Source organism: Vibrio sp. 661, assembly GCF_033339315.1.
Lineage (GTDB): Bacteria > Pseudomonadota > Gammaproteobacteria > Enterobacterales > Vibrionaceae > Vibrio > Vibrio alginolyticus.
On sequence record NZ_JAWOUJ010000007.1, the window covers coordinates 115,343 to 173,013 of the forward strand.

General features: G+C 45.9%; 51 protein-coding genes and 1 other RNA gene (1 of these 52 cut by a window edge). 13 read left to right on the forward strand and 39 right to left on the reverse strand.

The features are described 5' to 3' along the window. From ftsZ to rsmI, 15 genes are all read right to left on the reverse strand, one after another. On the reverse strand, nucleotides 1-289 hold the 5' portion of the coding sequence (ftsZ, locus tag R7P69_RS14325; protein ID WP_017633617.1) for a cell division protein FtsZ. Its footprint begins 950 nt before the window's first position; only the first 289 of its 1,239 coding nucleotides appear in the window; it begins with the start codon at nucleotides 287-289; the stop codon falls past the left edge of the window. A gap of 30 nt (nucleotides 290-319) precedes the next feature. Then, a complete protein-coding gene (gene ftsA / locus R7P69_RS14330; protein ID WP_005372946.1) occupies nucleotides 320-1,582 on the reverse strand; it encodes a cell division protein FtsA in 1,263 nt (420 codons plus the stop codon). Further along, nucleotides 1,575-2,357 (reverse strand): cell division protein FtsQ/DivIB, encoded by a 783-nt coding sequence (locus R7P69_RS14335; RefSeq protein ID WP_005387393.1) that lies wholly within the window; start codon nucleotides 2,355-2,357, stop codon nucleotides 1,575-1,577. The genes ftsA and R7P69_RS14335 overlap by 8 nt, the downstream gene beginning before the upstream one ends. A gap of 192 nt (nucleotides 2,358-2,549) precedes the next feature. Further along, the gene (gene murC, locus R7P69_RS14340) at nucleotides 2,550-4,007 is read right to left on the reverse strand and encodes a UDP-N-acetylmuramate--L-alanine ligase (RefSeq protein ID WP_005387395.1); all 1,458 of its coding nucleotides are present in this window, start codon (nucleotides 4,005-4,007) and stop codon (nucleotides 2,550-2,552) included. A gap of 23 nt (nucleotides 4,008-4,030) precedes the next feature. Then, complete coding sequence (gene murG / locus R7P69_RS14345) at nucleotides 4,031-5,098, reverse strand: undecaprenyldiphospho-muramoylpentapeptide beta-N-acetylglucosaminyltransferase (RefSeq protein ID WP_054578501.1); 1,068 nt, start codon at nucleotides 5,096-5,098, stop codon at nucleotides 4,031-4,033. Beyond that, complete coding sequence (gene ftsW, locus R7P69_RS14350; protein ID WP_005372933.1) at nucleotides 5,085-6,281, reverse strand: cell division protein FtsW; 1,197 nt, start codon at nucleotides 6,279-6,281, stop codon at nucleotides 5,085-5,087. Before ftsW ends, murG begins: the two co-directional genes overlap by 14 nt. Nucleotides 6,282-6,299: 18 nt before the next feature. After that, the gene (gene murD, locus R7P69_RS14355; protein ID WP_213889073.1) at nucleotides 6,300-7,613 is read right to left on the reverse strand and encodes a UDP-N-acetylmuramoyl-L-alanine--D-glutamate ligase; all 1,314 of its coding nucleotides are present in this window, start codon (nucleotides 7,611-7,613) and stop codon (nucleotides 6,300-6,302) included. 39 nt (nucleotides 7,614-7,652) lie between these two features. After that, nucleotides 7,653-8,735, reverse strand: coding sequence for a phospho-N-acetylmuramoyl-pentapeptide-transferase (gene mraY / locus R7P69_RS14360; RefSeq protein ID WP_005372931.1), 1,083 nt, complete (start codon nucleotides 8,733-8,735; stop codon nucleotides 7,653-7,655). Next, nucleotides 8,735-10,099, reverse strand: coding sequence for a UDP-N-acetylmuramoyl-tripeptide--D-alanyl-D-alanine ligase (locus tag R7P69_RS14365; protein WP_238952204.1), 1,365 nt, complete (start codon nucleotides 10,097-10,099; stop codon nucleotides 8,735-8,737). Before R7P69_RS14365 ends, mraY begins: the two co-directional genes overlap by 1 nt. Beyond that, nucleotides 10,096-11,577 (reverse strand): UDP-N-acetylmuramoyl-L-alanyl-D-glutamate--2,6-diaminopimelate ligase, encoded by a 1,482-nt coding sequence (gene murE, locus R7P69_RS14370; RefSeq protein ID WP_213889075.1) that lies wholly within the window; start codon nucleotides 11,575-11,577, stop codon nucleotides 10,096-10,098. Before murE ends, R7P69_RS14365 begins: the two co-directional genes overlap by 4 nt. A 62-nt stretch (nucleotides 11,578-11,639) precedes the next feature. Further along, nucleotides 11,640-13,433: a penicillin-binding transpeptidase domain-containing protein gene (locus R7P69_RS14375; RefSeq protein ID WP_005372922.1), complete on the reverse strand. Its 1,794-nt coding sequence runs from the start codon at nucleotides 13,431-13,433 to the stop codon at nucleotides 11,640-11,642. Beyond that, the gene (gene ftsL, locus R7P69_RS14380) at nucleotides 13,430-13,747 is read right to left on the reverse strand and encodes a cell division protein FtsL (protein ID WP_005372920.1); all 318 of its coding nucleotides are present in this window, start codon (nucleotides 13,745-13,747) and stop codon (nucleotides 13,430-13,432) included. The genes R7P69_RS14375 and ftsL overlap by 4 nt, the downstream gene beginning before the upstream one ends. A 5-nt stretch (nucleotides 13,748-13,752) precedes the next feature. After that, nucleotides 13,753-14,703 (reverse strand): 16S rRNA (cytosine(1402)-N(4))-methyltransferase RsmH, encoded by a 951-nt coding sequence (gene rsmH / locus R7P69_RS14385; protein ID WP_005372918.1) that lies wholly within the window; start codon nucleotides 14,701-14,703, stop codon nucleotides 13,753-13,755. 175 nt (nucleotides 14,704-14,878) lie between these two features. Then, nucleotides 14,879-15,309, reverse strand: an RNA gene (gene rnpB, locus R7P69_RS14390) — RNase P RNA component class A. 167 nt (nucleotides 15,310-15,476) lie between these two features. Then, nucleotides 15,477-16,340, reverse strand: a complete 864-nt coding sequence (gene rsmI, locus R7P69_RS14395) for a 16S rRNA (cytidine(1402)-2'-O)-methyltransferase (protein ID WP_005372907.1) — start codon at nucleotides 16,338-16,340, stop codon at nucleotides 15,477-15,479. Nucleotides 16,341-16,408: 68 nt separating this feature from the next. Between rsmI and R7P69_RS14400 the strand changes: the two genes are divergently transcribed. The 4 genes from R7P69_RS14400 to R7P69_RS14415 are packed head-to-tail and all read left to right on the forward strand — an operon-like array spanning nucleotide 16,409 to nucleotide 19,859. Then, on the forward strand, nucleotides 16,409-18,220 hold the full coding sequence (locus tag R7P69_RS14400; protein WP_005372905.1) for a penicillin-binding protein activator: 1,812 nt from the start codon (nucleotides 16,409-16,411) through the stop codon (nucleotides 18,218-18,220). Continuing rightward, nucleotides 18,207-18,575 (forward strand): YraN family protein, encoded by a 369-nt coding sequence (locus tag R7P69_RS14405; RefSeq protein WP_238952203.1) that lies wholly within the window; start codon nucleotides 18,207-18,209, stop codon nucleotides 18,573-18,575. Before R7P69_RS14400 ends, R7P69_RS14405 begins: the two co-directional genes overlap by 14 nt. A 3-nt stretch (nucleotides 18,576-18,578) precedes the next feature. Beyond that, complete coding sequence (locus tag R7P69_RS14410; RefSeq protein WP_005372901.1) at nucleotides 18,579-19,169, forward strand: phosphoheptose isomerase; 591 nt, start codon at nucleotides 18,579-18,581, stop codon at nucleotides 19,167-19,169. 21 nt (nucleotides 19,170-19,190) lie between these two features. Then, nucleotides 19,191-19,859 (forward strand): BON domain-containing protein, encoded by a 669-nt coding sequence (locus tag R7P69_RS14415; RefSeq protein ID WP_017633609.1) that lies wholly within the window; start codon nucleotides 19,191-19,193, stop codon nucleotides 19,857-19,859. A gap of 71 nt (nucleotides 19,860-19,930) precedes the next feature. Here the strand turns inward: R7P69_RS14415 and sspB are convergent, their stop codons facing one another. The 8 genes from sspB to zapE all read right to left on the reverse strand — a co-directional run bounded on the left by sspB (nucleotide 19,931) and on the right by zapE (nucleotide 26,640). Further along, nucleotides 19,931-20,416 (reverse strand): ClpXP protease specificity-enhancing factor, encoded by a 486-nt coding sequence (gene sspB, locus R7P69_RS14420; RefSeq protein WP_005372898.1) that lies wholly within the window; start codon nucleotides 20,414-20,416, stop codon nucleotides 19,931-19,933. A gap of 17 nt (nucleotides 20,417-20,433) precedes the next feature. Further along, entirely contained in the window at nucleotides 20,434-21,069 is a 636-nt protein-coding gene (gene sspA / locus R7P69_RS14425) for a stringent starvation protein SspA (RefSeq protein ID WP_005372897.1), read from the reverse strand. 96 nt (nucleotides 21,070-21,165) lie between these two features. After that, nucleotides 21,166-21,903, reverse strand: coding sequence for a cytochrome c1 (locus R7P69_RS14430; RefSeq protein WP_005372881.1), 738 nt, complete (start codon nucleotides 21,901-21,903; stop codon nucleotides 21,166-21,168). Then, nucleotides 21,900-23,165 carry a cytochrome b gene (locus R7P69_RS14435; RefSeq protein WP_005372880.1) on the reverse strand — a complete coding sequence of 422 codons (1,266 nt, stop codon included), beginning with the start codon at nucleotides 23,163-23,165 and terminating at the stop codon, nucleotides 21,900-21,902. Before R7P69_RS14435 ends, R7P69_RS14430 begins: the two co-directional genes overlap by 4 nt. Then, nucleotides 23,165-23,755, reverse strand: coding sequence for a ubiquinol-cytochrome c reductase iron-sulfur subunit (petA, locus tag R7P69_RS14440; protein ID WP_005372877.1), 591 nt, complete (start codon nucleotides 23,753-23,755; stop codon nucleotides 23,165-23,167). Before petA ends, R7P69_RS14435 begins: the two co-directional genes overlap by 1 nt. Nucleotides 23,756-24,448: 693 nt before the next feature. Beyond that, a complete protein-coding gene (gene rpsI, locus R7P69_RS14445) occupies nucleotides 24,449-24,841 on the reverse strand; it encodes a 30S ribosomal protein S9 (RefSeq protein ID WP_005372876.1) in 393 nt (130 codons plus the stop codon). Between the two features lie 15 nt (nucleotides 24,842-24,856). Continuing rightward, nucleotides 24,857-25,285, reverse strand: a complete 429-nt coding sequence (gene rplM / locus R7P69_RS14450; RefSeq protein ID WP_005372872.1) for a 50S ribosomal protein L13 — start codon at nucleotides 25,283-25,285, stop codon at nucleotides 24,857-24,859. Between the two features lie 251 nt (nucleotides 25,286-25,536). Beyond that, nucleotides 25,537-26,640: a cell division protein ZapE gene (gene zapE / locus R7P69_RS14455; protein ID WP_005387411.1), complete on the reverse strand. Its 1,104-nt coding sequence runs from the start codon at nucleotides 26,638-26,640 to the stop codon at nucleotides 25,537-25,539. 195 nt (nucleotides 26,641-26,835) lie between these two features. On the opposite strand from zapE, the gene zapG reads away from it, so the two are divergent. The 3 genes from zapG to degS all read left to right on the forward strand — a co-directional run bounded on the left by zapG (nucleotide 26,836) and on the right by degS (nucleotide 30,102). Continuing rightward, nucleotides 26,836-27,279 carry a Z-ring associated protein ZapG gene (gene zapG / locus R7P69_RS14460; protein ID WP_054574273.1) on the forward strand — a complete coding sequence of 148 codons (444 nt, stop codon included), beginning with the start codon at nucleotides 26,836-26,838 and terminating at the stop codon, nucleotides 27,277-27,279. A gap of 200 nt (nucleotides 27,280-27,479) precedes the next feature. Further along, nucleotides 27,480-28,847, forward strand: coding sequence for a Do family serine endopeptidase (locus R7P69_RS14465; protein WP_025768400.1), 1,368 nt, complete (start codon nucleotides 27,480-27,482; stop codon nucleotides 28,845-28,847). Between the two features lie 190 nt (nucleotides 28,848-29,037). Next, on the forward strand, nucleotides 29,038-30,102 hold the full coding sequence (gene degS / locus R7P69_RS14470) for an outer membrane-stress sensor serine endopeptidase DegS (RefSeq protein ID WP_017633606.1): 1,065 nt from the start codon (nucleotides 29,038-29,040) through the stop codon (nucleotides 30,100-30,102). Nucleotides 30,103-30,139: 37 nt separating this feature from the next. On the opposite strand, the gene parC is transcribed toward degS, so the two are convergent. The 6 genes from parC to nudF form a co-directional block, all read right to left on the reverse strand. Beyond that, the gene (gene parC / locus R7P69_RS14475) at nucleotides 30,140-32,425 is read right to left on the reverse strand and encodes a DNA topoisomerase IV subunit A (RefSeq protein WP_064376557.1); all 2,286 of its coding nucleotides are present in this window, start codon (nucleotides 32,423-32,425) and stop codon (nucleotides 30,140-30,142) included. 3 nt (nucleotides 32,426-32,428) lie between these two features. After that, entirely contained in the window at nucleotides 32,429-34,309 is a 1,881-nt protein-coding gene (parE, locus tag R7P69_RS14480; protein ID WP_005379872.1) for a DNA topoisomerase IV subunit B, read from the reverse strand. A gap of 249 nt (nucleotides 34,310-34,558) precedes the next feature. Next, nucleotides 34,559-35,143, reverse strand: a complete 585-nt coding sequence (gene yqiA / locus R7P69_RS14485) for an esterase YqiA (RefSeq protein ID WP_017820245.1) — start codon at nucleotides 35,141-35,143, stop codon at nucleotides 34,559-34,561. A gap of 47 nt (nucleotides 35,144-35,190) precedes the next feature. Next, nucleotides 35,191-35,997 carry a 3',5'-cyclic-AMP phosphodiesterase gene (gene cpdA / locus R7P69_RS14490; protein WP_005379877.1) on the reverse strand — a complete coding sequence of 269 codons (807 nt, stop codon included), beginning with the start codon at nucleotides 35,995-35,997 and terminating at the stop codon, nucleotides 35,191-35,193. Nucleotides 35,998-36,058: 61 nt separating this feature from the next. After that, nucleotides 36,059-36,502: a DUF1249 family protein gene (locus R7P69_RS14495; RefSeq protein ID WP_017633603.1), complete on the reverse strand. Its 444-nt coding sequence runs from the start codon at nucleotides 36,500-36,502 to the stop codon at nucleotides 36,059-36,061. Next, a complete protein-coding gene (gene nudF, locus R7P69_RS14500) occupies nucleotides 36,502-37,152 on the reverse strand; it encodes an ADP-ribose diphosphatase (RefSeq protein WP_017633602.1) in 651 nt (216 codons plus the stop codon). Before nudF ends, R7P69_RS14495 begins: the two co-directional genes overlap by 1 nt. Nucleotides 37,153-37,381: 229 nt before the next feature. On the opposite strand from nudF, the gene tolC reads away from it, so the two are divergent. Further along, nucleotides 37,382-38,710 (forward strand): outer membrane channel protein TolC, encoded by a 1,329-nt coding sequence (gene tolC, locus R7P69_RS14505; RefSeq protein WP_005379884.1) that lies wholly within the window; start codon nucleotides 37,382-37,384, stop codon nucleotides 38,708-38,710. Nucleotides 38,711-38,888: 178 nt separating this feature from the next. Here the strand turns inward: tolC and hldE are convergent, their stop codons facing one another. The 3 genes from hldE to R7P69_RS14520 all read right to left on the reverse strand — a co-directional run bounded on the left by hldE (nucleotide 38,889) and on the right by R7P69_RS14520 (nucleotide 44,600). After that, entirely contained in the window at nucleotides 38,889-40,319 is a 1,431-nt protein-coding gene (hldE, locus tag R7P69_RS14510; protein WP_017633601.1) for a bifunctional D-glycero-beta-D-manno-heptose-7-phosphate kinase/D-glycero-beta-D-manno-heptose 1-phosphate adenylyltransferase HldE, read from the reverse strand. Between the two features lie 67 nt (nucleotides 40,320-40,386). Next, the gene (gene glnE / locus R7P69_RS14515) at nucleotides 40,387-43,230 is read right to left on the reverse strand and encodes a bifunctional [glutamate--ammonia ligase]-adenylyl-L-tyrosine phosphorylase/[glutamate--ammonia-ligase] adenylyltransferase (protein ID WP_064368976.1); all 2,844 of its coding nucleotides are present in this window, start codon (nucleotides 43,228-43,230) and stop codon (nucleotides 40,387-40,389) included. Between the two features lie 113 nt (nucleotides 43,231-43,343). Beyond that, the gene (locus R7P69_RS14520) at nucleotides 43,344-44,600 is read right to left on the reverse strand and encodes a methyl-accepting chemotaxis protein (RefSeq protein ID WP_005379890.1); all 1,257 of its coding nucleotides are present in this window, start codon (nucleotides 44,598-44,600) and stop codon (nucleotides 43,344-43,346) included. Nucleotides 44,601-44,705: 105 nt separating this feature from the next. On the opposite strand from R7P69_RS14520, the gene R7P69_RS14525 reads away from it, so the two are divergent. Further along, complete coding sequence (locus R7P69_RS14525) at nucleotides 44,706-45,479, forward strand: potassium channel family protein (RefSeq protein WP_025768395.1); 774 nt, start codon at nucleotides 44,706-44,708, stop codon at nucleotides 45,477-45,479. Nucleotides 45,480-45,520: 41 nt separating this feature from the next. Here the strand turns inward: R7P69_RS14525 and R7P69_RS14530 are convergent, their stop codons facing one another. After that, nucleotides 45,521-47,053, reverse strand: a complete 1,533-nt coding sequence (locus R7P69_RS14530; protein WP_104975843.1) for an inorganic triphosphatase — start codon at nucleotides 47,051-47,053, stop codon at nucleotides 45,521-45,523. A 212-nt stretch (nucleotides 47,054-47,265) separates the two neighbouring features. Between R7P69_RS14530 and R7P69_RS14535 the strand changes: the two genes are divergently transcribed. The 3 genes from R7P69_RS14535 (at nucleotide 47,266) to R7P69_RS14545 (ending at nucleotide 50,127) form a co-directional block, all read left to right on the forward strand. After that, nucleotides 47,266-47,946, forward strand: coding sequence for a TIGR00153 family protein (locus tag R7P69_RS14535; RefSeq protein ID WP_005379896.1), 681 nt, complete (start codon nucleotides 47,266-47,268; stop codon nucleotides 47,944-47,946). A 131-nt stretch (nucleotides 47,947-48,077) separates the two neighbouring features. After that, on the forward strand, nucleotides 48,078-49,337 hold the full coding sequence (locus R7P69_RS14540; protein ID WP_005379898.1) for an inorganic phosphate transporter: 1,260 nt from the start codon (nucleotides 48,078-48,080) through the stop codon (nucleotides 49,335-49,337). A 178-nt stretch (nucleotides 49,338-49,515) separates the two neighbouring features. Further along, nucleotides 49,516-50,127, forward strand: coding sequence for a TIGR04211 family SH3 domain-containing protein (locus R7P69_RS14545; RefSeq protein ID WP_005379900.1), 612 nt, complete (start codon nucleotides 49,516-49,518; stop codon nucleotides 50,125-50,127). A gap of 88 nt (nucleotides 50,128-50,215) precedes the next feature. Here R7P69_RS14545 and ggt read toward each other — a convergent pair whose 3' ends face one another. The 3 genes from ggt to R7P69_RS14560 all read right to left on the reverse strand — a co-directional run bounded on the left by ggt (nucleotide 50,216) and on the right by R7P69_RS14560 (nucleotide 54,522). Beyond that, complete coding sequence (gene ggt / locus R7P69_RS14550; RefSeq protein ID WP_025768393.1) at nucleotides 50,216-51,946, reverse strand: gamma-glutamyltransferase; 1,731 nt, start codon at nucleotides 51,944-51,946, stop codon at nucleotides 50,216-50,218. Nucleotides 51,947-52,219: 273 nt separating this feature from the next. Continuing rightward, the gene (locus R7P69_RS14555) at nucleotides 52,220-52,906 is read right to left on the reverse strand and encodes a general secretion pathway protein GspB (protein WP_005387437.1); all 687 of its coding nucleotides are present in this window, start codon (nucleotides 52,904-52,906) and stop codon (nucleotides 52,220-52,222) included. Beyond that, a complete protein-coding gene (locus R7P69_RS14560; RefSeq protein ID WP_033906082.1) occupies nucleotides 52,906-54,522 on the reverse strand; it encodes an ExeA family protein in 1,617 nt (538 codons plus the stop codon). The genes R7P69_RS14555 and R7P69_RS14560 overlap by 1 nt, the downstream gene beginning before the upstream one ends. Before the next feature lie 137 nt (nucleotides 54,523-54,659). Between R7P69_RS14560 and R7P69_RS14565 the strand changes: the two genes are divergently transcribed. Next, nucleotides 54,660-55,880 (forward strand): multifunctional CCA addition/repair protein, encoded by a 1,221-nt coding sequence (locus R7P69_RS14565; protein ID WP_033906081.1) that lies wholly within the window; start codon nucleotides 54,660-54,662, stop codon nucleotides 55,878-55,880. Nucleotides 55,881-55,932: 52 nt separating this feature from the next. On the opposite strand, the gene R7P69_RS14570 is transcribed toward R7P69_RS14565, so the two are convergent. From R7P69_RS14570 to folB, 3 genes are read right to left on the reverse strand one after another with little or no spacing between them, the layout of a single operon-like run. Continuing rightward, complete coding sequence (locus R7P69_RS14570) at nucleotides 55,933-56,736, reverse strand: undecaprenyl-diphosphate phosphatase (RefSeq protein ID WP_033906080.1); 804 nt, start codon at nucleotides 56,734-56,736, stop codon at nucleotides 55,933-55,935. Nucleotides 56,737-56,750: 14 nt separating this feature from the next. Beyond that, nucleotides 56,751-57,233 carry a 2-amino-4-hydroxy-6-hydroxymethyldihydropteridine diphosphokinase gene (folK, locus tag R7P69_RS14575; RefSeq protein WP_005387457.1) on the reverse strand — a complete coding sequence of 161 codons (483 nt, stop codon included), beginning with the start codon at nucleotides 57,231-57,233 and terminating at the stop codon, nucleotides 56,751-56,753. Beyond that, entirely contained in the window at nucleotides 57,230-57,589 is a 360-nt protein-coding gene (gene folB / locus R7P69_RS14580; RefSeq protein WP_005387458.1) for a bifunctional dihydroneopterin aldolase/7,8-dihydroneopterin epimerase, read from the reverse strand. The genes folK and folB overlap by 4 nt, the downstream gene beginning before the upstream one ends. Between the last annotated feature and the right edge of the window lie 82 nt (nucleotides 57,590-57,671).

Genomic DNA, 57,671 nt, shown 5'->3' on the forward strand with positions numbered 1-57,671 from the left:
CGGCGCCAGTCAGGGAATCTTTAATTCGATCTCTGTCTTCGAGAGCTGCGTCACGGCCAACCTGTGGATTAGCACCTGCACCCAGACCTTTAGTGATATCACCACCGATCTGAATAACATTGCCAACGCTTGTCTTACGAAGTGCTTGCGCATCAGTGTTGACGCTGATGAATTCCACACCTTCGATGGATTCACGCACCATGTGTTCAACGGCGTTACCACCGCCGCCACCAACCCCAACGACCTTGATTACTGCATCGTCAGACATTTCCATCATCGGTTCAAACATGTGTTGTCTCCGTTTATCCTGCAACTCAGGTTAAAACTCTTTTTGTATCCAGTTACGCAATTTATCGAAAAAGCCAGTTACAGATGAGCGTTTAGGTTCATTATAATCGCTATCGTCGCTAGACTGCATGTCTCTTGCGTAATGAAGTAATCCAACTGCCGTAGAATGGTACGGCTCTTTTACATAGTCAGTTAATCCGCTGACTTCGAGCGGTTTGCCGACCCTTACTTGATTGCGGAATACGCGTTCCGCACATTCTACCACTCCGTCCATTTGCGCAGCACCGCCGGTGAGTACAACTCCCGCAGCCAGATGGTGCTTGATACCCTCTTCGCGCAATTTTGCTTGTACAGAGTCGATAGTTTGGTTAACCAGTCCCATAAGCTCAGAGTAGCGTGGCTCAATCACTTCTGACAACGTTTGACGTTGCAGGCTACGTGATGGTCGTCCACCTACGCTTGGTACATTAACCGTGTCATCCTTACTGACCAGTTCACTCAAAGCACAGCCATATTTGACTTTTATTTCTTCAGCATCGCTCACTGGCGTGCCAAAAGCAAAAGCAATATCACTGGTTACAGCATTTCCTGCGTACGAAAATACTTCTGTGTGACGTAACGCACCGCCAGTCCAGATGGCCACATCCATCGTGCCGGCACCAATATCAACCACACAAACTCCAAGCTCTCTTTCATCCTCGGTGATTACTGCATTACTAGCAGCAAGCCCAGAAAATACGAGTTGTTCTACTTTAAGGCCGCAGCGTTCTACCGCCTTAATAATGTTGCGTGCCATGTCATTATGGCATGAGATAAGGTGGACACTCACTTCCATTCTTACCCCAGATAAACCAAGCGGATTTTTGATTCCTTCTTGGTAATCAATGGTGAACTCTTGCGGGATCACATGAAGAATTCGCTGTTCATCACCGATTTTAATCGATTTTGCGGTATGGATAGCGCGATCCATGTCTTCTTGAGACACCTCTTCATCAGAAATCGTGCCCATACCTTTTTCAATTCGGCTTGCGATATGCTTACCAGACAACGAAATGAAGACTCGGCTGATCTGGCACTCTGCCATTAATTCAGCTTGATCAATTGCACGTTGTACTGATTTTACAACCGACTCCAAATCATTCACGCCACCTTTATCCATGCCGCGTGAGGGGCTACTACCTGCGCCAATAATATTAATTTGACCGTCTGGTAAAACCTCACCCACTAGAGCCGATACGGTTGCAGTGCCTATATCAAGACCAACAATAATGTTGTCATCAGCGGCCTTAGTCATCTGTACTCTCTTCTAACTCTTGTTCAGGAAACCAACCAACTGCGGCTCCTGTATCGTACCTAAGATCGATATAACTGATTCTTTGCGTGTCACTGCCAAGCTTGTTATAGAGCTTAAAAAAGCGCTCTATACGCTCAAGAAGAGACTCTTTTCCGAGCTCTAATCGAATACCGTTATCAAGGATGATTTGCCAAGCTCGTCGCTCGTTTAATACCAGAGACGATATCGCTAAACCCAATTGCTGAAACTTAGGACTCAAATCACGGTAAGTCTGTAAGACTTCCGGTCCGCTATCTTTGGGTCCGTACAGCTTCACTTTTTCTTCTTGCAACAGAGCAACATCTCCATCAAAAACGAACCCGTTTTTATCTAACAGTTCGTTGCCATTCCAAATGGCTTCTGGTTGATGCTCCGTCAAAAAAACTTTTACTGTATCCGGCCACTGCTTTCGGATTGCGGCATGCGCTACCCATGGCAGAGCTTCGACACTTTGCTGTAATACATCAATATCCTGAGACATAAATGTACCGATGTGATCAATTCGACTAAATGCAGCCTGCACATCGTCAGCTTGGACATACTCCAGTTTCCCCTGAAGTACTATTTTGGAGAGAGGTAACCTTTGGTCATCCCACATCCAACTGATCGCCGCGTACAAAACAGAACTAATTAAAGTCACAACCACAACGAAAAATAACGCACCCAAGATTTTTTCTTGGCGACCACGGTTGTTACCCGTGTTTGGTCGCTCGTCATTCAGTGCAATATTCAACAACGTCTTCGTTTCCTGACTTTTGTCGTGTACTTTTTACCCATATAATTACGCAGAGGTAAAAGTCTTGACTTTAACCTTGGGATTATACTGAGCTCTTGTAAACTATCAAACACTGATAGCAATAAATCACAATGATATTGACGCAAAATCGAGATCTGAGTCTTTATCTGTCCTTCGCATCAACAATATGTGTCAGCCAAGCATCTTGTTTATATTCAATTTAAGACCTGCCAGCTGTTTCGCCACTTTACCAATATCACCCGCACCTTGCGTTAAGATTAGGTCGCCGTCTTGTATAACGTTAGCTAAAACTGAAGGTAATTGCTCGATTTCTGGAACAAAAATCGGATCTACCTTGCCTCGGCTGCGAATTGTGCGACATAAAGCGCGCCCATCAGCACCTGCAATCGGCTTTTCACCCGCTGCGTAAACATCCAGCATGATCAATACATCCACCTGTTCAAGCACATTCGCGAAATCATCGTATAAATCACGAGTACGGCTATAACGGTGCGGTTGGAAAATCATCACCAAACGCTTGTCTTGCCAACCACTGCGTGCTGCATTAATGGTTACATCCACTTCTGTTGGATGATGGCCGTAATCATCAACAAGCATTGCATGGCCGTTGCCAGTATCAAACTCGCCAAGGTGATCAAAACGTCTTCCCGTACCTTGCGTACCAGCCATTGCCTTTAGGATCGCATCGTCTTCAATGTCATCTTCAGTAGCAACCGCAATCGCAGCAGACGCATTCAATGCATTGTGACGACCTGGAATATTCAGCGTGATATCTAAGTTAGCTCGCCCTTTACGTACTACCGTAAATTTGCCTTGCTGCCCCTCTTGACGATAATCTTCAATACGTACGTCGGCATCTTCAGAAAAACCGTAAGTTATCACTTGACGACTAATACGTGGGATTAACTCTCGAACCACAGGATCATCAATGCAAACAATTGCTTGGCCGTAAAACGGTAGATTATGAAGGAAATCGATGAAGGTTTGCTTTAAGGTTTCAAAGTCACCACCATAGGTATCCATATGATCGGCTTCGATATTGGTAACAATGCTCACCATTGGTTGCAAGTGCAGGAATGACGCGTCACTTTCATCTGCCTCTGCAATTAGAATACGACTCGAGCCTAGACGCGCATTTGTACCTGCGCTTTTCACCAAACCGCCATTCACAAACGTTGGATCAAGACCGGCTTCAGAATAGATTTGAGTAACAAGAGCGGTCGTCGTGGTTTTACCGTGTGTACCCGCAACGGCAATACCGTGACGGAATCGCATCAATTCAGCCAACATCTCTGCGCGGCGTACAATAGGGATGCGTAATTCACGTGCCGCCATCACTTCTGGGTTTTCTTCGTTGATCGCCGTTGACACAACAACCACACTGGCTTTTTCTACATTACTGGCTTGATGACCAATAAATACCGTCGCACCTTTTGATACCAAACGCTCTGTCACAGCGTTCTCTGATAGATCAGAACCTGTGATTTGGTAGCCTTCGTTCAACAGCACTTCTGCAATGCCGCTCATGCCCGCACCACCAATACCGATGAAGTGGATGGATTTCACGCGGCGCATCTCTGGCACCATTGCGCGAATCTGAGCTAAGTCTTGTGTATGTTGGATTGTCATCAATTCTATTCTCAATAATTCGGTTAACGCTTTTCGGTCAAAGCGACAATGGCTTGTGCGACAACTCGGTCAGCATTCAATTTTGCAGCGCCACGCGCTTGCTCAGCCATTGTAAGTAAAGCTTGGCGATCCAATTGTTGGATCTGCTGAGTCAGAGACTCAACGGTTAAATCTGGTTGTTCAATCATTTTCGCCGCGCCGCAATCCACCAAGTGGTCTGCATTAAGTGCTTGCTGGCGGTCTTTGTGCATGAATGGAACAAAAATAGCGCCTACACCTGCCGCCGAGACTTCAGAAACGGTTAACGCTCCAGAGCGACAAACTAAAAGGTCAGCCCATGCGTAAGCTTCTGCAACGTCATCAATGAATTCCATTACTTCTGCATTTACCAGACCTTTAGCTTGGTATGCTGCATTCACTTCTTCGGCAGCACCTTTGCCCGCTTGATGACGAATACAGTAATCTTCGCCCAATTTCGACATCACGTCTGGCAGAGTTTGGTTAAGAATACGTGCGCCTTGGCTGCCACCCATCACCAAAATGCGAATTGGACCTTGGCGCTCTTGCATGCGCTCAGTTGGCGCTGCTAATTGAGTCACGTCTTCACGAACTGGGTTCCCAACCACTTCGGCATTTGGAAAAGCGCCTGGGAAAGCCTGAAAAACCTTCTTAGCGATTTTCGATAACCATTGGTTCGTTAAACCTGCTACTGCATTTTGTTCATGCAGAACAACAGGAATGCCACTCATCCAAGCGGCAATACCGCCCGGGCCGCTAACATAACCGCCCATACCAAGCACTGCGTCTGGCTGCCAGCGTTTCATGTGAGCACGAGCCTGCATAATGGCATTGATAATTTGAAATGGTGCTGCAAGAAGACGTTTAACGCCTTGACCTCGTAACCCTTTCACTTTGATAAAGTCGATTTCAATGCCATGTTTTGGCACCAAATCCGCTTCCATTCGATCCGCCGTACCTAACCAACGGATCTCCCAACCTTGCTCTTGAAGCTGTTTTGCTACCGCCAAACCTGGGAATACGTGACCGCCAGTACCACCAGCCATCACCATCAAACGTTTATTTTGTTTCATTAGCTTGTTGTTCTGATTGTTGTTGCTCGCGTTTCAAGCGGCATTCGTAATCGATACGCAGTAGTATGGACACTGCGACGGACATAATTATTAGACTAGAACCACCATAACTGATGAGTGGAAGTGTTAAACCTTTAGTTGGAACAATACCGGCGGCAGCTCCAACATTAACCAAGGTTTGAAACGCAAACCAAATACCAATTCCGAAAGCCAGATAACCTCCGAACATTTCGCCTTCTTCAAATGCACGCTTGCCGATGTAAACCGCTTTTAGCACCAAGCTAAAAATCAGCATTAAGACCAGCACTACGCCTACGAAACCAAGCTCTTCAGCAAGTACGGCAAACACAAAGTCGGTATGCGCTTCCGGTAGATATTCCAGTTTTTGAATTGAATTACCGAGACCTTGTCCGAACCATTCACCACGACCAAACGCCATCAAAGACTGAGTCAACTGATAGCCACTGCCAAATGGATCTTCCCACGGGTCAAGGAAGGAGGTTACTCGTCGCATACGGTATGGCTCGACGAGAATCAAACCTACTACAGCGCCGATACCTGCCACCATCAAGGCGAGAAACTGGGTTAGTTTTGCACCTGCGATAAAAAGCATGCCAAACAGCGTGACCAGCATCACGACGACCGTCCCCAAGTCTGGCTGACCAAGTAGTAATACTGCAAAGAAGGCAAACACCATGATTGGCTTCATAAAGCCACCAAAGAACGTTTGTCGTACTTCGTCTTGCTTTCGAACTAAGTAACCAGACATGAAGATAAACAGCGATAGCTTCGCGACTTCCGCTGGCTGAAGGTTAAACAGCCCAAGGGGAATCCAACGAGACGCACCATTAACCGACTTACCCGCCAAGAGCACGATGATCAACAGTGCGAAAGAAGCCCAAAGTAAGTAATGGCTCTTCTTAAACCACTCTTGCAAAGGCACTTGCAAAATAACAGCGGAGGTCCCTAACGCCAGCACGAGAAACGTCGCATGACGAAACATAAAGTGGAACGGCTGTTCCGTTAATCGAGAGCTGATTGGAAATGATGCAGAGGTTACCATGACCAAACCAGTCAACATCAAACCCAGTGCAATCCACACTAACTGACGATCAAACATCGCCTCTGGGGCTGGATGCTTGAGCCAATTGCCAATACTGCGTTTAACGTTACCTAAACCCACGAAGTGTGTAACCTTTAATTATGCATATTTCTGAGCAAGAGCAGCGAAAGCATCACCTCTTGCCATAAAGTTGTCGAATTGATCAAAGCTAGCACATGCAGGAGACAGCATCACCATATCACCTGGTTTTAACTGCGAAGATACTTGTTGAATCACATCTTCCATAGTGTCGAAACGTATTGCAGATTCATGCAGTGGCATAAATTCATCGCCATCAGCGCCAAAGCAACACAGTTGCAAGTTAAGCGTCGCGAAGATCGGTTTTAATGGCGAGAAGTCAGCACCTTTGCCAACACCACCAACGAGTAAGTAGAGCTTGCCTGTCGATTCCAAACCAGATAGCGCAGCCATAGTGCTGGCAATATTAGTTGCTTTAGAGTCATTCACCCATTTGACGCCTTGATTATCCGCAACCACCTGGCATCGGTGTGTCAGTCCCGTGTAATTTTTAAGTGCATTCAATGCTTTGTGATAGTTTACGTCCGCAGCTTTTAATAGCGCTAAAACAACCAGAGCGTTAGATAAGTTGTGCTTACCAACCAACTTAAGCTCATCACTTGCGACAACTCGTTGACCGTGATCGAGCAGCCAAGTACGGTTGCCATCCACCTCGAGACCAAAGTCCTGATTGTCGCTGCCAAATGTCACCAATGGCATCTCTGCGTCTGGGAAGGTGTCTTGATCATCACGGTTCACGACCGCAAGAGCAGCATGGTTAAAAATACGCAACTTGGCTTGTCGATAGTCAGACATGCCTTGATAACGATCCATATGATCTTCAGAAAGATTCAGAAACGCAGCGGCTTTAAGCTTTAAGCTTGACGTCGTTTCTAACTGGAAGCTCGAGAGTTCGAGTACATATAGGTCTGCGTCTTGTTCTAACAAATCCAGAGCAGGCACACCGATGTTACCACCAACGCCAACATCCAAACCTGCAGCCTTAGCCATCACACCTGTGAGGTCGGTTACTGTGCTCTTACCGTTTGAGCCCGTAATCGCAATCACCGGTTTCTGCACCGCCCAAGCGAATAACTCGATATCACCTACTACTGCCGTACCTTTTGCTAATACGGCTTGGATCTCTGGTGTCGCTAGCGCAATACCAGGGTTGGTCACGATAAGATCCGCGTCAGAAAGCCAGTCTGTATTCCAACCACCACTATGCAGTTTAACACTTTCCGGCAAGCGCTCTGCACCTGGAGGGTTTACACGAGTATCAATGACTTTGACCACAAGTTGTGGCTGATTTTTTCTTAGGTGTTTAACGACAGAGAGCCCGGTAATACCGAGCCCTACGACGACAACACTATGTATGTTTTGCCAACGTTCCATATTTGATCACACTGTAAATCTTATTCTTGGAAAGTGCGATTAACGCACTTTCAATGTCGCAAGACCAATCAGAACAAGAACCATAGAAATAATCCAGAAGCGCACGATTACGCGAGGTTCTGGCCAACCTTTCAATTCGTAGTGGTGGTGAATTGGTGCCATACGGAAAATGCGCTGACCACGTAATTTGTAAGAACCTACCTGCAGGATGACTGATAGCGTTTCCATTACAAATACGCCACCCATGATCACTAACACCAACTCTTGACGAACTAGAACAGCAATGGTGCCCAATGCACCGCCAAGCGCTAGTGAACCTACATCGCCCATGAACACTTGTGCTGGGTAAGTGTTAAACCACAAGAAACCAAGGCCTGCACCTACGATTGCTGTACATACGACAACTAACTCAGAAGCATGCGGTAAGTATGGTATATGAAGGTATTCAGAGAAGTTAACGTTACCGGTCGCCCATGCAATAACCGCGAAGCCTGCTGCAACAAGAACCGTTGGCATGATTGCCAAACCGTCTAGACCATCAGTCAGGTTAACCGCGTTACTTGTACCTACAATGACAAAGTAAGTCAGAATGATATACATCAAACCAAGTTGCGGCATGATGTCTTTAAAAAATGGCACCACGAGCTGAGTGGCTGCAGTGTCTTTACCGTAAGCGTACAATGCAAAAGCCACGACAAACGCGATCAACGATTGCCAGAAGTACTTCCAACGCGCGATCAAACCATCGGTATTTTTTCGCACCACTTTACGATAATCATCAACAAATCCGACTGCACCGTAGCCAAGCAAGACCGTCAATACCGCCCATACATATGGGTTGGATAAGTCTGTCCATAGCAAAATCGTGATTGAGATGGCCGCTAAGATCATGATACCGCCCATAGTTGGAGTACCACGCTTACTAAAGTGAGATTCAGGACCTTCGTTACGTACTACCTGACCAATTTGCAGCATTTGCAAACGCTTGATCATGATTGGTCCCATCCATAATGACAGACCTAGAGCGGTTAATACGCTTAGGATTGCTCGAAAAGACAAGTATTCAAACAATCGGAAAAAAGACAGGTATGGCTGTAGCAGCTCGGCAAGCCAAATAATCATTAATAATACTCCTTCAAAGCAGCAGCGACTTCAAACATACGTGCACCGTTCGCTCCTTTCACCAACATCGTATGGCTTTCAGGAACGGCTTGGTCTAGATGCTGCTTGATGTATTCAATTATCTCTTGGTGCGTCTCAAAATGAATGCCTTGGCAAAGATCACTGATCACCTTGGCGTCTGCACCATATGTGAGAACATGTTCAAATTTTTGTGGGGCAGCATGTTCCCCGACTTGACGATGAAGTGCAAGACTTTCCTCGCCCAATTCCGCCATATTACCTAAAATCAGCCAGCGTTGACCTGGGAAAGCGGCCAATAAATCAACTGCCGCTTTCATGGCTGGCACGCTCGCGTTGTAGCTGTCGTCAATCAATTTTATCTTTTCGCTCAGCGCTTCAACCTCGACGCGACCTTTCACTTTGTTCAAATGTTTAAGGCCAGCGCGAACCTCTTCTAATGTGGCGCCCATTTGTAACGCAATAATAGAAGCAGCGATCGCATTCGCAACGTTGTGTTGACCTATAATACCCAGAGACAGTTCAATTTCTTGTGAGCTTGCTGCGATATGTAAGTCAAAGCTTGCTTCACCTGCGGCGTTCAATACGATGTTAGAAGCGAAGAAGTCTGCATCAGTATTACTTTGTGAAAAAGTAATGACTTTCTTATCTGCTAACACTTCATCCCACTTGGCTTCACCATTGCTGTCTAGGTTAACAATCGCAATACCACCAGCTGAAAGGCCTTGGTAGATTTCACCTTTGGCTTGTTTCACGCCATCGATAGAACCAAAGCCTTCAAGGTGAGCGGCGGCTACATTGTTCACTAACGCGATATCTGGTTTTACTAACTGAGTCGTGTAAGCAATTTCACCTATATGATTAGCACCAAGCTCAATCACGGCATAATCATCATCCTGCTGTGAGCGCAATAATGTCAACGGAACACCAATATCATTATTGAAGTTACCCGCCGTGAATAACACTTGGCCTTTCAATTGCAGGATACTCGCAACCATTTCTTTTACGGTCGTTTTACCGCAACTTCCGGTGATGGCAACGGTAGGTGTTTTGCATGCTTGATGCACCCAAGAAGCAAACTCACCCAATGCAAGTTTGGTATCCGACACCACAATTTGCGGCACATTCACATCTAAGCGTTTTTCTACGAGTAAAGCACCGGCACCTGCATCTACCGCTTGTTGGCAAAAGTTGTGCGCATCAAAGCGCTCCCCAACTAACGCGACGAATAAAGCCCCACGCTCAATCGTTCGTGTATCAGTAGAAACCGCGTCGATAAGTAGCTCGTCGCCGAATCGCTCACCACGAGTGATGTCTGCAATTTGAGATAACGTTACTTTGATCATGAGGTCAATCCTAAAAGTTGCATTGCGGACTCGCGGTCGGAGTAATGAATCGTTTCGCCATTACGAATCTGATAATCTTCATGGCCCTTTCCAGCTAACAAGATAATGTCGTTTGGCGAAGCATTTTCAATGGCATAAGACAGCGCTTTGAAGCGGTCATGCTGAACAATCGCTTCAGCAGGTTTTGACAGCCCAGCTAACATATCTTTCACAATCTGAACCGGATCTTCGCTGCGTGGGTTATCGTCAGTCAACACCACTCTGTCGCCCAGACGCTCTGCAATTTCCGCCATCATTGGACGCTTACCTGCATCGCGATCGCCACCGCAGCCAAAAATAGCCCACAGCTGGCCTTCACAATGAACTCGTAAAGCTTGCAGCGCTTTTTCTAAAGCATCAGGAGTATGAGCATAATCGACCACGACTTTGGCACGATCCTCAGTTTGGAATAACTCCATTCGGCCGAGTACGGGTTGCAGTTGACCTGCAGTTTCGAGTAACGCTTGTTTCTCTTTACCTAAGCTTAATAAGGTCGCAAAAGCGAGCATTAAGTTGGTTGCATTAAACTCACCAATCAATGGCGCGTGCAATTCACCTGAGCCAAATTTACCATCGAACTTAATAGTAATCCCTGACTCCGCGTAACTGACTTCCGTCGCCCAAACTGCGCTTTCAAATTCAGTGTTCGGCTTGAGCGAAACAGCGACCGCATTACTTAACTGCGACGCCCATTGATGACCTACTTCATCATCAGCATTGATAATGGCACGTTCACATTGGTGTTGCGTGAACAACCCAAGCTTTGCATTGGCATACTCTTCCATCGTGCCATGATAATCTAAGTGGTCACGACTTAAGTTAGTAAACACGCCCGCCGCAAATGATAGTGCTTTGACACGACCTTGCGTCAGGCCATGGGAAGATACTTCTAGCGCGGTGTATGTGGCTTGTTGATTTGCGAGAGAGGAGAGCGTTTTCTGAATTTCAACGGCATTCCCCGTTGTATTCGCAGCTTGTTGCAAGTTATTGAGGAAGCCATTTCCTGTTGTTCCCATTACCGCCGCTTTATGGTCAAGCAGTTCTAGCCATTGCGCTATTAACTGGGTAATGGTGGTTTTGCCGTTGGTGCCGGTGACACCAATCAAATCCATATTAGGGTAAGCATAGAGCTTTCCAGCAATTGCGGATAAACGTTGGTCCAACCTATCGATGTAAATGACGGGAACATCATCAATGATTTCCACCGTACCATGTGTTTTGACATCGCAGGCTTGCGCCAGGGCTGCATTTGCACCTTGCTCAATTGCAGAGGCAATGAATTTACGCCCATCCACAACATGGCCAATCACTGCTACAAACGTGGTTCCAGGTTGAACTCTTCGGCTGTCGAGCTCCAATTCAGAAACAAGAACGGACGATAAGCTAGGGCAATCCACCCAAGGGGAAAGCAGCACGTCCATACTGATGGCTTTAGTCATATTTGTTCTCCGAGCTTTGGCTCAGGTTTTCTTAATTTTGTTTGCTCAGTAAACCACAGGGCTTACTGTTGGAATTTGTTTTCGTCAGGTGCAACATTGAGTATTTGTAGCGCGCCTTTCATGATTTCAGAGAAAACAGGAGACGCTACCGAACCACCATAGTAGTCATCACCTTGAGGCTCGTTTACGATCACTACTAAAGCAATTCGCGGATCGCTAACCGGAGCAAGCCCAGCCGTGTAGGTGATGTACTCGTCGCTGTACCCACCGGCAGAAGCTTTACGTGATGTACCCGTTTTCGCTCCCACTCGATAACCAGGAACTGCCGCTCTGCGAGCCGAGCCCCCTTTTTGAGTTACGGTTTCCAACATGTCTAATACTTGACGCGCATACTTCGCACTCACCACTTGACGTGACATGTCATGATCATTGCTTTCGATAATATGAATAGGCTCGTATTTGCCAAGGTTTCCAAGCGTCGCATAAGCATGGGCTAGCTGGATTGGTGTAATTGATAGACCATAACCAAACGCAATCGTGGCGCGCTCAATTGGCGACCAACGAGTTCGTGTAGGAAAAATACCCGTCACTTCCCCAACTAGGTTTAGGCCAGAAAGCTCACCAAAACCCACTGAACTGTACAGCCCAAGAAGCGCCTCTACCGGCATTTGCATTGCTAGCTTCGTCACACCGATATTACTCGACTTTTTAAGGATCGTGGTCAAGCTCGCTTTGCCTACGCGAGAGACATCTCTGACTCGACTACCACCTAAACGTAGGACACCATTACCGGTATCTACGATGGTATCTTTATCGGCTATCCCATTTTCTAAGGCGGCTAAAATAACGAAAGGCTTAATGGTCGAACCGGGCTCCATTGAGTCCGTGATCACTCGGTTACGCATTTGATAGCTTTGCCAATCGCTACGATTATTAGGGTTGTAAGAAGGAGCATTAACCATGGCCAATACGGCGCCCGTTTTTACATCCAACATGACAACGGAACCTGAAGTGGCGCGGTGGTCCGCAACGGCTTGCTTAATCGCACGATACGCAATCGCCTGTAGGCGCTGATCGATGGTTAACTGAAGTGATTTACCTTCTTGCTTGTCTTGCCAAGCAATGTTTTCCACAACACGACCATAACGGTCTTTACGAATAGTTTTCTTACCCGCCGCGCCAGTGAGCCACTCATCGTAGCTACGCTCCACACCTTCTAGGCCATGCCCGTCAATGCCTGTTACACCGACTAAGTGAGCACTAACCTCACCTGCAGGATAATAACGACGAGATTCCGACTTAAGGCCAACACCTGGCAGCTTTAGCTCACGAATATAGTTCGCCATGGCCGGACTGACCTGGCGCTGCAAGTAGATAAAGCGACGTTTTTCATTGCGCTTAATTTTGTCTATTAACCCTTGTCGGTCAATACCAAGAACATCCGCTAATGCATGCCAACTTTTGGTCTGGCTTAACGCGTTTTCTTTAAATATAGTGGCAGGATCTGCCCAAACCGCCTCAACCGGTACACTGACAGCAAGCGGCTCACCATTTCGATCCGAAATAATACCGCGAGCAGAAGGAATGGATTTAACACGAACCGAACGTAGGTCACCTTGTTTAATCAGGTTATCTGGCTCAATGATTTGGATGTAGGCTACGCGTGCCACCAAAAGGGCAAATGCACAAAAAACAAAAAACAGTAATAGATGGAAGCGCCAACGAATCAAGAAAGATTCTTCGACCGCCACTTTCACTGCTTTATTATCGTTTTTCTTATCCCCCGTAGCCGCTTTCTCTTTTGCTACAGGTTTACGCTTATTGGCTTGTTTCGTGTTGGATTTTTTTCTAATCATTTGAGCGTGACAACCACTTCTTTATCGCCATCAGGTCGTTTCATTTCAAGTTCTTTTTTGGCAAGGTCTTGAACACGACTGTGTTCCGCGAGGGCAGTTTCTTCCAACATTAAGTTGCGCCATTCGCTATCTAATCGTTCTCGTTCAACCAACGTATGGTCTTTCTCGGTGATCGCTTGACGCGCATGGTGGGTAGCAAATACCACTCCCATTGCCGATGCCACGATCAATAGCAACAACAGTAATGGCCAGCGACCAACAGTGAGGAGATCTGTTGCAATCAACTTAGCAAGATTAGGAGTGGATTTCGTCATAATAATTAAAGCTTTTCCGCAATTCTTAACACAGAGCTGCGCGAGCGAGGGTTCATTTCAATTTCTTGTTTGCTTGGCTTAATCGCTTTGCTCACCGCTTTCATATTCGCACTACCAAGAGCACGAATTTGCTCTTCCGTCATTGGAATACCGTGTGGCACTTCAGGCCCTTTGCTCTCTTTACGGATAAAACGTTTGACCATACGGTCTTCCAGAGAGTGAAAGCTAATCACAGATAAACGGCCTTCAGGAGCCAGAATGCTCGCCGCGCCTTTAAGTGCCGTATCAATTTCTTCTAACTCACTGTTGATGTAAATACGAAAAGCCTGGAAAGCACGAGTCGCAGGGTGTTTTTTCTCTTTAAAACTTTTCGGTGCGGCATCTGAAATCAATTTTGCCAGCTGACCAGTGCGAACCATTGGCTCATTTTCTTCATCTTCACGGTAGGCAACAATCGCTTTTGCAATACGGCGCGCATGTTTATCTTCCCCAAACTCGCGAATGACCCAAGTGATATCATCGAGGTCTGCTTCCATCAACCATTGAGATACTGGAACACCTGATGTCGGGTCCATACGCATATCTAGCGGACCGTCTTTCATAAAGCTAAAGCCACGCTCTGCGTCGTCTAACTGAGGAGAAGAAACGCCTAAATCCAGCAGAACACCATCCACTTTTCCAACTAGCCCATACTCTTCAGCATACTCAGCAATACCAGAAAATGGACCATGAATAATGGTGAAGCGAGGGTCATTGATTTTGCCTGCCTCAGCGATCGCTTGAGGGTCACGGTCGATACTGTACAGTCGGCCATTTTCACCGAGTTTAGATAGAATTGTCCGGCTGTGACCGCCACGGCCAAATGTTCCATCAATATAGACGCCGTCTGGTTTGATAGCTAAGCCATCAATGGATTCATTTAATAACACGGAAATATGTTGGAAGGTTTCGGTCATAGCTTTCTCGTTGAATGATCTTGAAGCGATTCTTTAGTGTACTGATTTCCTACATCATCGCCACCACAAGTCTAAAGTTAGACGTGATTTACGCCAAGTTTATTGGTAATGACATAGTTTGCGTCAATTAAATGCAAAAAACCCATCACTACCGAAGTAGAGATGGGTCTCGAATAGGTGGAGCCGACACATAAGCCGGGTTCTGTTCCGCTTGCGCGGCGGTAGCCATTCGTCTAGGCCAGCAATCACTCACTGGCTCGAGCAACCTACCCGCCTCCTTACGCGAGCAACGCAATGTGGAGGCCTATTTGGTCTTGCTTCAGGTGGAGTTTACCCTGCTACGAACTATTGCTAGTCGTCCGGTGCGCTCTTACCGCACCCTTTCACCCTTACCTGTACCCTTACGGGCCATCGGCGGTCTTCTCTCTGCTGCACTTGTCGTAGGCTTGCGCCCCCCAGGCGTTACCTGGCACCTTGCTCTATGAAGCCCGGACTTTCCTCCCCTTTGTCAGTCTCCCGAAGGACGTCAACGTCAGTCTCCCAAAGGGACTTCGACGTCAGTCTCCCGAAGGACATCAACAAAGCAGCGACTACCCAGTCAGCTCCGAGGGCGGATTGTATAGAGTTCTCACTTCAGAGTCTAGTTAGATCACAGATATGATGAAATGAATGCACTAAGTGATGACTTTTTAGTCAACGTGCCAAAAATAGATAATAAAAAGGCCGATGCCTAAACATCAGCCCTCATTGACCATTTATCTCGCTAGTGGCACTTAGTCTAAGTTTTCTAAGCCCCATTTATATAACGCATTCTTCTTCAAGTTATGTATTTCTGCCACCAAAGCAGCTGCTTTTTTCAAAGGCAGCTCTTTGGTCAAAATGCCTAACGTGCGTAAAGCATCTTCAGGTAGTGAGTCGTCTGTTGTTTCACGATGGCCATGTACCAACAATACCATTTCACCACGCTGTTGGTTATCGTCACTTTTCACCCATTCAATCAGCTCACCTAACGGCATGCCTTGAATGGTTTCAAAGGTTTTTGTTAGCTCTCTTGCCAACACAACTTCTCTATCTGGGCCAAGAACGTCTAACATGTCTTGTAGAGAGTCTAAAATACGGTGCGGTGACTCGTAAAAAATACACGTACGCTCTACCGAAGCAATCTCTAGGAATTTATCCTTACGACCTTTGCTTTTCGGTGGTAAAAAACCTTCGAAGCTAAAGCGATCCGATGGCAAGCCAGAGGCACTTAACGCCGTAATGACCGCACAAGCACCTGGAAGAGGCACAACTCTAACGCCCGCTTGACGACATTTTGTCACCAAATGGTATCCTGGGTCGCTGATAAGTGGCGTACCAGCGTCAGAAACTAATGCGATAGACTGACCGGAAAGCAGCTTTTCTACCAAAACTTGTGCTTTTTGCTGCTCATTGTGGTCATGTAGAGCAAAAGTTTTGGTTTGAATATTGAAGTGAGACAGTAATTTGCCCGTATGTCGAGTATCCTCAGCGGCAATGATGTCCACAGTCGACAGAATTTCGATAGCACGTTGGGTGATATCCGCTAAATTTCCGATTGGAGTCGGTACGATATAGAGAGTTGGCCCCTCATTCGGCAACTTATTTTTATCTGTCATTTGTTTACCATCACTTCAACGATTAATATAGAGACAATTTTGTACAAAATTATAGAGAACTCACGGCAATGATTAACCATAAGAGACTCAGTGTACCACGCATACTTACTCCTGTTGCACTAGCAATTACGCTCGCCGCCTGTTCTTCAGGTCCAAGACAGCCTGATGGCGTTGATGTAACACTTGAGCCTACTCAGTCTGTTCAGAACTATATGATCCAAGCTGATAGCACGGAAGGCAGTTTACAAAATGACTGGTTGATCATGGCAACCAAAGCCGCGATTCAAGCAAACCAGTTTGATCAAGCAGAAATGTTGATCAAGCGCCTGGCTCGTCAACAGTTAACCGAAGTTCAGCAAGCAGAGTGGCAACTAGCGCGTGCGACCATACAGCAAAAACAGGGTAATTACTCTCAGTTGCTGCAATTGTTGAATTTTAAACCTTGGTGGAAGTTGCCAAATGAGCAATGGAAAGACTATTACTTGATGCGTGCCGACGCTTATCAAGGTCTTAACCAAGCGTTTGAGGCAAACCGCCAACTGGTTGCATTTGGCCAATATGCATCGTCCGCGGAGCAGAGAGAGATTTCTAGCCGTATTTGGATGAACTTTGGCAGCTACTCCGAGTACGAACTGACCTCATTAGAAACAGAGCCAAATGAAGATGTTTTGGATGGTTGGCTACAACTCGCTATTTATGCGAAAACGCTGTCGGGCAACTTATCCCAACTAAAAAATACCCTAGAACGCTGGTTAAACGAGAACCCATCGCACCCAGCCGCTATCTACACACCAGAAGAGATTCAAAACATTCTCTCTCTAGACATCGTTAAACCAAACAACACCGCTTTGTTACTGCCGCTTACTGGTAAATTCTCGCCACAAGCGCAATTAATTCGTGATGGTTTTGTGTTTGCGATGATGAATGATCGTAACCGTGATCCAAGCGCTACCCTCACGGTAATAGACACTAATGCGTATAACGCCGACCAAATTAAACAACGTTTGATCAATGAAAACATCGATTTTGTTGTTGGTCCTCTAGAAAAAGAGAACGTTGAGCTATTGCACACAACCATGGATGGCTCAGAAAATGGTCCTACGATTCCAGCCCTTGCGCTAAATATTCCCGAAGATGTGCAACCAGATAGCAATATTTGCTACTTGGCATTATCACCGGAACAAGAAGCCGCACAAGCAGCGAAACACTTGTTCAGCGAAGGCTATAACTTCCCTCTGATTCTGGCACCAAAGGGCAGCTTTGGTGAACGTGTAACTGAAGCGTTCAACAAAGAGTGGCGCAAGTACAGCTCTAATAAAGTCGCAGCAAGTTATTTTGGTGACAAGCGCCAACTTCAAAAAGACATCAATGAAGTATTTGGTCTGCAAGAAAGCAAACAACGTATTGCTCAGATGCAATCACTAATGCGTATCAAGCTTGAAACACAGCCACGTAGCCGTCGTGATGTCGATGCGGTTTATATTGTTGCTAGAAGCACGGAACTGACTTTGATTAAGCCGTTTATTGAGGTAGCGATTAATCCAGACGCCAAAGCGCCACAAATTTTCTCTAGCTCGCGTAGCAACAGTGGCGGCGCGACTTACGAAGATCTAACAGGCATCATCTACAGCGATATTCCATTGCTGATTGACCCAGACCCTAGCGTGACCGCTGAAATGAACGAGTTGTGGTCAGAGCAATCTAACATGGAAAAACGTTTGAAAGCACTGGGTATGGATGCGTATAAATTGATTGGGGAGCTGCCACAAATGAAGGTCGTTCCGGGCTACTCAGTTGGCGGCCAAACCGGTATTTTAAGTATCGACAATAATTGTGTTGTACAGCGTGAGCTAAGCTGGGCTGAGCGTGGGGCTCTTTAGCAAGCGCCAAATCGGAAATCAATATGAAGCTCTGGCGAAGCAGTATTTACAACGCCAGGGCTTAAACTTTATTGAACAAAATTTTCTGACTAAGGTCGGTGAGATTGATTTAATCTTCCAACAAGGTGAAACTATTGTGTTTGTTGAAGTCAAATACCGTAAGAACAATCACTTTGGCTCGGCAGCAGAAATGGTGACGCACGCTAAAATGCGCAAGCTAGTCAAAACCGCACAAGTTTGGCTTAGCCAACAAAAGCGCTTAAAACACAATATCGATTATCGATTTGATGTCATCGCCATTCATGATAATGGTCGAGATATCAACTGGATAGAAAACTCAATCTCTGAAGGATAAGCGATGCTAGACAGCATTAAAGACAGCTTTACAGAAAGTATTCAAATTCAAATCGCAGCAGCAGAGGCGCTGCCTGATGCCATTACTCATGCAGCTCAAGCGATGGTGTCGAGCCTGCTTAATGGCAATAAAATTTTATGTTGTGGTAATGGCGGCAGTGCTTCAAACGCTCAACAATTTGTTTCTTGTCTTTTAAACCGTTTTGAAACTGAGCGCCCTAGCCTACCAGCAATGGCCTTAACCGCCGATAATACCACCCTAACCGCAGTGGCCAACGATTACCACTACCAGGAAATCTTCTCAAAACAGGTACGAGCGTTTGGTCAACCAGGCGACATTTTGCTTGCCATGTCGACTAGCGGTAACAGTAAAAATATTATCAAAGCGATGGAAGCAGCCGTAACTCGAGACATGACGATTATCGCGCTAACAGGAAAAGATGGCGGAGAGATGGCAGGACTGCTCGGTGAGAACGACGTCGAAATTCGTATTCCATCACACCGCACTGCACGTATTCACGAAGTACATATGGTAACACTCCATTGCCTTTGTGATCTTATTGACCAGGTGCTTTTCCCTGCTCACGAAGAGTAACCAAGACTGAGAGTCAGAATTATGATACGTAGCCTTGTTATCTTATTAACAGCATTGAGTTTAAGTGGTTGCGCAGGTTTGTTTATCGCAGGTGCAGCAACCACAGCGAATATTGTCACGGACACACGCACGACAAAACAAATCTGGCAGGACAATAACATTGAATTCGAAGTTGCGGCGATCGGCAATAAAGCACCGTTTAAAGGTGAAGTACGTGTCGTTGCCAGTTCATATAATGGGACTGTAGTCCTTATGGGACAAGCTCCGACACAAGACCTTATCCTTGCTTTAGAGCGAAGGGCTCGAGAAGTTAGTGGTGTAAAAGTCATACACAATCAAATCAAACAAAAAGAGCCACTCACTGTTACCCAGATTAGCAATGACAGCTGGATCACAACCAAAGTAAAGTCAGCTTTGCTTACTGATTCTGAGCTTAATGGTGTTAAGGTTAAAGTGATCACCGAAGATGGCGACGTTTTTCTGTTTGGTTATGTCACGCCAGAGCAAGGCGATCGAGCGACAGAAATCGCGCGTAATATCTCAGGCGTAAAACAAGTCATTAAAGGGTTCCAATACGGCGAAATGGAGCCTGTTGAAGTAGACTTACCGAGTGACGGTGTACAAACAATAGAAAGTGAGGCAAGTACAGAAAGTGAAGAGAACGTCGAAGTCTTTACGATTAGTGAGTAATTTCCAAAGTCTGGCTTGAAATCATCTTCAACAAGTTAAAAAGAAAAAAGCAGCGTTACGCTGCTTTTTTATTATTTAATCACTCTTAAGCTTGGTTTGCCTTTTGGTCGAGGAGCATCGTCCTCTTCGGCATCTGAATCAGAAACTAACTCAGAAGGCTCATCGCTAACCGTTGTGAACGATGGGGATGATTCTTCCTCGGTCATCGCTTCTTCTTCGATGTGAGTGTACGCTTCTTCTGGTTCAAACATAGTACCAGCACCATTCTCACGTGCATAAATAGCTTGAACAGCATACACAGGCACGATCACTGAGTGCGGACGACCGCTAAAGCGAGCATGGAAGGTAATCGCATCATTACCTAACTCAAGATTACCCACTGCACGTGGCGCAATATTCAAAATAATTTGACCATCTTGAATAAATTCAACCGGGACACGCACCCCTGGCATTGTTGCATCCACAACCAAGTGAGGAGTCAAGTCATTGTCTACTAACCACTCGTAAAATGCGCGAAGCATATACGGGCGGCGAGCAGTCATTTTTGCAATATCCATAACGTGTTTTAAATCGCTTAGCGAACTAGGCGCATTTCACGTTCAGCTTCAGTCAAAGAAGCAAGGAACGAATCACGCTCAAATACGCGATTCATGTATACCTTGATTTCTTTTGAACCTGGGCCAACAAGATCGATACCAAGTTGAGGCAAACGCCACAATAGTGGAGCTAGGTAACAATCGATCAAGCTGAATTCTTCGCTCATGAAGTACTCATATTCAGCAAAAATTGGCGCTAACGTCAGAAGATCATTACGCAGCTTTGTGCGTGCTTTTTCTGATTCTTCCGCATTACCTTTCATCACTTTTTCAGCGAGTGAATACCAGTTGCGTTCGATACGGTACATCATCAAGCGGCTGTTGCCACGAGCAACAGGGTAAACCGGCATTAGAGGTGGATGAGGGAAGCGCTCGTCCAAGTACTCCATGATGATTTTTGAATCGTAAAGAGCTAGCTCACGGTCAACAAGAGTTGGCACTGATTTATATGGGTTTAGCTCAACAAGCTCAGCAGGAAGGTTTGCTTCGTCAACAAGCTCAACTTCAACACTTACGCCTTTTTCAGCTAGTACAATGCGAACCTGATGGCTATACAAATCTGATGCACTTGAGAAAAGAGTCATCACAGAACGTTTATTGGCAGCTACAGCCATGGAGCCCTCCAGTACACTTACAAATAAAAACAATGGAGGCTAAGCCTCCATTGTACATCAATTAAAATTGGGAATTAGCACGGTATTTTAGCACAATTAATGCACATCGCGCCAATACTCTTTCTTGAGCATCACAACAACGATGGTTAGAAGCACTAAGAAGCCCATTACCCACCAGCCTAGAGCATGACGCTCAAGCTGCACTGGGTCACCTGAATAAACTAAGAAGTTAACGAGATCGCCAACCGCTTTGTCATATTCGCCTTCACTCAGCTCACCCGTGCCATCGGTTTCAGTACCAACAACAACTTGTACTTCTTCGCCATCTACGATTTTCGTATCGTAAATCGGCGTCGGGATGCCCTGTAGCTCTTCAAGCACATGCGGCATACCAACACTCGGGAAGACGATGTTGTTCACGCCGAATGGACGAGATGGATCAACATAGAAAGAGCGTAAGTAAGTGTATAACCAATCAGCACCACGAACTCGTGCAACCAACGTAAGATCTGGTGGTGGAGCACCAAACCAGTTTGCCGCTTGCTTCGGTGGCATAGCATTGACCATTAGATCACCGATTTTCGCTTCAGGATTGAAAATCAGGTTTTCTTTCATTAAGTCTGTTGGAATTTCCAAGTCTGTTGCTACACGCTCGTAACGCTGGTATTGCGTAGAGTGACAAGCAAAACAGTAGTTCATGAACAACTTCGCGCCGTTTTGTAGCGAAGCTTTATCCGTAAGGTCAACATTCGCTTTATCCAGCGGAACATTGGCCCCAGCTGCCATCGCTAGTGATGGCAACATAGCAAATAGAATTACAATCCACTTCTTCATTTGAATGTCACCCTCTCTGGTAATGGTTTGGTTGCTTCATTTTTGCTGTAGAAGAACAGCAACACAAAGAACATGAAGTAACACAAGCTAAAGATCTGAGATAGTAGTGTGTACGTTGGTGTCGCTGGTAACGCACCTAAAATACCTAGAGCGATAAAGGCGATAGTGAACTGTACAATATTCAATAGATGAAGTTTGCTACGGTAACGGTATGAACGAACTTTACAACGATCCAACCAAGGTAGAACGAACAGCACTGCAATTGACGCGCCCATTAGGATAACACCTAATAGTTTGTCTGGAACCGCACGTAGGATTGCGTAGAACGGCGTGAAGTACCATACCGGAGCAATATGCTCTGGTGTCTTCAATGGGTTTGCAGCTTCAAAGTTAGGCGGCTCAAGGAAGTACCCACCCATTTCTGGGTTAAAGAACAGCACGTAACAGAAGAAGAACAAGAAACCAGCAACACCGACCAAGTCCTTAACCGTGCCGTACGGATGGAAAGGAATCGAATCAATGATGTCATATTTCTTCGTGTAGTAATCGTGGAACTTGAATTGCGTTTTGTAATCGTCGCCCATTGAGCCTTTTGGCAACTTTGTTTCGATACCATCCGGGTTGTTTGAGCCTACTTCGTGCAGCGCCAATACGTGCAGAACAACAAGAAGAAGCAAAACGATAGGCAGTGCAATAACGTGTAGTGCGAAGAAACGGTTTAGCGTTGCACCAGAGATGATGTAGTCACCACGAATCCAAAGCGTTAGGTCATCACCGATAACAGGAATAGCACCAAACAGGGAAATGATTACCTGCGCACCCCAGTATGACATCTGACCCCATGGAAGTAGGTAACCCATGAACGCTTCAGCCATGAGAACAAGGAAGATCAACATACCGAAGATCCACAATAGTTCACGAGGTTTTTGGTATGAACCGTAGATCAAACCACGGAACATGTGAAGATACACAACAACGAAAAACGCTGACGCGCCAGTGGAATGCATGTAACGCAGAAGCCAACCGTACTCTACATCACGCATAATGTATTCGATAGACGCAAATGCACCGTCACCTGAAGGAACATAGTTCATCGTTAGCCAAATACCCGTTAGGATTTGGTTAACAAGAACCAGCATCGCCAGAGAACCGAAAAGGTACCAAAAGTTGAAGTTCTTAGGCATTGGGTATTCAGACAAATGCTTTTTATAAGCATTCATTGCAGGAATACGCTTTTCAACCCAATCTAACATTGCTTGCATTATGCATCTCCCTCATCAACACCCACAATGAGCTTGGTATCGCTCAAATACATGTGCTTAGGAACGACAAGGTTCAACGGAGCAGGTACTCCTTGGAACACTCGACCAGCCATGTCGAACTTAGAACCATGACAAGGACAGAAGAAGCCAGATCTTACGCCCTGCACCTGCTCTGAGAAAGAGTCAGGTAGATAGGTTGGTGAACAACCTAAGTGGGTACAGAAACCAACTGCGACGAAAAACTCTTCCTTAATCGAACGAAACTCATTCTGAGCGTACTCAGGCTGCTGCTCCATTTCAGATTGTGGATCGCGAAGCTTATCACCGATCGATTTTAAGTTATCCAGAACGCTTTGAGTGCGGCGAACAATCCATACAGGTTTTCCCTGCCACTCAACACGAACCAGCTGACCTGGTTCAATTTTACTTATATCCACTTCCACCGGTGCGCCCGCCGCTTTGGCTTTAGCACTCGGATTCCATGATTTGATAAAAGGCACGGCGACGGCGACTGCCCCTAACCCACCAACAACTGCCGTTGTAGCGGTTAGAAAACGCCTGCGACCGTTATTTAAAGGCGCGTTGCTCATCCAAACATTCTCCCATTTGCTCCCTTTGGATCGTTATTATTCCGCTTATAAGAGCATGGCTAACAAATAATGAATTTAGTTCTATTTATTGGAGGGAAATGATAAAGAAAACCCTACTTTTTGACAAGATAAAGCTACCTTTTTGTAACATTTGTGAGGCAAATCGCTCGCGTCGTCACAAAAGCGGCAGAATTATAAAAAATTGATGTGATTTGTAACAAGAAAGCACCACATAGAAGCCCCGCTGAAAGCGGATAAAACCTTTTATCTTGGTAGTTTTCAGTTAATTACACAGAGAAATATTTCGTATTACGCGTTCAGCTTACTGTGTTTATATTTTCAATTTTGTAGCACGCAGAATGCTCAAAAAGGAACGTAAGTCATTTTAAAACATGTTACAGGAAGAATAAGATACAAAGACATTCCTGCTGATGAATACATCTATGCTGCATCGCAAGAGAAAGCGTGGTGAGTCGCGATTAAATAAGGCACACATATAAAACGGCACTGACAACCTTTCGACGAAGAGGACGAATAAGAAGGCCTGCTCGGAGTGTGATGATAAGTGAAGGCTGTTCGTTGCTTGAAGACAAGTATGATGTCTTTAAATACAAAAAAGCCCGGCATAGAGCCGAGCTTTTGGTACACAGTTTCCAGAGTAACTCTGAAAGCATAATTCCCGATAAGAGGAAATTAACGCTTAGAGAACTGTGGACGACGACGTGCTTTACGTAGACCAACTTTCTTACGTTCAACGCAACGAGCGTCACGAGTAACGTAGCCAGCTGCGCGTAGAGCAGGACGTAGAGACTCATCGTATTCCATAAGCGCGCGAGTGATACCGTGACGGATAGCACCAGCTTGACCAGAAATACCGCCGCCTTTAACTGTTACGTAAAGGTCTAGCTTTTCAGTTAGTTCAACTAGCTCTAGAGGTTGTTGTACAACCATACGTGCTGTTGGACGACCGAAGTATTCGTCAAGGTTACGCTTGTTTACTACAATGTTACCGCTGCCTGGTTTAATGAAAACACGTGCAGCTGAGCTTTTGCGACGGCCAGTGCCGTAGTATTGATTCTCTGCCATTTTCGAAATCCCCAATTAGATGTCTAGTACTTGTGGTTGTTGAGCAACATGGTTGTGCTCAGCGCCCGCGTAAACTTTTAGCTTACGGTACATAGCACGGCCTAGAGGACCACGTGGAAGCATGCCTTTAACTGCAAGCTCAAGAGCCATCTCAGGTTTACGATCGATCAACTTTTCAAAAGTGATAGATTTTAGACCACCTGGGAATTCAGAGTGACGGTAGTACACTTTGTTCTTAGCTTTGTTACCAGTTACAGCAACTTTCTCAGCGTTGATAACGATGATGTAATCACCAGTGTCAACGTGAGGAGTGTATTCAGCTTTATGTTTGCCACGTAGGCGAGATGCAATTTCACTTGCTAGACGGCCAAGAGTTTTACCTTCAGCGTCTACAACGTACCAGTCGCGTTTTACAGTTTCTGGTTTAGCAACGAAAGTTTTCATGCTAACAATAACCCGTTAATTAAATTTTAAACTTTAAAGGAACACCCAATAGTGCTCCCACACTGTCTAAGAGCCCAGTCATCACCCCTTCGAGTCGTTGGTACTCTCGACCTTCAATTTCGAAATAACTTCGATAATCAGGTCTGCAGTAACGGTGGGTCGCAGGATTATAGAGAAGAGCGAAGAAAAAATCACCTTTTTTTGCGCCAAATCACTAATTTTTTCTTCACTTTTTTAAGAACCCATTGGATCTAGGCCAAATGTTCACGCGCGAGATACTCATGACTTTGCATCTCAGTAAGCCGAGACAAACAGCGCTTAAATTCGAACTCTAACTGCCCGTCAGTATATAAATCGGCCATTGGCACTTCAGCAGAAATAATCAACTTAACATTGCGCTCGTAAAACTCATCGACCAGCGCGATAAAGCGTCTCGCCGCATCATCTATTTTTCGGTTCATTTGTTGAACATCTGCCAGTAATACCGTGTGGTAAATACGAGACAATTCAATGTAGTCATTTTGACTGCGAGCAGTTTGACACAACTGAGCAAACGACGCATGCAGCACCCCGTCGCTTGCTTCAATCACCGCTAGTTGACGGTGGTTAACTTCGATTTGATGAGCAACAAACTGACGCTCTCCAGTCAGCTGCTGATAATATTTGTTAAGGTTTATGCTAGCCTGCTCATCAAGCGGGTAATGGTATATTTCAGCCTGTTCTAACGTTCTTAAGCGATAATCAACGCCACTATCGACATTCAACACTTCACAACGTGCCAAAATCATATCGATCGCGGGCAAAAAGCGCGCTCTTTGCAAACCGTTACGATATAAGTTCTGCGGCTCAATGTTTGAAGTCGCGACTAGGATCATCTGCCGCTTGAACATTTCTTGAAGTAGCGTTGCAAGGATCATCGCATCAGTAATGTCGGAAACAAAAAATTCATCAAAGCAAACCACATCGGCTTCTTCTTTAAATTTATCCGCCACTTTTGATAGCGGATTTTCGACATCACCTAACAGCTTCAACTCATCATGTACTCGATACATAAATCGATGGAAGTGGACGCGCATTTTTCTTTGGGTCGGTAAAGCATCAAAAAATGCATCCATAAGGTAGGTTTTACCGCGACCTACCCCACCCCAAAAGTAAAGACCTTTTGGTGGTTCAGGCTTGTCGATTTTTTTCCCCATTAGCTTTTGCCATTTGGAAAGCTGAGGAACAGGCGCTGACTGAAATTCAACGATAGCATGGTAAAGCTTGTCTAATGCAACGACCGCTTGATACTGAGCTTCATCACGCTGAAACCCGTGTTCTGCTATGTCTTTTTGATATTGTTGTAGTGGTGTCATCGTATTAAGTCGTATAGAGGTATAGAGAAAAGGGTTACCTCGGGGTCAACTTTGAGAATAGAGAGAAGTAGTTATCAGTCCCCGAAGACATACTGCTATTTTTCTTTATCGGCTGTTCAAGCCATAGTAACATGGACGAGCACCGCGTGTAACTAAGTAGTAAAAGACTTGTTAAAACAACTATAAGGAGCAGTTATGCCTTGGATTTATGCCATTGTGGGTTTGCTGGTCGGTACAATCGTAGGCGTAGTCATTAGTAGACTAACCACACCTGAATACAAGAAACAAAAGTCTGTGCAGAAAGAACTTGAAGCGGCCAAGTTTGAATTAGAGCAACAACGTCAAGAGCTCGTCGATCACTTTGCACAAACCGCAGAAATGTTGGACACCCTAGGTAAAGATTACACCAAGCTATACCAACATATGGCCAAGACCTCTTCTGAGCTTTTGCCAAACTTACCAGAACAAGACAACCCGTTTGATAAGAAAACGGCAATGTCATCTGAAACCATTTCAGAAGATCAACCAGAGTTTAACGAACAACCAAAAGACTACGCTAATGGCGCCACCGGTCTTTTGAGGGATCAAGAGAAAGAAATCATTAATGCTCCCGAAGCGGTAACCGCAAAAGCATCATAATCCTCTCTTACTTCTATCTAGGGCCGATACATTTGTATCGGCCCTTTTTTGAACTTTTTCACCTCACCTTCGCTCTAACTTGGATGTGCACTGCCTCCCCTTTTGATTGTCCGAACTCGACCCTATATTAGTTATTAACAAAGTGAACTAACCGTTCGGATATTTCTTTTTGGCAGACATGTTTCAAGAGGAGTTATTGGATGAAAAAACCACTGCTTGCGCTCACCGTTCTATCTCTGAGTTTGGGGTCGATTATTGCCCCAGTTCAAGCCACTGCCGCATTACCTTTGAATGTGGATGGCCAACAGTTACCTAGCTTGGCACCAATGCTTGAGAAGGTGACCCCAGCTGTTGTGAGTATTGCTGTAGAAGGTAAACAAGTACAAACCAGCCGCATTCCCGAGCAATTTCAATTTTTCTTTGGCCCAGACTTTCCTATGGAACAAAGGCGAGAGCGCCCGTTCAGAGGTTTAGGGTCTGGTGTCATTATTGATGCGAAGAAAGGCCATATTGTCACTAACTACCACGTGATCAAGGGGGCAGATGAGATTCGAGTTCGCCTCTTTGACGGGCGCGAGTATGACGCTACGCTCGTTGGCGGTGATGAAATGGCCGATGTTGCGTTACTTAAATTAGAGAAAGCGAAAAACTTAACGCAGATTAAAGTCGCGGATTCCGACAAACTGCGTGTCGGTGACTTTACGGTTGCGATTGGTAACCCATTTGGACTCGGTCAAACTGTGACTTCGGGTATTGTTTCAGCCCTTGGTCGTAGTGGCTTAAACGTTGAAAACTTCGAAAACTTCATCCAAACCGATGCCGCAATTAACAGCGGTAACTCTGGTGGTGCATTGGTCAACCTTAATGGTGAGCTGATCGGTATTAATACTGCGATTTTAGGCCCTAACGGCGGTAATGTGGGTATTGGCTTTGCGATTCCATCAAACATGATGAAAAACCTCACTGATCAAATTCTAGAGTTTGGTGAAGTCAAACGCGGCATGTTGGGTGTGCAAGGTGGCGAAGTAACCTCTGAGCTAGCTGATGCATTGGGTTACGAGTCAAGTAAAGGGGCCTTTATTGGTCAAGTCGTACCGGACAGCGCAGCCGATAAAGCAGGGTTAAAAGCCGGTGACGTAATTGTATCGGTGAACGGCAAAGCGATTAATACTTTCTCAGAGCTCCGCGCAAAAGTGGCAACACTGGGAGCAGGTAAAGAAATCACATTAGGTGTGGTTCGAGATGGTAAGAATAAAACCTTTGATGTAACGCTTGGCGAATCTACGAATATGAAAGCTAAAGCGGAGACATTACATGAGGGACTCAAAGGTGCGGAGTTAAGCAATACAACACCAAGTGATGTAATCCAAGGTGTTAAAGTATCGAGCGTTGCAGATAACTCTCCAGCGGCTCAATATCAATTACAACAAGGTGACATTATTATCGGTGTGAACCGTCAACGAGTGAAAAACCTTGCCGAGCTTCGTACAATCGTAGAGAAACACAAAGGTGTACTGGCTCTTAATATTCAACGTGGTGAACGTACTATTTATCTTGTCATTCGTTAACCACTTTCAAAGTGATAGGAAATAAGGTTTTCGATGCATAGTACTGAGTGATAAGGCTCGATCACTTTTCCTTATCGCTCAATAACTAATGAAAAGGGCAGCGCGATGACGTGCTGCCCTTTTGTTATTTTTCAATGTAATGCTATTCTTCATCTTCGATGCCATTTTGGCGCTCACGCATGGAGAGGATATGCTCAGCTTTTTATTACGTTCTGTCTTTTTAGGCTTGGCTACTGCCGCAGTGGTATTACTGGCGGTTCCATCTTTGCGCAACAACGTAATTCCTGCCGCGCTTGATCCTCAACCTGTTAATATCGCATCAGTCGAGTTGACGTTTAATCAAGCGGTCCGAAGAGCAGCGCCTGCCGTGGTAAACATCTACAGCCGTAAGTATGTTGAGAACGATCGCAGTAAACTCTCGACTCAAGGCCTGGGGTCAGGTGTCATTGTTAGTGAGAAGGGCTACATCATTACTAACTATCATGTGGTTGCTCAAGCTGATCAAATTGTTGTGGCATTACAAGACGGCAGAGCCGCAGCGGCTCAGCTCGTAGGGACAGATAAACGTACTGATATAGCCGTACTGCGTGTCGAAGGTTCGAATTTGCCCGTAATCCCTCTGAACTCTAATTACAAACCACAAGTGGGCGATGTAGTACTAGCCATCGGTAACCCATACAACCTTGGACAAACCACAACGTTCGGCATTATTTCTGCCACAGGTCGTTCATCTATTAGCGATGGTCGTCAAGCATTCATTCAAACCGATGCCGCCATCAATGAAGGTAACTCTGGTGGAGCCCTAGTGAACACACAAGGCGAGCTCGTCGGCATTAATACCGCCTCTTTTCAGCAAGCGACAGACTTAGAAACTTACGGTATTTCTTTTGCTATCCCTGCGCCGCTAGCCAGTAAGATCATGCAGAAAATCATCGCTGATGGCCGCGTGATTCGTGGTTACATTGGAATCGACGGCCAAGACATTAATGCGGTCACTGCTCGCTTACTTGGAAATGAACACATAGGTGGTATTGTCGTACTTGGTATTGATCCAAATGGTCCAGCCAATGCGGCAGGCTTCCAAAAGCAGGACATCATTATCAGTATTGATGGCAATAAAGTGCAAGGGCGTCAGAGCGTTATGGATATCGTCACCGATTTACGTCCTGGCACCACCGTGGACGTCGGTATCATTCGCAAAGGAAAAGAGATGACCTTGAAAGTCACCATTGCCGAAGACAAGCAAGAAGCATAAAAAATCCCAGCCATTGGCTGGGATTTTTATTTGTGCGTTACTCGCTATCGCTCGGTGTTTCCGTCGTATCGGAATCATCTAGCTCAACTTCAATGCGAGTGACTCGCTGCAAACCTCTCGGTAATAACCCACCTCGGCGACCACGTTCGCCACGGAAGTTATCAAGGTCAGACGGTTTAAGACCCAACTTTCGCTTACCCGCGTACAGCGTTAACGATGCACCTTTTGGTAAAGACATTAAGTGAGATAGTACTTCTTCTCGCTCTTTTGCTTTAGCAGCAGGAATGTTGATGATCTTATTCCCCTTACCTTTCGCCAGTTGTGGCAAGTCTTTGATTGGGAACAGCAGCATGCGACCTTGGTTAGTGATTGCTAAGATTTCATCAGAGTCTAAATCTTCAATCTCTTTTGGCGTCATGATCTCAGAGTTGGCAGGTAAAGTGACGAGCGCTTTACCACTGCGGTTTTTAGACAGCAAGTCCGCGCCTTTACATACAAAGCCGTAACCTGCATCTGAACCCACCAGCCACAGCTGATCTTCTTCACTCATGATGACTTGGCGAATACTGCTACCAGCCGTAATATTCAAGCGACCGGTAATCGGCTCACCTTGACTACGAGCAGAAGGCAGTGAGTGCGATTCCAGAGAGTAACTTCGACCGTCACTACCTAGGAATACCGCAGGCTGATTACTCTTACCTCGAGCATGCGCTAAATACTTATCACCCGACTTATAGTTTAAGCCTTCGGCATCCACGTCATGGCCTTTCGCGTGACGAATCCAACCTTTCTCAGAAAGCACAACCGTGATTGGCTCACTTGGTACGAGGTCACGTTCAGTCAGCGCTTTTGCTTCTGCACGCTCAACCATTGGAGAGCGACGGTCATCACCGTATTTCTCTGCGTCTGCTTTGATTTCTTTTTTCAGTAGTGTATTCAGACGACGCTCAGAACCGAGTAGCTGTTCTAGCTTCTCACGCTCTTTCTCTAGCTCGTCTTGCTCACCACGGATCTTCATCTCTTCTAGTTTCGCTAGATGACGAAGTTTGGTATCTAAAATTGCATCCGCTTGGATATCGGTAATACCAAAGCGTTCCATCAGCACCGCTTTTGGCTCGTCTTCAGTACGGATGATCTCAATCACTTCATCTAGGTTGAGGTAAGCAACTAACAAACCTTCCAAGATGTGTAGACGAGCCATTACTTTGTCTAGACGGTGTTGTAAACGACGACGCACAGTCGTACGACGAAACTCGATCCACTCAGACAGAATTTGCACCAGACCTTTAACTTGAGGACGGTTATCCAAACCAATCATGTTCAAGTTAACGCGGTAACTGCGCTCAAGATCCGTTGATGCGAACAAGTGGTTCATCAACAAATCACAATCGACGCGGTTTGACTTAGGCACCACAACGATACGCGTTGGGTTCTCGTGATCCGATTCGTCACGAAGATCGTCAACCATTGGCAGCTTCTTCGCACGCATCTGGTTAGCGATTTGCTCAAGCAGTTTGGCACCCGATACTTGGTGAGGCAAAGAAGTGATAACAATATCAGAACCTTCTTTATGCCAAACCGCGCGCATTTTGATGCTGCCACGACCGTTGCGGTAAATCTTCTCGATATCCGCTTGCGGCGAGATAATTTCTGCTTCTGTTGGGTAATCCGGACCTTTGACATACTGCATCACGTCCGGCAGTTCTGCTTTCGGGTTGTCGATCAAATGAATAGTCGCATCTGCGATTTCACGAACGTTGTGCGGTGGGATGTCTGTTGCCATACCAACGGCAATGCCGGTTACACCGTTAAGCAGGATATGAGGCAGACGTGCTGGCAACATTTGTGGCTCTTTCATTGTGCCATCAAAGTTAGGTTGCCATTCAACCGTGCCCTGGCCAAGTTCGCCAAGCAATACTTCAGCAAACTTAGACAGTTTTGCTTCGGTATAACGCATTGCCGCAAATGATTTCGGATCATCTGGCGCACCCCAGTTACCTTGACCATCCACTAATGGATAGCGGTAAGAGAATGGCTGAGCCATCAATACCATCGCTTCGTAACACGCTGAATCACCGTGCGGATGGTATTTACCTAGCACGTCACCAACGGTACGTGCAGATTTTTTGTATTTTGCTGATGCAGAGAGACCAAGCTCTGACATCGCATAAATGATGCGTCGTTGAACCGGCTTTAAGCCATCACCAATGTATGGCAAGGCGCGGTCCATGATTACGTACATCGAGTAGTTCAGATAAGCGTCTTCAGTGAACTTGCGCATTGGCAATTGTTCGACGCCATCGTAGGTAATTTCTGTAGACATCCGTTACACCTCTGCCAAGTCGCCGTTGTTTTGTAGCCAAGAACGACGGTCATCTGCACGCTTTTTACCTAGCAGCATGTCCATCATTTCCATGGTCGCCGTAGAGTCGTCAATGGTTAACTGCACTAAGCGACGCGTGTTCGGATCCATGGTGGTTTCACGCAACTGAAGTGGGTTCATCTCACCCAGACCTTTGAATCGTTGCACGTTGATTTTGGCTTTCTTCTTCGACAAGCGCTCTAAAATGCCATCTTTTTCATCATCATCGAGGGCGTAGAACACTTCTTTCCCGCAGTCGATTCGATACAGAGGCGGCATCGCCACATAGATATGACCCGCTTCCACTAGTGCGCGGAAGTGACGAGTAAATAGAGCACAAAGCAGCGTTGCGATGTGAAGACCATCCGAGTCCGCATCGGCAAGGATACAGATCTTACCGTAACGAAGACTCTCGAGGTTGTCGCTATCTGGGTCAATACCCAAAGCAACGGAGATATCGTGTACTTCTTGAGACGCAAGAACTTGATCGGCAGAGACTTCCCAAGTGTTCAAGATCTTACCACGCAGTGGCATCACGGCTTGGAATTCACGGTCACGTGCCTGTTTTGCCGAGCCACCCGCAGAGTCACCCTCCACAAAGAAGATTTCCGTGCGACTTAAGTCCTGTGCAGAACAGTCGGTCAACTTACCTGGCAGTGCCGGGCCAGAAGCCACTTTCTTACGTACGACTTTTTTCGCCGCTCGCATACGACGATGCGCGTTAGCGATACAGACTTCTGCCAATTGCTCTGCGAGCTGAGGCTTTTCGTTCAACCAAAGACTGAACGCATCTTTTACAACGCCAGAGACAAATGCCGCGGTTTGACGAGAAGAGAGACGTTCCTTGGTCTGGCCTGCAAATTGTGGATCTTGAATTTTAACCGACAGCACGTAAGAACAGCGGTCGAAAACGTCATCACCCGTTAGCTTCACACCACGAGGTAATAGATTACGGAACTCACAGAATTCGCGCATCGCTTCCAACAAGCCTTGGCGTAAACCATTAACGTGTGTACCACCTTGAGCGGTTGGGATCAGGTTAACGTAGCTTTCGGTGATCATCTCACCGCCTTCTGGCTGCCAAATTACCGCCCAGTTTGCCGCTTCAGTATCCGCCAAGAACTCACCAGTAAATGGTTCTTCAGGAATAACTGGATAGCCTTTTACACCTTCCGCAAGATAGTCTTTCAAACCATCTTCGTAGTACCACTTATAGTCTTTGTCATTAACTTTGTCGGTTAATGTGATTTCTAAGCCCGGACACAAAACCGCTTTTGCGCGCAGGTTGTTGACTAAGCGCGTCACAGAGAAGTTAGCCGAATCGAAGTACTTCGCATCAGGCCAGAAATGTACGCTGGTACCGCGATTGCGACGACCACATGTGCCAGTTACGGTCAGATCAGACACTTTCTCGCCGTGTTCAAATGCAATTTCATACACTTGACCATCACGACGAACTGTTACTTCAACGCGTTTTGACAACGCGTTTACTACAGATATACCTACCCCGTGCAAACCACCAGAGAATTGGTAGTTTTTGTTAGAGAACTTACCACCCGCATGTAGCTTACATAGAATTAGCTCTACGCCTGATACTTTCTCTTCTGGGTGGATATCAACAGGCATGCCTCGACCATCATCGATCACTTCGAGTGATTGGTCAGCATGTAGGATGACTTGTACTTTTGAGGCATGTCCGGCTAGCGCTTCATCGACACTGTTGTCGATAACTTCTTGGCCCAAATGGTTTGGGCGCGCTGTATCCGTATACATCCCTGGTCGGCGACGTACTGGCTCTAAGCCATTCAGTACTTCAATGGCACCAGCATTATATTGTTCAGTCATAATACGGAATTATTCTCAAAGTTTACTTGTTGCCTGAGTATCACCAATGGGCGTACCCATACTCAGGAAACGAAAAAGCCACCCTGTTCACATCACTAAGAGTTTGTAAACATGATGCATAACAAAGTAGCCAGGGTCCTCGACCCTTAAGATCTTTTGGCAAAACATAGTCGGAAAGCATACCGCCCATGTCAAGAAACGGTTGGATATATCAATAAAAACTATGAGCCTTTTCCAATCGCTTTCGAATTACAGTTCTAGAAATTCGATAATCTGTGCAGGATAACGCTCAAAGCCTACAAAACTGTGATCACCGCCTTGTTCTACTGTTTGCTTAGCGTCTGCAAACTTATCTACCGCTTGTCGATAGTCTAAAACCTCATCTTCTGTTTGTTGCAATAACCAAAAAGAATGTGGCGACGCGATGCTTTGTACATCAAGAGCTTTTAACTCGTCAATATGACAAGCTTCAAGTGTATAGGTTTCATGCGTATATGGGTTAGTTTGCTTACCTAAATAATCTACTAGCAACTCATAAGGCTTGACTGCGGGGTTGACCACTACCGCTTTAAACCCAAACTTGTCATTTAGCCACGTTGACATAAAACCGCCTAATGAGCTGCCCACTAGACCAATTTTATAGTCGTCTTTATATTGCTCGATAATATCCAACAACATTTTCGCCGCTTGCTGAGGATAACAAGGTAACTGGGGAACAATCACCTTAATATCAGGCCTATGTTGCTCGCAGTAGGCTCTCATCACATTCGCTTTCATGGAGAGTGGAGAGCTATTAAAGCCATGGATATAGAGAAGAAGTGAAGGTTTACTCATAGATATCTCGCACAAAAAAGCGAGCCCGAACAGAGAGCTCGGGCGCGTTAGTAGCCGTTAGAAGAGAAGTCTGGTTGGAACTGGCCATCAGGAAGCCGACCTACTTGGGTCGTAATATCGCCACAAGCGTGTAGTTGCAGCTCCCGCCAACCAGGCGAAGTGGTATCAAGGGCAAAATCATCCGAGTTAGGCTTAAACTGAACACAAGTTGAGGGTGTTGCCATCACTCGAATGCCCTTGTAAAGCACATTCATATCTTGATGAACATGACCACAGAGAATGCCTTTCACGTTATCAAAACGCTCGACAACCTGCCAAAACGCTTCGGCATCTTTTAAAGTATGTTGATCAAGCCACGCGCTTCCGACCAGTAACGGGTGATGATGCAACAAAACAAGTGTGTGTCTTTCTGGGTGTTCGGCTAGCTTTTCTTCGAGTAGCGTTAATTGCTGATCACTCAAGCGCCCATGAGGAACGCCAACAACTTGCGAGTCTAAAAGAATTAACTGCCAATGCTCGCCAAGCAACACATGCTCTGCGGCTTTGATTTGTGGCGAAGGCAAAACACTGCCCATATTAGGCTTGTAATCATGATTACCAGGTAGCCAAAAGCAGTCTTTCTCTAGCGGTTCAATGCCGTTGGCAAAGCGCTGATAAGATTCTGCACTATGGTCTTGGGAAATATCGCCTGTCGCCAAGATGTAATCAAACGCCACGTTGCGGCGTAAAACATCAGCAACAACAGCATTGAAGCTATCGACTGTTTTTACGCTTAGCAAACTTCCCTCATCGGCAGCAAACAGATGAGTATCCGTAATTTGTAAAAGTTTGATGCTGTCACTAGATGATTGCAAAATGAAAACCTGATTCGTCCACTATATCGTTATTTGTTATTTTCCTTTAGTGACGTGACGATCAATTGAAGGCAAGTGGTGTTCTACTGATACCACTTCGTAAACAAAACGTCAGCCATTCACCGAGGAATGTGTTTAATTGATGCTTTTCATCTTTCTGCATCAGTTGGTCATTGGGATAATCATACTTAGCTTTTATGCGAGAGAACTCTCCGCTTGAGCATACTTCGGCTACTCTCGCATCATGATAAAGCCTGACAGACATCGTCGGTAAAGGAAACACTGGCGTTTCATCACTCTGACATATCTCAACAACTGTGGTGTATTTTGTGATTTCATTCACGGTCAATTGGTAAACCATGTTCGCCGCTTGGTAGCAACGTACATCCCCAACTTCAGCAGAAGCAGGCAATAAGGCATTCAATTTAGCGTAGTTGGTCTCATACGTTCTCATAAGACCAGCTAAATCAACATGATATTGTTGTTTTTCAGCCAATTGTGCCATTACTCACTCTCCACCGTTTGGGATAGTCCCCATTCTGACTTTAACTCTTGATGGTGTAATTGCAGCCATTGCAACGCAATAATCGACGCACCATTTTCAAATTTTCCGTCCTTCACCCATTGATACGCCGTTTCACGACTCATGACATGAACGCGGATATCTTCATTCTCATAGTCTAAACCATGAATGCCGTGCGCTTTAGACGCATCCACTTCACCAACAAAGACGTCTAGCTTTTCCGAGCAACCACCAGCCGAAGGATAATAGGAAGTAACAGGTACAACGCGCCCCACCTGAATCCCCGCTTCTTCGACAGCCTCTCGACGAATTACGGCTTCAGCAGATTCATCGCGGTCAATCATACCGGCGACAATTTCTAGCTGCCAAGGGTGTTCATGTTCCAACGCGCCAATACGAATCTGTTCAATGATTACGACCTGGTCCGTCTTTGGATCATAAGGAAGCATCGCTGCTGCGTGACCACGCTCGAACATTTCTCGTTCGACAACTCCACTCCAACCACCAGCAAATAGCCTATGCTGAAAGCGGTATTTCACCATTTTGAAAAAACCTTCAAATAAGGTTTCTTTCGAGATGACTTTTACATCTCGCGAAGTAAAATCTTGTTGTTGTTTGTCACGCTGTTGCATTCAACACCTCTCTGAGTGAATCCTGTAGTTTACTCATTGTTATTCGCTTGCTCAAAGGACTTGGCTCAACTTTTTGTATAATAGTTACAAATTAATTTAAGTCTTTGCTAAAAATTTATTGCACAAGTGGATAATTACGTGTAAAAAAGTGCAAACTTTAGAGTAAATATCGTGCAAATTGAGTTAAACTACTGAGAATTAACCAATCTATGGACCGCGGGAATAGAAAATGAAAAAATTGCTTCCACTATTTATCAGTGCAGCGCTAGGTAGCATGAGTACGTCTGCGTTCGCAGACTCTTTGGCTGAAATCTACGACTTGGCAAAACAAAATGATCCACAATTGCTCAGTGTAGCAGCACAACGTGACCAAGCTTTCGAAGCAATCACCTCAAGCCGTAGTGCTCTATTACCACAAATTAACCTTACTGCGGGTTACAATTTAACTCGTGGTGATACTGAATACGATTCAAATCTAATTAGCGACGTATCAAACGATGGCAACGCACTAACCGCTGGCGTTAGCTTTTCACAAGCACTTTACAACCGCGCATCTTGGATCTCTCTAGATACTGCTGAGAAAAGTGCTCGCCAAGCAGACGCAACTTACGCAGCGACGCAACAGGCACTGATTCTTCGCGTGTCACAAGCGTATTTTGAAGTTCTACGCGCACAAGATAATCTTGTTTTCGTACGTGCAGAAAAAGCCGCGGTTGGCCGTCAACTTGAGCAAACTAAACAGCGTTTTGAAGTAGGTTTGTCTGCAATCACTGACGTGCATGACGCACAAGCTCAGTACGACCAAGTGCTAGCGGACGAAGTGTTGGCAGAAAACGCGCTCACTAATAGCTACGAGTCACTGCGTGAAATTACAGGCCAAGAGCACAAAGATCTCAACATTTTGGACACTGGCCGCTTCACTGCTAGCCCATCGACCGTACCTGCTGAATCGCTCATTGATGAAGCAAAAACCAAAAACCTGACCTTGCTATCTTCACGTATTCTTCAAGACATTGCGCGTGACAATATTTCACTAGCAAGCTCTGGCCACCTACCAACGCTCTCTCTAGACGGTGGTTACAACTACGGTGATACTTCTCATAGCTCTCGTGACAACACGACAGACAACTTCAATATTGGTGTGAACCTTGCAGTACCGCTATACACAGGTGGTAACGTAACCTCTCAAACCAAACAAGCTGAATACGCATACGTGGCAGCAAGCGAAGATCTTGAAGCACAGTACCGTAGCGTAGTCAAAGATGTTCGCGCACAAAACAACAACATTAACGCCTCTATCGGCGCATTACGTGCGTATGAGCAAGCGGTTATTTCTGCACGCTCTGCACTAGAAGCAACAGAAGCTGGCTTTGATGTAGGTACTCGTACTATCGTTGATGTACTGGACGCGACTCGTCGTCTATACGATGCGAACAAAAACCTATCGAACGCTCGTTACGACTACATTTTAAGTGTTCTTCAGCTACGCCAAGCCGTTGGTACGCTAAGCGAACAAGACATCTTGGATGTTGATGCAGGTTTGAAAGCGGCAAAATAACCGCGAACTGAATACTCCAGGCCTTAATAAATAAAAAACGCCAGTTGAGTTATCAGCTGGCGTTTTTTATTACTTATAGTTCAGAGCCTATAAGTGTCTCTGAGCATCAAGTATCAAAAAGGCCGCACTTAGCGACCTTTATGAGCAAATAGCATTTCAATGCTAACAAACAGCAAGCTTAGCCCTTACCGCCTTTGATTGCATTAATGATTTCACTGGTCGAGCAGCCATCTTCAAAGTTCAATACACGAACTTCACCACCCGCCGCAATGACTTCTTTACCACCAGCAATCTCTTCTGGTTTGTAGTCACCGCCTTTTACTAGCAAGCTTGGTAGAACTTCTGAGATCAAACGCTGCGGCGTATCTTCACTAAATGGTACAACCCAATCCACAGCGCCCAAACCTGCCAACACCGCCATGCGGCGATCGGTTGGGTTTACCGGACGACCAGGGCCTTTAAGGCGTTTTACTGACTCATCGGTATTTACCGCAACGATTAGGCGATCGCCCAGTTCAGCAGCATGGTTTAAGTAAGACACATGCCCAGCGTGCAGAATATCAAAGCAGCCATTTGTCATAACGACTTTCTCGCCACGAGCTCGTGCTTTTTTCACCGCTTCGATCAGTGCTTTTTCTGAAATCACACCGTAATCCGTGTCTTGGCTGCCATGTACCGCTTCTGCTAATTCAATCTCAGAAAGCGTTGACGTGCCTAGTTTACCAACCACAACACCTGCCGCTGCGTTTGCTAATGCACACGCTTCTTCAAATGATTTGCCTGCGGCAACAGACGCTGCCAATACAGAGATAACCGTGTCGCCCGCACCTGTCACGTCGTACACTTCTTTCGCTTGAGTTGGAAGGTGGAACGGTTCCTGACCACGACGAATCAAGGTCATTCCGTTTTCGCTGCGTGTCACTAAAAGCGCTTCAAATTCAAACTCTTCAACCAAAGCCAGTGCTTTCTCTACTAGCTCTTGGTCAGATTTCACTTTACCTACAACGTCTTCGAACTCTTTCATGTTTGGCGTAAGAAGTGTTGCGCCACGGTAGCGTTCAAAATCAGCACCTTTCGGGTCAATGAAAACCGGAATATTTGCTGCGCGCGCTTTTTGAATGTATGCCTGAACATGCTCTAACGAACCTTTTGCGTAGTCAGACATAATCACGGCTTTAACGTTTGGCAGTGCGGCATCCATACGCGATAGCACAGGCGCAGAATCTGTGTTTTCAAACTTGTCTTCGAAGTCGAGACGAATAAGCTGTTGTCCACGGCTCATTACGCGAAGCTTCGTAATCGTTGGGTAATCAGGCAGTGCAACGAAATCGCACTTCACATTGAGTGAGCTCAGCGTCTCCGTCAGCACTTTTGCAGGCTCATCTTCCCCAGTTAGACCAACAATGTGAGCATGGCCACCTAGTGATGCGATGTTCATCGCAACGTTCGCAGCACCACCAGGACGCTCTTCATTGTTTTCTACTTTTACAACAGGAACCGGCGCTTCAGGAGAAATGCGCCCGGTTGGGCCATACCAGTAACGATCTAGCATGACATCACCGATGATGAGCACACCAGCGCTGTTGTAATCAGGTAGAATTGGTTTCATTGTTGGTCTCCAAAAATTAAATCGAAGTGAGTTTATCACAGCCCTTATCGAGGCTAAATATATGGTCTTAACTGAACCACTGATTCCAAGCCTGTTTTACCCACTCCCTTTCGGCAACAAACTTATCTTCCACCACATCAGCGTCTAAATTGAGTAGATTTCGGCGGTGTATTTCGTTGCGCATTGTCGTGTAAGCACGTATCAACTGCATTGCTTGGTCTTCGTCCATAACATCTTGCGCAATGAGCGTTTCAAAGATGCGCACATTATCACACCAACGCGTCAATTTCGGCTTATCGTGACTATAGTTGAGCACTAGGTACTGAGCGAGAAATTCGATATCGGTAATCCCACCTACATCTTGCTTGAGCATAAAGCGGCCTGGCTTTTTCCCCCCAAGATGACCGCGCATTTTTTCTCTCATTTCGACAACGTCTTTTTTCAGTTCAGCTTGATCGCGTGCTTTGCACAGCACATCATGCCGCGTATTGTGAAATGCAATTGCCAGTGGTTCATCACCATAAATCATGCGCGCGCGGACAAGTGCTTGATGCTCCCATGTCCACGCGTCTTGATGTTGATAGTCGTCGAACGCGTCCGTTGGGCTAACCAACAAACCCGATGCACCGGACGGACGCAATCGGGTATCGACCTCGTATAAAATACCGGAAGCGGTGCGAGTGGAGAAAATATGAATGATACGCTGTGCTAAACGAAGGTAGAACTGACGACCATCAATCTCTTTTTTGCCGTCAGTGTAGACATTGACTGGGCAGTCATGCATGAAGACAATATCCAAGTCGGAGTTATAGCCGAGCTCCCACCCTCCGACTTTACCATAGCCAATTACAGCAAAGCCTTTGCCTTCACGATCTTTCACATGCGTTGGCTCGCCGTACTTTTCAGACACTTGCAACCAAGCCTGACTGATCACCGCATCCACGATAGCTTCCGCTAAATAAGTTAAATGGTCACTCACTTTCATCACTGGCAATGCGCCAGCAATATCTGCCGCTGCAATACGCAAAATACAAATTTGCTTAAACTGACGCAACGCTTCCATTTGCTGTTCCATATCATCTTCAGGAATACGCGCCAAATAATCACGTAGCTCTGTACGGTAACTGTCTAATGGAATGGGATTGTACAGCTGCGCAGGGTCGATCAACTCATCAAGCAAGATAGGATAACGAGACAGCTGCTCTGAAATCATTGGGCTTGCGGTACACAAACGTACGAGCTGCACCAGAGCCGCTGGATGCTCATCCAATAATTCCAAGTAAGTTGTGCGAGTGCAGATGTTGTGTAGCAAGTGAAGTACACGAGATAGACCAAACTGTGCATCAGGATGGGCAAAGACCGCATCAAACACTTTCGGCATCAAACGGTTGAGCACTTCGCGTCCACGTGGGCCTAACGTTTTTTTGGCCAGATCGGTTTTAAAGTTGATGATGGTTTTCGCGCATGAAGCAAAGTCTTCAATCTGAATATCCTGCTGCAAGATATGCTCAAGAACGTCTTGTTTGTCGGCCATATCCCATAGCTCATGAAAATGACGAGCAACAGTAGTCCCCTCGTCTTCTTCATCATCACCAATTAGTGATTCAAAAACTTGGTGAACATTTGCCATATGCTGCTGGGTTTGCTCAATCAATTGCTCCCAACAGCTCATTTTCATCGCGGTGGCGAGCTTTAAGCGTTCGGTTTCGCAATCAGGCAGCGTCTGGGTTTGCTTATCCGCCATTGCTTGCAACAAGTTTTCTAATTGACGCAAGTACTTGTATGCGGCTTCTAGATCGCTGACTTCTTGTGGAGTAAGCAATGCCAGTTCTTCAATGCCTTGCAGCGTTTCCAACAGCCCTCGATTACGCAAAGAAGGTTCTCGACCACCTCGAATCAATTGAAAAACTTGAGCGATAAATTCAATTTCTCGGATGCCACCCGCACCTAGCTTAATGTTGTTATTCAACCCTCGGCGGCGAACCTCGCTACTGATCATCGACTTCATTCGACGCAAAGATTGAATCGCACTGAAATCAATATAACGACGAAAAACAAAAGGGCGCAGCATTTGGCGTAGCTCTTGATACTGCGGGTACATCTCACATCCCATCACCCGAGCTTTGATCATCGCGTAACGTTCCCAATCTCGTCCCTGTTCTTGGTAATAATCTTCAAGTGCGGCATAGCTCATAACCAAGGGGCCACTTTCTCCAAATGGGCGAAGCCGCATGTCGACGCGGTAGCAAAAACCATCGAAGGTTTGTTGGTCGAGCGCTTTGATGATGCGTTGACCAAGACGAGTAAAGAACTGGGCATTGGCAATGCTTCGGCGTGCGCCTTGGGTTTCGCCATTCTCTGGATACGTGAAAATTAGATCAATATCGGAAGAAAAGTTTAGCTCGCCACCACCCAGTTTCCCCATACCGATAATTAACATCGGCTGCACTTCACCGTCCTCACTTGTTGGCGTGCCCCACTCCTGACAACACACTTGATATTGCCATTGATAGGTTTCAAAAATCATCGCTTCTGCCAACTCAGATAAGTGGCTTAAAGACGTCTCTAGCGACCATGCATGCGTGAAATCCTTCCACGCAATGTACACCATTTCTCGGTTGCGAAACTGACGCAATACGCGATGACCAGACATCTCATCAGGACATTGTTCCAACAGTTCAGCAAGGCGTGAGCGGTAAGACTCCTGACGACTTGGCTGCGCTAACATACTTGGCAACTCACGGGCTAGGACTTCATCGCGATGAATAGCTTCAGTTATAAACTGGCTTAAGCCCGCCACATAACGAAATTGCTGCGCAACCTCATCGGGCCAAAGGGGAAAATAACCTGCGTCTTGGGCGTTTTGTACGGCAGATTCAGCGATAGAAATCAGTGGCGAAGGCAGCTGCATTTTTCTTCCTTGTTTGAAAAGCACGGTAACTCACTCTTTATACCAGACTGAAAGCAAATAAAAACGCCCACAAAAGGTTTGTGGGCGTTTTATCAAAAGTTCGGGATCGAATATTAAACTTGGAAAGATTTGATCTTCTTGTCTAGCTCACCTGCATTATTTTGCATCATTTCAGAGGTTTCTAGCAGCTCGGTAACAACAACAACTGAGGCTTCAACCAACTCACGTACATTGGTGAGGTTTTGGCTCATCTCTTCTGCAACACTGCTTTGCTGACCAGACGCCGTCGCGATCTGGAAGTTCATGTCATTGATTTGCGTCACTTGCCCAACAATACCATCGAGCTCAGATCCAGCATTAGAAACCAGCTCGTTTCCATCTGCCGCTTCTACAACGCTTTTTTCCATGAGTTCTACCGCAGATTCAGCACTGGTTTGCAGCTGTGCGATCATCTCTTGAATTTCTACCGTCGCTTGTTGTGTACGTTGGGCAAGGTTACGAACTTCATCTGCAACCACAGCAAAACCCCGCCCAGCCTCGCCAGCTCGCGCCGCTTCAATCGCCGCATTCAGTGCAAGCAGGTTGGTTTGTTCAGAAATGCCTTGAATCGTCCCTACAACGCTACCAATGGCTTCAACACGTTCTTCAACTTGGTTAACCGCTTGTGCCGATGAAGCGATATCCGACGAAAGTTCACTCATTTTCGCCATTGTACTTTGCAAGAACTGCTGACCAGAAATTGCTTGTGCGGAAGCTTGCTCTGTCAGAGAAGAGGCCGTCTGGGCATGTTCCGCAACCGTTTGGACCGTCGACGACATTTCACTCATCGCCGTAGCAAGTTGATCAATTTCGTTAAACTCTTCTTGCGCCGATTCCTTCGTTTCCGACATGCTCAGTGTCATGACTTCGGTGAGCGTTGATAATTCATCAGACGCATTAATTTGCATTTGAATCACATCGTGCAATTGTCGACGTGTCTTTTCTAATTCACGTGCCACGTCTCCGTATTCATCTTTACAATCCATACCAAATGGAACAGAGAGGTTCTTGCTCGCCATCAGTTTGATCGCGTCGCTCAGATACTGTGTTTGACGCAACATCACTCTAGCCGCCGCTAATAAGAGCACGACAAAAACCACAATCAATAAGGCGGTTTGCCAAGCAACTTGCGTTAAATATGCTTCATAATGCTGTTGGGCAACTTGCGCGTTTTGTGTCGCCGCTAAAAGTGAGTCGTAAAAAGTGTTTGCGTCCCACAGTTGTTTTGCCACGATCAGGACAGTACTGAAGACCATCAACATGACCATTTTAGGCACCAGTCGAATGTCGGATATGACCCTTTCCCATGGCTTAAATGCCAGCTTTTCCATTGTCAGTTCTCCACCGAGTCTTATATAGTCTTTATCTATAATCTTTATATTACTTATAGTTATGTTCGCGCTTTGCGTGGTTACGCGATTTATTTTGAGCTTCGTATGAAAAACAATGATATCAAAGACAGCACACGACCGATGGGCCTGTTGTCACTAATATTGTCTTTTATGGCACTATTTGTGATCTCTGGCTTGTTGTTTTTCCCGATCGATCACGAAACCCGTCAAGTTCTTATCGGTCTGGATTTCATAATCTGTAGTATTTTTCTACTACAGCTCACCATTGATTTGATCCGGTCCACAGATCGCTGGTTATTCCTTAAACGTCATTGGATAGATTTCGTGGCGAGCATCCCATTGATAGAGCCCCTGCGCTTTGCTCGTATTTTTCATATTATGCGAGTGGTATTAGTACTGCGTTCGTCAAAGTTCATTTTGCATCAGCTCAAAGAAAACCGCCGCGAAACTACGGTCGCCTCTATACTGCTATTGATGGTTATCCTCATAACGCTCGGTTCTAGTGCAATGCTGTTTATCGAAGCGAAAAACCCAGAAGCGAATATTCGCACTGGCGCCGATGCTTTGTGGTGGGTATTTGTAACGATCTCAACGGTTGGTTACGGCGATCATTATCCTGTGACCTCCATAGGAAAGTTTTTGGCTGTCATCATCATTGTTTGCGGGGTGGGTATCTTTGGTATGATCTCGGGTCTTATCACCTCTATCCTTACTGCCCCAACGAAACAACAGACGCACAGTTCAATCAATAAAGAACGTATGCTCGAGCAGCTCCTAACCCAACAAGCGCAAATACTAGAACGACTCGATTTCATGGAAAAAGAGCTACAACAACGTAAAACAGAGACAAAAAAATAGGACCATGCGGTCCTATTTTTTTGTCGTTACCACCAGAACGATCATTCACGCCAATAAGGCTGAACTTCCACACTGATCGCTCGGGTTTGATCCATTGCATGCAAAATTGAGCGCTCTTGACGGTGCAACCAGCGTTCTAACTGCTCTTTTTCTGCGTCTTCCAGCATATCAACCAACGGGAGCAAGTGGTTCAGCATTAGCAGATCATCGATACCATGCACCAGATCCGCCCATGGTAAACGGAAGCTGTTACGCTCATCCGAGTTATACAAACTCGCGAAACCAATACCAGTATAGAGGTTACGCAATAAGCGATAACGCTGATCAACGTACTCTTGCGCCGTCAAATCGCGCTCTGCTGGGAAAGCTTCCATTAGCTCAGCCCAAGTGCGATCGAGCTGAGTAACTGAAAACGGCATGATGTTACTTGCCATTTTTTCACGTGCTTTTTCATCAAGAAATGGCTGCCAACCGCGCGCCAAGATCCAGCGGCTTAGATCCAGCAGTAACCCTGTGTAACGCGCGGAATTGAGCAACCCTAGCACTTCTTCACGGCTTGGCAACTCTTGTAACTGCTGAGTCAACTCAGATACTAAGAACTTACGCGCATCCAACTTGCGCAGCACATTGCCTTTGTCATCTAAAAGCTCTTCAAGGTGTGCATGCTCATCCAACCAACTCAGTTCTTCTTCCAACCATTTAAGCTCTTGGCGCAGAATCGCGCTCGCGCGACGAGGGACAATCCCGCCAAAAATAGTCAATGTTTGACGAATGAAACGAATGGCATTATTGATTTCACGCAGTGCTTCCACGCTGTCACGCTCAGCATAAATTTGCTCGTGATAATGCCAATGAGACAAAGCGTGCTCTAAAGAGTTGATCAAGCAAAATTCAACGGTATCCGTCGGACTACTGTCCACAAGTGCCAATGATTTTACTTCATCACCCGCATAACCACTTGCAAGTCGATAACCTTTCGCCGCTTTGCTCAAGTTACCCAAGCGCATACCGCCTTGCTCGCAAAAGCTGCGTGCCAGCGTGAATAAAGCTTCGGTTTGGCCTGACTTAAGTTCCAGTTCAACTTCGCAAATCGGCTCTTGCTTCTCTTCTTCGTCTTCACCTTTGGCTACAACTAAGCCTTGGTCAAAGGCAACTTCAATCTGACTGCCATCGGGCATGCCAATCAGCCATTGTTCACGTGTGAAGTTGGTCGAGAATAATGGCATAAGCTCGGATTGCAGCGTTTCTGCATCTTTACCTGGAGGCCAAATATCTAGAGGATGAAGCGACAGATTAGGCTCGTCGCTAGTGTGCTCAGCATTGTATTCTGGTCTTTGATGTAAGCCTGCGACGACGCGTCCTGCTGTCTTTACGGTTTGGACGAATACATCATCAAAACGGCGAATTCTTAAACCAATGTCGTGCTTTCGAAGCCATTTATCGGCAGTATCAAAATAGGTGTTACCCAAGTCACGACAACTATGCTGAAGTACTTTTGTCTCAGAAATTTTTTCTTTTAAAGTTTCTGAAAATTCAGGAGAAACAAAAAACTTCAGTTCTATTTCGGTTTCCATAGCTATACCTTTCAAAGCAGATAGAAACAGGATATTGCGTAATTTCTCACACGGCAAGAGAGAAATATCGCCGGAATGATGATCTAAAACAGTTTTAATGAGCGATTTAATGCGTTACCATGCGCGCCTTTATAGCCATCGTTCAACATTTCGCCAAGCACTCAGAAATGGTGTATGTTTTTTTAAGGTTATAGTTATTAGGTTGAATGACCATGCCAGTAAATACAATTATGGGGTTATTTGCAAAGTCCCCAATTAAGCCTTTGCAACGCCACGTTGTGTGTGTCAACGAATGTTGTTCACACTTGGTGAAATTCTTTGAAGTATCTTCAAAGGGTGATTGGGAAAAAGCAGCAGAAATCCGTGCACAAATTTCTCACCTAGAGAAAGAAGCGGATGTGCTGAAACGTGAAATCCGTCTAAAACTGCCTCGCGGTTTGTTCATGCCAGTCGACCGTACTGACATGCTTGAGCTTTTGACTCAACAGGACAAACTTGCAAACCTGGCAAAAGACATTGCTGGCCGTGTATATGGTCGTCAACTTGTCATCCCTGAGGCTCTCCAACCAAACTTCCTCGCTTACGTTCAACGTTGTCTTGATGCTGCCGATCAGGCGCAAAAGGTAATCAATGAACTTGATGAATTGCTAGAAACCGGCTTCAAAGGCCGTGAAGTGACGCTCGTCGCTGAAATGATTCATCAATTAGACGTTATCGAAGATGATACCGATGCCATGCAGATTGAACTTCGCCAACAGTTGATGGTGATTGAAGCTGACATGAACCCTATCGATGTCATGTTCCTATACAAGATTCTTGAATGGGTAGGTGGTATTGCCGACCAAGCGCAGCGCGTAGGTGCTCGTTTGGAAGTCATGCTATCTCGATCTTAAAACATAAAGTTAACGACATAACGAAGAGCATAATTAACACGTGTCATAGGGACGATGACTATTTTCATCGTCTTATGGTTTGGCGCGCGTAAAATTTTGTTCCGCTTGTTATAAAACAACTAGGTATTACGATGGATATCCTTGCGAACTACGGCACTGTCCTGATTATTGTTGCAGCGATTTTTGGTTTCATGATGGCGATTGGTATTGGCGCGAACGACGTTGCTAATGCGATGGGTACATCTGTAGGTTCAAAAGCGCTAACTGTAAAACAAGCTATCATCATTGCGATGATCTTCGAATTTGCAGGTGCTTACCTTGCAGGCGGTGAAGTAACCGACACTATCCGTAAAGGTGTAATCGAAACTTCTTTATTTGCTAGTCAACCAGATGTTCTTGTCTACGGCATGATGTCTGCGCTTTTAGCAGCAGGTACATGGCTGCTTCTTGCTTCTTACATGGGCTGGCCAGTATCAACGACTCACTCAATCATCGGTGCAATCATTGGTTTTGCATGCGTATCAGTAGGTACTGAAGCGGTTGACTGGGGCAGCGTTCAAGGCATTGTTGGTAGCTGGATTATTACGCCAGTGATTTCAGGTTTCTTTGCTTACGTTATCTTTGTCAGCGCACAGCGCCTGATTTTTGATACTGAGAACCCTCTGTTTAACGCGAAACGTTTTGTACCTGTTTACATGTTCATCACAACAATGGTGATTGCACTTGTAACCATCAAAAAAGGTCTAAAACACGTTGGTCTTCACCTGACCAATGGTGAAGCCTGGATGTGGGCAGCAGCAGTTTCAGCACTTGTGATGATTGGCGGCTACGTATACATCCAGAAAAAATTCGCTAATCGCGAAGAAGACCGCAGCTTTTCTGGCGTGGAAGGTATCTTCAGCGTTCTGATGGTTATCACCGCTTGTGCGATGGCATTTGCACACGGTTCAAACGACGTTGCAAACGCCATTGGTCCACTGTCTGCTGTCGTATCGACTGTTGAACACATGGGCGAAATCAGCACGAAAAGCACCATCGCTTGGTGGATTCTACCTCTTGGCGGTATTGGTATCGTGGTCGGTCTTGCAACACTGGGTCACAAAGTAATGGCAACCGTTGGTACTGGCATCACTGAGCTAACGCCTAGCCGCGGTTTTGCAGCACAGCTAGCAACAGCATGTACGGTAGTTCTAGCGTCTGGTACAGGCCTGCCAATTTCAACCACTCAAACATTGGTTGGTGCGGTTCTCGGTGTTGGCTTTGCTCGTGGTATCGCAGCACTGAACCTAGGCGTAGTTCGTAACATCGTGGCATCATGGATCGTTACACTACCAGCGGGTGCGTTATTGGCCGTAGTATTCTTCTACGGACTTCAAGCGATGTTCGCTTAAGACACTCGTCAATAGAATGTAAGCGCTTTGTCATTATTGACTCAAACGCACAGAAAGGGAGGCTTTGCCTCCCTTCTTTGTTGCACCGAGGTTTGAAACTGCATACTATTCGTCTATTTCCGGCTCCAATCATTCGGTGCCAACGCTGTCTCCAAGAAAAATCGTTAAGGGATTTACTGTGAAAAAACTAATCATCACGGTTTTGTTTACTTTGCTAGCAGCGCCAGCGGCCCTAGCAGCAGACCGTTATATTTCTGATGACCTCTTCACTTTTATGCACTCAGGTCCAAATAACACCTACCGTATTATTGGTAGTGTTAACGCCGGTTCTAAAGTACAACTGATTAAAACCAACCGAGATACTGGCTATACGCAAGTTCGTGATGACCGTGGTCGCACTGGTTGGGTACAAAGCAAGTTTGTGACAAACCAAGAGAGCATGGCAATTCGCCTTCCTCGCATTGAGAAAGAGCTAGCCGAAGTAAAAGAGCAGCTTGCTAATGCTCGTCAAACTTCTGATGCAGAGAAAGCCGGTCTTGTTACCTCTCTCGAAACACGTAACCAACAAATTTCAGATCTAGAAAATAAATACTCTGAGATCAGTGATCAGCTTACTTCTGTTGAAACAGAAAACCGCGAGCTACGCGCAAAGCTGGATACACAAAAAGATGACATGCTGCTTAAGTACTTCACTTATGGCGGCGGTGTTGCAGGTTTAGGTTTACTATTTGGTTTGATTCTTCCGCATGTCATGCCTCGTAGAAAGCGCTCTCCTGCGGGTTGGGCATAAACCCTTACGCTTTTATCTTTAAAAAGAACGCAAAAGCCAGTCGATATTGACTGGCTTTTTAGTTTGCTTCGTTTGATAGAAGTGAGTACTACTCCCCCATTGAACTAGAGGCTCGACGACGATCCGTTGCGCCATAAAGCTTGCCATCTTTTAGCTCAATTGCATTCAAACCGCTTACCACTGGAATAACGTGCACTGGGTAGCCAAGCTCCATAAACTCAGGCACCAACATTTCTGCGAACGTTTTCTTTTCCACCAGCAAACCAGTCGGGTCATAAGACTTGGTGCGGTCTATCTTAGTGCCATACTGGATGTTTGGTAAGTCAATAGCCTCTTGCGCTGATAAATTCCAATCCAGCACCCCAACCACGGTTTTGAGTACATACCCCGGGATTTGTGAACTACCTGGTGACCCAACCACCAAACGCAAGTTATCATCACTGTCCATCACCATTAATGGCGTAATAGCCGAACGTGGACGCTTGCCCGCTTCAATTGAGTTTTGCGTAGGCTTGCCGTTAACCGTTGGCTGAGGTGAGAAGTTAGCCATCTGCGCATTCAAGATAACGCCATCGACCATCACACCCGAGCCCATACCCGTGCCAACGGTGCTGGTCATCGCAATTGCATTTCCATCTCTATCGACGATAGAAATATGCCCTGTATCTTTGCTCTCGAAGCCTTGATATTGCGCATACTGAGTTTGCGTTATCTGTCCTGCTTTTGGATCCTCTTTTAAAGTGCCATTATCAGGGATTAAATCACGTCTCTGATCTAGATAGGCTTTAGACAACAACTGTTCAACTGGCGTTTCCACATAATCCGGATCTCCGGCATACGCAATACGATCGGCTTTTGCAATTCGCATCGCTTCAGTCATGAGACGCCAAGGTTCCACATCCGTTTTCGCCATATGGGCAATGTCATAGGGTGCGAGCAGTTCAAGACTCTGAGCGACCATCACACCGCCCGAAGCTGGGTAACCAAAAGAGACGATTTTATTCCCACGGTAGTCGCTCTCAATGATGTCACGCTGCTTCACTTGGTAATGTTTAAAATCTTCTAAAGACAACTTCTCGTGTTGGTCATCAATACGACTATTAACCGTCTCTACGATGTGCTGACCAAGCTCACCACCATAAAGGTAACGATCGCCTTGTTGCGCGATCTTCCTCAGCGTCTCAGCCATCTTAGGGTTCTTCATCAAGGTTCCCGTCGGCTTAATATCGTCCCCTTGCCAATACAAGGCTTTCACTTCCGGATCTTGCTCAAGTCGGCTTTGCTCTCTTACTACGATGTCGTAGGTGTAGCTGTTCATCGCGTACCCATTGCTCGCCAATGTAATCGCCGGCTTAATCAGCTCTGCCCATGGCAACTTGCCATATTGTTCATGAGTGGTGTAAAGCAACCGCAATGTGCCCGGAACCGCAACAGAACGAGGGCCTAATATTTCGTTGCGACTGAGTACTTCCCCATTCTCAACAAACATTTCAGGGTTCGCGCTAGAGGGCGCTTCATCTCGACCATCAAGGGCCAGAAATTTTTTCTCGTCATGTTGATAAAACAGCGCGAAAGTCCCGCCGCCAATTCCGGTCATATCTGGCTCAACGACAGACATCACCATCTGCATCGCGACCATAGCATCAACAGCATTACCGCCTTCTTTCAATATTGAGTAACCGGTACTGCTCACGTAAGGATTCGTCGCACTGACCATGAAATCTTGCCCGCGACTATCTGGTGTAACTGGGAATGGGTCTGGCTTTGCTGCATAGCTTGTCGATGCAACAATGCTTAAAGAAAAAATCAGAATACGCATGTGTCTCTGTTTAGACTCCTATTATGTGATGGGGTCTAACGTGGACCAAGTCATTACTCCGAAGTTCGTGAAGATGGTGTCTTTTTACACAACGCTGACTGGAATCGCGCTATCAATAGATGAATGATATTGGTGCTATTTAAACGACTGAGGAAAGCTATATTTTGCTTGTTTGAGTATCTAGAAATCATCACCAGAATAGATGCAAAAGATGCTCTGAAAAATAAAAAGCCAGCGATATGATTTCGCTGGCTTGATGTGTTTCTACAAGAGTTACCCTTTCCACTCATACAACGCTGGTATACGAATTTGCTCACCTTGGAACTCAACAATCACAGCTTGCGGTTGTATTTCTCTTAGAGTGACCTGATCATCAACGACATCCCCTTGATGATACTCAACATTGTTAATTTTCACCCAACGGCGATTTTCATCACTGGCATACATATGGGTTTGCAAATTAAGCGCAGGTAGACGCCCTTGCCACTGGTGAGCGTTGCGCTCTAAATCGTTCACGCGTGCCGTTTGTGATGACGAATTGTCATCATCTCGGGATAAGGCATTTTCGACCTTCCTAGCTAAATCAGGAGATAATGAGGATAAATCCAGATCATCCAAAGACAACCCGAGGTCCTCTTCAGCAGCAGAAGTCGTTTGGGTTGATGCTGAGTTGCGTGTTTCATCTCTGCTTGGTGTATGGCTCGTGTATTCATCGGGGGTGGTAAATGTACCAAAATCACGCGATAGCTCTGCACTTGGCCACTCTCTTGGCAATTGGGCCAACTGGGTGTTCTCTGGATAGTCCAATACTTTGAAAGGTGATACCACTTCGACCTTTTCTATCGGGGACGTTGTATCTACTTCAACACTCGGTGCAAAGAGATCTAAGTACCAAGCGACTCCGATAGCAGAAGCAGTGATTGGCAGCAAGAACAGACCTATATGTTTCACAGCTGACATTATGCGTCCTCCTTCTCGATTCTCGCCAGTTGAGGCGCATCTGGCTGAACATTTTGCTGAAGTCGGTCTAGCGTTCGCTTACCTGCAATACCATCGACACCAATTCCTTGCCAACGTTGAAATAATTCGACTCGCTCTTTCATCGCACCATCAAAAATAGACGTTTCAAGCAGTGGCTCACTCACCGCTTCTGCTAATAATCGGTCTAATACTTCAATCGCAGGGCCTTCCATGTCTAAACGTAATGTTTCATTCAGCGGAGCATGCCACAGTTCGATAATATTGCCCTGCCACAACGGCTTTAGCCACGAAACTGGCAGACGAAGACGCTGCTTACCATTGAGCACTTCAGCTTGGTCATTACCGACGGCATATAGAATGACATACCCAACATCACCTTGATAATTCAACTCCAAGATCACAGGGCGATTTTGTTGCATCAACAGCGGCCAAGTCGCCATTTTACGCTCACAACGCATAGTCGACTGCGGTTCTGACAAACAAAGATTATCGCGAACCGATGCTTGATATCCCCACAAACGATACAAATCATTTACAGCGAGGTTCGACTGTTTTTGTGTTAACAATAAATCACGCTGCTCATCAGTTAACTGTTGGCTGACGACGGTTGGTGTTGGCTCTACTCTTGGCTCCGTCACTTGTGTCAACACTGACGTCGCTTGAGCTGGCATATAATTCACGACCGCCCACCCCGTACTTAATGCAGCAATAAGGCCTACCGTGACAGAGCCCCAAGCAGGCCAACGGAAAGTCCGGCGCTCTTTTTTATCTTGCTGATAAATATCTGCCTGAAACTGCATCACCTCTTCACAGGCCTGCTGAACGGTTTGCTTATCCACCACCACATTACCCTGGTGATAACTAATGTTGAGGGATTTGTCACAGATAAGGTTGATGAGCCGCGGTATACCGTGACTGTATTTGGCTATAAGTTTACAAGAAGCACGATTAAACAGTTGCTGGTCGCCACCTGCTGTATGTAGTCGAAATGCGATGTAATCTTCTGTCTCTTTTTCATCCAACGGCAACAGGTGATAACGCCCGGTAATACGCTGGGCAAGTTGGCGTAGTTGTGTTGTTTGTAATAACCGCTGCAATTCAGGCTGCCCGACCAACAACACTTTGAGCAATTTTCTGGTATCGGTTTCCAAGTTGGTCAACAAGCGCAACTGCTCTAGAACGTCGGCAGCAAGGTGTTGAGCCTCATCAATGACCAGCAATGTCTGCCAGCCTGAACGATAATTACGCAGCAAATATTGATGGATAACCTGGTTTAGCTGTTTGAGGTTTGCATCTGGCGGATAGGTGATTTTGAACTCATCGCAAATGGCTTCGAGCAAGTCTCTACTCGAAAACGTGGGATTGAGAATAAGACCCGCTTTGGTGTTATCACCCAAATTCGCCAGCATCGCTTTTGCGACGGTCGTTTTGCCTGTACCTACTTCGCCAGTAAGCATAGCAAAGCCACCGCCATCGCCTAGCCCAGCTTGGAGATGTGTGATTGCCTCTTTGTGACGTTGGCTTAAATACAAATAACGTGAGTTTGGAACAATCGAAAATGGTTGTTCGACAAACCCAAAAAAGTCCTTATACATTAGGCTCTCCAGCTAAAAAACCACCTGGGAATAGTCAGACATGGTATAAACGCTCTTCTTCTATTCTTAGGAGTAAAGAAAAGTACCATTGCTTGCTACAATGTCCAACGGCATATCCATAAATTAAGAGGTAATTCGTGCAAGTTTATTTAGTAGGTGGCGCAGTTCGAGATAAATTGCTCGGAATTGATAGTTATGACAACGACTGGGTGGTCGTAGGCTCGACGCCCGAGATGATGCTGTCCCAAGGATACACCGCCGTTGGTAAAGACTTTCCTGTATTTCTGCATCCCAAAAGTAAAGAAGAATATGCCCTTGCACGAACAGAGAGAAAGTCAGGTTCTGGTTACACTGGTTTTGAATGTTTCTTCGATCAAAACGTCACCTTAGAAGAAGATTTGATACGTCGTGATTTAACCATTAACGCGATGGCAATGGAGAGTGATGGCACGATCCATGACCCATATGGTGGCCAGCAAGATCTCAACGATAAACTGCTACGCCATGTATCAGACGCCTTTATTGAAGACCCTCTACGCGTTTTACGTGTCGCTCGCTTCGCAGCGAAGCTTGCTGATCTAAACTTTACGGTTGCCGACGAAACCATGCGGTTAATGCGTCACATGGCAGAGTCCGGAGAGCTGAGCACACTGACTCCCGAGCGTGTTTGGCAAGAATGGCATAAATCTCTCTCTACTCCTCGCCCTGATATTTTCTTATCGGTTCTACGAGACTGTGGTGCATTAACCGTGGTGTTACCTGAAATTGATGCACTATTTGGCGTACCTCAACCTGAGAAGTGGCATCCAGAAATCGATACTGGCATCCATACTTTGATGGTGGCAGAGCAAGCCGCAAAATTGAGTAACTCACTCCCCGTCAGGTTTGCCGCCCAAGTGCATGACTTGGGTAAGGGCGTGACGCCAGAGAGCGAATGGCCAAGCCACAAAATGCATTGCCATACAGGATTAAAACTGATCAAAAAGCTGTGCGAACGTGTCCGGGTACCAAATGAGTTTCGTGATTTAGCCTTGATGGTGTGCGAACAGCACTCCAATATTCATCGCGCGGCTGAACTTAAACCACAAACCATAATTAAAATACTCAATAAGCTCGATGTGTGGCGTAAGTCCGAACGTCTGCAAGATATCTTGCTTTGCTGCCAAGCGGATCACGCTGGTCGTAAAGGACTGGAAACGCAACCATATCCACAGGCGGATATTTTTAGGCAAGCCTACCAAGCAGCAGCGGCAGTTGACGTTCAAATCATAATCAAAGAGGGCTTTAAAGGCCCTGCGATTCGTGACGAGCAAGAAAAACGACGTATTGAAGCAGTGAAAGCAGCACTTAAGAAGTAACGAACAAACAAAAACGCCCGCGGATTTCGCGGGCGTTTTTCGTTAACATCAATTATGAACTTAATAGAAAAGCGAACAAACCGATGCCCAAAATCAGACGGTAAATCACAAACGGTGTCATGCCCATGCGTGAAATCATCTTCAAGAAGAAGTGGATACAGATGTACGCACTGATAAACGATGTGATAATGCCAGTCATTAAGAAACCAACATGGACAGGTTCACCACTGGTCACTAACTTCATGCCTAAGTAGCTACCAGCTAATGTAATGATTGGGATCGACATTAAAAATGAAAAGCGCGCAGCCGCTTCTCGAGTAAAGCCAAGGTAAAGCGCTGCTGTGATGGTCGCCCCTGAACGTGAAGTTCCAGGAATCATCGCTAAGGCTTGAGCAATACCGATAAATACAGCTTTCTTCCAACCCGTTTGGTATTCATCGGCAACGAGTTTAGCGTTTTTGTCTACCCACCATAGCAACAGGCCAAATACGATCGTAGTAGTCGCGATAACGTAAGCGCTACGTAGATACACTTCAATGATGTCTTTCATCAATAAGCCGAACACACAAGCTGGAATCGTCGCAATCACGATCATCCAAGCCAATTTAGCTTCTTTACTGCGATCTCCTTTAAAGATCGAAGCAAATAACGCTTGAAACAAAGTGATTACTTCATGACGAAAATAGATCACGACAGCCATTAATGTACCGACGTGAACAGCAACATCAAAGGCCAGACCTTGATCTTCCCATCCTAAAATAGCGGAAGGCAGGATCAAATGGGCAGAGCTTGAGATAGGCAAAAACTCTGTCAGCCCCTGAATCAGAGCCAAAATAAAGGCTTCAAAATAACTCATGTAAACAACTCAAATTAAAAATGAAAGGAAACGGGTTTGAGCGAATCGACTGGCTGCATAGCATGCCAAATGTCTGCGACTGTGCGTCCATCGCCTGGGATCACTAATTGCGGTTCGAGATCATACAGCGGCTTTGTGACAAAAGGATATTTGTAGATATCACTGCGAGGTAGCTCAGGTTTTTTCTTGGAGACGCGCTCACCGAACAACACTATATCGAGATCCAGTGTTCGATCCTGATACTTTTGCGCGTTTTCTTCGCGTCCCCACTTAAATTCAATCTCGCGTAGTTGATGGCTCAACTCTTCTAATGACAACTCGGTACGCATTGCAACGACAAAGTTGTAGAAATTCTTGCTGCTAAAACCAATAGGTTCGCATTCATATATCGGTGATACGAGGAGATTTTCTCCAAGCCGTTGCAGCTCCTGATACGCAGCAAGCACATGTTGCTCTCTTTCTACGTTCGTCCCAACACCGATATAAGTGGTGATCATGCTCGGCCTCGCTCAATCACCACACCAACAGCACGTGCTTGCGGCACGGCGCCAGGCTTCGCTAGGCGGATTTTCACCCAAGGCACAGAGAAACGCTGCATGATAAGCTCTGCTACTTCTTCAGCCACGCGCTCGACCAATAAGAAACGACCATTTTCAATGTGGTTAAGTACCGCCTCACTCACCTGCGAATAATCCAGTGCATCTTGCACATCATCACTTTTGCCCGCAGGCTTATTATCGTGCGCCATTTCAATATCTAGAACCAACTTTTGTTTGATTTGTTGTTCCCAGTCGTACACGCCAATGGTGGTGATAACTTCTAACTGTTCAATAAAAACTTTATCCAGAGCCATCTTATGTCCTTCTATTACAGAGGTCGGATACCCGTGAGGGGTAATTTGATCGTAGTATTCTATACCTAAGTAACATTTACTT

Coding starts and splice junctions, on each gene's coding strand:
- ftsA (WP_005372946.1), bottom strand. CDS start 1,582: ATGACTAAGGCCGCTGATGACAACATTATTGTTGGTCTTGATATAGGC.
- murC (WP_005387395.1), bottom strand. CDS start 4,007: ATGACAATCCAACATACACAAGACTTAGCTCAGATTCGCGCAATGGTG.
- murG (WP_054578501.1), bottom strand. CDS start 5,098: ATGAAACAAAATAAACGTTTGATGGTGATGGCTGGTGGTACTGGCGGT.
- murD (WP_213889073.1), bottom strand. CDS start 7,613: ATGGAACGTTGGCAAAACATACATAGTGTTGTCGTCGTAGGGCTCGGT.
- mraY (WP_005372931.1), bottom strand. CDS start 8,735: ATGATTATTTGGCTTGCCGAGCTGCTACAGCCATACCTGTCTTTTTTC.
- R7P69_RS14365 (WP_238952204.1), bottom strand. CDS start 10,099: ATGATCAAAGTAACGTTATCTCAAATTGCAGACATCACTCGTGGTGAG.
- murE (WP_213889075.1), bottom strand. CDS start 11,577: ATGACTAAAGCCATCAGTATGGACGTGCTGCTTTCCCCTTGGGTGGAT.
- R7P69_RS14375 (WP_005372922.1), bottom strand. CDS start 13,433: ATGATTAGAAAAAAATCCAACACGAAACAAGCCAATAAGCGTAAACCT.
- ftsL (WP_005372920.1), bottom strand. CDS start 13,747: ATGACGAAATCCACTCCTAATCTTGCTAAGTTGATTGCAACAGATCTC.
- rsmH (WP_005372918.1), bottom strand. CDS start 14,703: ATGACCGAAACCTTCCAACATATTTCCGTGTTATTAAATGAATCCATT.
- rsmI (WP_005372907.1), bottom strand. CDS start 16,340: ATGACAGATAAAAATAAGTTGCCGAATGAGGGGCCAACTCTCTATATC.
- R7P69_RS14400 (WP_005372905.1), top strand. CDS start 16,409: ATGATTAACCATAAGAGACTCAGTGTACCACGCATACTTACTCCTGTT.
- R7P69_RS14410 (WP_005372901.1), top strand. CDS start 18,579: ATGCTAGACAGCATTAAAGACAGCTTTACAGAAAGTATTCAAATTCAA.
- R7P69_RS14415 (WP_017633609.1), top strand. CDS start 19,191: ATGATACGTAGCCTTGTTATCTTATTAACAGCATTGAGTTTAAGTGGT.
- sspB (WP_005372898.1), bottom strand. CDS start 20,416: ATGGATATTGCAAAAATGACTGCTCGCCGCCCGTATATGCTTCGCGCA.
- sspA (WP_005372897.1), bottom strand. CDS start 21,069: ATGGCTGTAGCTGCCAATAAACGTTCTGTGATGACTCTTTTCTCAAGT.
- R7P69_RS14430 (WP_005372881.1), bottom strand. CDS start 21,903: ATGAAGAAGTGGATTGTAATTCTATTTGCTATGTTGCCATCACTAGCG.
- R7P69_RS14435 (WP_005372880.1), bottom strand. CDS start 23,165: ATGCAAGCAATGTTAGATTGGGTTGAAAAGCGTATTCCTGCAATGAAT.
- petA (WP_005372877.1), bottom strand. CDS start 23,755: ATGAGCAACGCGCCTTTAAATAACGGTCGCAGGCGTTTTCTAACCGCT.
- rpsI (WP_005372876.1), bottom strand. CDS start 24,841: ATGGCAGAGAATCAATACTACGGCACTGGCCGTCGCAAAAGCTCAGCT.
- rplM (WP_005372872.1), bottom strand. CDS start 25,285: ATGAAAACTTTCGTTGCTAAACCAGAAACTGTAAAACGCGACTGGTAC.
- zapE (WP_005387411.1), bottom strand. CDS start 26,640: ATGACACCACTACAACAATATCAAAAAGACATAGCAGAACACGGGTTT.
- zapG (WP_054574273.1), top strand. CDS start 26,836: ATGCCTTGGATTTATGCCATTGTGGGTTTGCTGGTCGGTACAATCGTA.
- R7P69_RS14465 (WP_025768400.1), top strand. CDS start 27,480: ATGAAAAAACCACTGCTTGCGCTCACCGTTCTATCTCTGAGTTTGGGG.
- degS (WP_017633606.1), top strand. CDS start 29,038: ATGCTCAGCTTTTTATTACGTTCTGTCTTTTTAGGCTTGGCTACTGCC.
- parC (WP_064376557.1), bottom strand. CDS start 32,425: ATGTCTACAGAAATTACCTACGATGGCGTCGAACAATTGCCAATGCGC.
- parE (WP_005379872.1), bottom strand. CDS start 34,309: ATGACTGAACAATATAATGCTGGTGCCATTGAAGTACTGAATGGCTTA.
- yqiA (WP_017820245.1), bottom strand. CDS start 35,143: ATGAGTAAACCTTCACTTCTTCTCTATATCCATGGCTTTAATAGCTCT.
- R7P69_RS14495 (WP_017633603.1), bottom strand. CDS start 36,502: ATGGCACAATTGGCTGAAAAACAACAATATCATGTTGATTTAGCTGGT.
- nudF (WP_017633602.1), bottom strand. CDS start 37,152: ATGCAACAGCGTGACAAACAACAACAAGATTTTACTTCGCGAGATGTA.
- tolC (WP_005379884.1), top strand. CDS start 37,382: ATGAAAAAATTGCTTCCACTATTTATCAGTGCAGCGCTAGGTAGCATG.
- hldE (WP_017633601.1), bottom strand. CDS start 40,319: ATGAAACCAATTCTACCTGATTACAACAGCGCTGGTGTGCTCATCATC.
- glnE (WP_064368976.1), bottom strand. CDS start 43,230: ATGCAGCTGCCTTCGCCACTGATTTCTATCGCTGAATCTGCCGTACAA.
- R7P69_RS14520 (WP_005379890.1), bottom strand. CDS start 44,600: ATGGAAAAGCTGGCATTTAAGCCATGGGAAAGGGTCATATCCGACATT.
- R7P69_RS14525 (WP_025768395.1), top strand. CDS start 44,706: ATGAAAAACAATGATATCAAAGACAGCACACGACCGATGGGCCTGTTG.
- R7P69_RS14530 (WP_104975843.1), bottom strand. CDS start 47,053: ATGGAAACCGAAATAGAACTGAAGTTTTTTGTTTCTCCTGAATTTTCA.
- R7P69_RS14535 (WP_005379896.1), top strand. CDS start 47,266: ATGCCAGTAAATACAATTATGGGGTTATTTGCAAAGTCCCCAATTAAG.
- R7P69_RS14540 (WP_005379898.1), top strand. CDS start 48,078: ATGGATATCCTTGCGAACTACGGCACTGTCCTGATTATTGTTGCAGCG.
- ggt (WP_025768393.1), bottom strand. CDS start 51,946: ATGCGTATTCTGATTTTTTCTTTAAGCATTGTTGCATCGACAAGCTAT.
- R7P69_RS14555 (WP_005387437.1), bottom strand. CDS start 52,906: ATGTCAGCTGTGAAACATATAGGTCTGTTCTTGCTGCCAATCACTGCT.
- R7P69_RS14560 (WP_033906082.1), bottom strand. CDS start 54,522: ATGTATAAGGACTTTTTTGGGTTTGTCGAACAACCATTTTCGATTGTT.
- R7P69_RS14570 (WP_033906080.1), bottom strand. CDS start 56,736: ATGAGTTATTTTGAAGCCTTTATTTTGGCTCTGATTCAGGGGCTGACA.
- folK (WP_005387457.1), bottom strand. CDS start 57,233: ATGATCACCACTTATATCGGTGTTGGGACGAACGTAGAAAGAGAGCAA.
- folB (WP_005387458.1), bottom strand. CDS start 57,589: ATGGCTCTGGATAAAGTTTTTATTGAACAGTTAGAAGTTATCACCACC.